Here is a 57,671-nt window from a genome sequence, read left to right as displayed (position 1 = left end):
TCCAGCTTCAGGAGGTGTCCCAGCAATTCCTGAGTGACAACTATCAAGTATAATTAGTTTGTTTTTGGCTGGGGAGTTGTTTGCAATTGTCAGTATTTCCGTAAGTGAAACACCTTCATCGCCTCTTGCAGCATCCGATGTTAATAAATAACCTCCCGTAGCCTCAATATGACCGTGCCCAGCAAAATAGAACAAAGCAATATCTGCATCTGCTTTAAATAATTCAGTAATTTGGTCTTTTAAATCACCACGTTTAACTGTCTCGCTAGGTCCTGTTCCTGTCAGCAATCGGCAATCAAAATTCACAGAACCGCCATCGTGTCTTTCCAAAATTGCTTTTACGGAATGCGCGTCATTCACACATCCATATAGGTGACCCCCATGCTCGTAATGGTTAACACCTACTATCAAAGCGATCCTCATAATTTCGTCCTTTATAAACTGTCTATGAAATTTTTAATGGCATCCCAGGTCCAAACAACAGTTTTGACACCTTCTACATTTGTCCTGTCATCCGTGTATGCCCAAACTCCCAAAACTTTTTTGCCTTCTTCTTTTGCACAAGCTATTTCCCACTTCTGACCACTTGACTTCAATGAGTTATTGCTAATAAGTGCAATGACACCGTCAGACCTTTTAATGCGAGTTCTTACTTTGGCCTTCCAATCAGCGTCGTAAGCTTCTTTTACAGACATATCGATATATTCAAAAGGGGAGTTGGTATTTAACGATTGACCCTTTAAAAAATCCCGCTGTCTCTCGTCTTCAATCGCAAAAGCTATAAATATCGTTTTTTTAGTAGCCATATATCAGTTCTCCATTTTATTGATAATTTAGTGTGTTCTTAATCTAATTCACCACTTTCAACCTGCTTAACAAGCGTAGGTATATGTGGCCCATACTCAACCTTTCCACGACCAGAACGGATACCGCTACCAACCTTGCGGGCTTCTGACGAATATAGTGTCTTTGCGCGAATGATCTCATAGCTATAGCCACGCCCAAGTCGATTAGACATCTTGATCAATCCGTTCAAGCCTTCTGTGTAGGCATTAGTTATTGGGAACGGTGCATCCCAATAAGCAAAAATATCTTCATAGTGGTTGTGAACGGTTTTGACAAGCTTTTTGAAAGGCTCCATGCCATCGTCAGGTAAACTATTTTTCCATGCCTCAAATGCGTTCTGAGCTTTTTGCTTGTCTGGTTCATCATAGATAGCAAAGAAGCTTTCTTTGAAATCATAAGCAATGGACAATTCTGGTATTTGCTCACGCACGATAGCAAGAGCCTTATGTTCAGCAGGAGTCAGGTTAGCGGGTCGCTTAAGCGTCAGCCATCGGATTGATTTTTTGACATTAATTCTATCTTCCTTACTAAGCTGTACCTGATATTTTTTACGCTCTTCTTCTAATGCTTCAGATGCCATTTTAACAACATGAAACTTATCAATTACCAACTTTGCGTTTGGCAAAAATTCAGCAAAAGACCGTTTAAATGGACGCCACATATCGGTGCATACCCATTCGACTTTTTCACGGTTAGGCAATTCCTTAAAAAATGGTTTCAGGTGGTCTTGCGTACGCTGTTCCAGCATTTCAAATACGTTGTTAGTCGCAAGGTTTGTGATAACGCATCGATAACCTCCGGCCAAGTTAACCTCATCAATGCCCATGATAACCGGCGTTTCGTAACAAACCGTTTGTTCTAATTCATCAATCAAGTCATGCGCAATATTTTTTACTGTATTAACAGCGACGCCAGTTTGGTCTGCTAATGCCCTAAATGTGGTGCCGAGGCACTGTTGACGAATAACATCGACCAACCGTTTAGTTGCTCGACGCTTATCATCCAGAAAACTCAGTTCAGGCATAGCCATTTTTCCGCAGCTTTCACAACGAAAACGCGGTCTTTGCACTTCAAGCCGGACTGGTTCCATATATAGTGGGGTGTCAGAGAACTTGTTCTTGCGAGTTCCATGCTTGTGCATTGGAATTTTGCAATCTGGGCACATTGGCGCACAGACCTCGTCGGCCACGGCTACAATGATTAGCGCCTTGCTCTCTTTATACATATCCACCGGTTTAATACCCGGTAGATTTAGTAAATCAAGCATCAGGCTAGTCCAAATCCAAATCTATATTTTTACCATCTCTAAGCATTTCATAAATCACATCGACCAGAGCTGACATCCCTTGGCGATCTGATTTAAGTACCTGTGTGGCAAGTTTCTGATGGCTAGTAAGCGCACGAACAACAGCTTGTTGTACTGCGCCAGGTAAATTACCTTTTAGCGCCTGTTCTCGCGTGTTGCTCTCAACCTGAGCCATAACCACGTCACTTTCACCGGCAATTGACTTAATTTGGTTAACAAATGCAACCTGATCTCGAATAGGCGTAGCCTCCCCAAACAAACTATTGAGCTTTTCAATGATTTCTTGCACAAATTTGGGCTTGTCTCCTGCACCTCCACCACCACCGGGGCCGACAGGTTCTAAAACCGGCTTGTCTTCATCCTCAATAGGTTCAACAACACGCCCTTTAATATCAAAACCTGTAAGAACCAGTCCTTTCAAATCTACAGTTTCAGGGGCTTCATTGTGCAATCGCTTTTGCAATAACTTAGAAAAAGCAGCAAAATTCTCAAGCTCTGGATCTCCAAAATCAATAAGTTGTGCCACATAAGAATAGGTTCGGCAGAAGCGCCCTAGATCCGACTTAAAACCCAATAAGGATTTAATCTGCTCTGCATATTCATCTTGATGATGATCTGCTGATTTCATCCCTGCTTCATCACCTTGCGCACGAGCCTTTTCAAAAGCCCCCTCCCACGTTGCCATCGCATCGCGAAGCATTTTCATTTTTTCATTATAAAGACGAGTAGCAGCTTCTGTTGCCGCATAAAGCGCCTTGTGTTGCGGAGTTTGAGAGTGAGTAATATCGCGAATGGTTTTGAAGCGGGCTTCTTTGAAAGCGATCAAGTCTTTCTCGCTGTAAAGGCCATGTTCGTCCAACCGCTCTTTTATTTCATAAACCACATTCAGTTCTTGAACATCATCGATATGCGCACCGTCGTCATAGAGTGAGAAGGCATACCGTACATTGGCCGGATCATTCACAAAGTCGATTATGAATACTTCATCTTTTCCTGGAGCCATGCGGTTCAAACGTGAAAACGTCTGCACAATTTCGACGTGGTTAGCAATTTTTTTATCGACATACATTGCCACTAACTTCGGTTGATCAAATCCCGTTTGGAATTTGTCAGCAACTAGCATCACTCTATATTCAGGGCGATCAAACGCAAAGCGTAAGTCTTGACCTTGTACATCAGGATTCATGCTTTGTTCGGTAAATTCCTCGTTTTCGTCAATAACGAATACCTCTTCAAAAGCCTCATCATCATTGTGCATCACCTGTTTTCCAGTCATTTTGCCAGAAAAGGCTACCAACGAATGGATGAAACTGTATTCGCTATGTAATTCAATATAACGGTCAAACGCTTTCTTGTAGCGAATAGCGGCAGCTCGTGAACTCGTTACAACCATTGCCTTCGCCTTCCCATCTAAACGGTGCGCCACGTTTTTAGAGAAATGCTCAATAATGAATTGGACTTTCTGAGTAACATTGGTCGGATGTAGTGCCATCCATTGAGCTAATGCACGTTTTGCTGCCTTACCACTCACACGCTTACTGTCTTCAAGCTGTTTCGACAGATTAAAGGCGGTTTGATACGGTACGTATCCTTTTAAAACATCAAGGATAAAGCCTTCTTCAATTGCTTGTCGCATGGTGTACTTGTGAAAAGCTTTGGGTGGATTTTCTTTTGATGTCGGATTTGACGTGTCTTCAGGTCGACCAAAGAGCATTAAGGTCGCGTGTTTAGGTGTACCTGTAAACGCGAAGTAGCTAATGTTGTCGGGCCGAGCACGTGATTTTTGCAGTTGCTCTAACAGTTCATCCACAGTCATGCTGGACATTTTTCCGTGCCCACTCATCCCAAGAGCGGTCTGTAATTTGGCGGCGGTAGAACCTGTTTGAGAATTATGGGCTTCATCGATAATCACAGCAAAGCGCTTACCCTTAAGTGCCTTGTCGGTAATAACTGCTTCCATGGCGTAAGGGAAGGTCTGAATAGTGACCACAACTATAGGTGTACCATTGATCAAGGCCTCTGAAAGTTGCTTGCTTTTTGATTGCGATGACTTCTGTCGATCTATCGCAGCAATCACACCAAACTGATGGTCAATTTGCTTTACAGCATCTTGTAGTTGCCCATCTAATACATTACGGTCGGTTACAATAATGACACTGTTAAATACCGCATCGCCATTGTCTTCCCGTAATTTCACTAAATCATGAGCCGTCCATGAAATAGTACTGGTCTTGCCTGATCCGGCGCTATGGTCAGCCAGATAGGTCATGCCTGCACCGTTCTTGCGGGCATCTGCAATCATGTTATTCACTGCCGTCCATTGATGAAAACGCGGAAAAATGAGCGTTTCTTTTTTGGACCAATTGCCATGAATATCAACCACATCTTTTTTCTCTACATACACAAAGCTATGGAATATGCGTAACCATGCATCGGGTTGGCACACATCCTCCCAAAAGTAAGCGACAGGGTATTCAATGCTACCATCCGGTTTCTTTTCACCAGGTGGGTTGCCAGCTCGCCCCTCATGCCCTTTATTGAAGGGCAGGAAGAAGGTATTTACGCCATCCAGTTTGGTCGCCATCATGATTTCAGAATCCGACATGGCAAAATGCACCACGGCACCGCGCTTAAAGGTCAATAAAGGTTCTTTACGCTTGGTTTTGGGGTCAAATGGCAGTCGGTCTTGTTGGTATTGCTCCATAGCCGCTTCCGCTGACTGGGTGAAGTCCGTTTTTAGCTCAACAGTTGCTACAGGCAGGCCATTGATGAAGAATACTAAGTCAATCGCAAACTCACGCGCAGGATGGTATTTCAGTTCCGGTACAACACGCAGAATATTGGCCTTGTAGCGCTCTATCACCGCTTCGTTGCGCATATCTTCAGGGGCAGTTTCAGTCATTTCAATCAGACCACAGCCTGCAATTGAGAAGCCTTGACGTAGCACCTGAACTGCACCCTGTTGCTCCAATGCCTTGGTCAGTCGCTCCACCACCACGTCGAGGGTTTTTGTACCATTTAACCGCTCCAGCTTCTCCCATTTATCCTTTTGGCCGCTAGTTTTTATCCAGGCTTCGAGGTCTTCCGGGTAAAGCGCTCGTTCGGTATCGTAGTGTTTGGTATCTCCCAGCTTCCAGCCTTGCTCGACCAGCCTCTCAACAATGTAACGTTGAAAATGCTTTTCCTGATGCGCTGATGCGTTCATGCGGGTTCTCCTCGTAAATCTATCTTCCCAGTTACCGCCGCAGTGATAAATGCTGAACGACGCTCTTTGAGCAAGGCAATGCTTTTTTTAACTTTTACATCAGCTTGCGCTTTCAAGTACATCAGTCTTTTTACCTCACGTTGAACTTCCGGCGATGGAATACGTATTTTTTCGTTAAGCAGAAGGTTAATGTTCAACGGTCTATTTCTTCCCGCAGCACCTCTTGAAGACTCGTTTAATAAAAAATCACCGAAATTCGTCATAAATAAAGCAAACAAATATTCGGTAGCAATCGATTTTCCACGGATGACTGGGTACCTATGAGAGACTACGCACCCCGTTTCCTTCTCGGTTGCCATTGTTACAGCGCCTTCCCATGCGAATTGCCCACTAAGAATAAGATCTCCTTCTTCTACATAGAAAAAGCTTGAATCTCCCATATCCTTGCCAAGAGTTACTGGCTTATGGAAAAGACCTCTACCTCGGTTATAAAGCCCCAATGCTACATACTCATCACTGTCAACAATTGTTGCTGGCCTGGAGACTACGTTTGTCATCCGTTTTAAACGATCAAATTTACCATTACCATTAATCTGTTCGTTCATTACCAATGCTAAAATTTTCTCTTTTATAAGTTCGAGAAATCTAGACTTTTTTCTGATTAGTGCGTCTATGCGGGTTGTTTCGCAATCGAGGACGCGAGTAATTTCCGTTTGTTCATTGTAATCAGGAAAAGCCACGACATGCGAACCTAAGTCTGTTTGAGTCATGCTTGGTAGCGCGGTATTTGTAGAATAGAGGCCAAAAGGAATTGTTGTAGCAATGTAGTAGCAAAATTTTCCATTTGCAGTGGGCAATATTTTTGACCAATACATTGTATCAACTGTCCAAAACTTCCCTTTAACGTATAGCGGTTTGTCTATCGTGCCCTTACGTCCTAATAAAACAGATTCACCGTCATGGATATAATCTTTTGCATAAGCAAATACGCCACCAGAACCGTAAACAGGGTATCCGTCATCGGCCTCAATTTGTTTATGATCTGAGCCATTATTGATGGATATAAGTCTTTTAAATTGTGCGATTTTCCAATGGCTAGGTACTGACTTTAGCCATGCTAAGTCTGTCCCTTTATACTCTAGATAAGGTTTATAGTGACTCATTCTGTTGCCACCTCTGCCAAGAGTGCTGCAATCTCGCTTTCAACCTCTTTCAATTCGGCATCGATATCATGCAGTTTACGCGGTGGTTGATATTGATAAAAGAAACGGTTGAAGTTGATTTCATAACCCACGCGACCAAGCTGCTTATCTCTGTCGTCGATAAAGCTTTCGTCGATATAAGCATCTGGCGCATGCGGCAGCACTTCGCGGGCAAAGTAGTCCTGGATCGAATCCAGATAAGGTACGTTTTCGTAATCGGTTAAATCTGTGTCAGGAACGATATTACCTTGTGCATCGATCACCGGTTCTGCATCTGGATCGTTTTTACCAAACGCAGCAATCAAGGCAGTAATAAAGGTCTTGTTGCCTTTTACCTTAAGCAGCTTGGCATCAGGTGTTTTTGCTGTTTCTTTGGTAAAGGTTTCTGCCCAGATGTATTCCTTTGTCTCACCCAACTGAGGCTTAATGGCCTCGCGCCAGAATGCTTTATGCTCAACAGGTAGTTTCTGCCAGGTATCCGTTGCTTCTAACGTGGATAAACCTTGCTCATCAAGCTTAAGCGTCATCCGCAGCGGGCGAAGCACTTTAATACGGCGGTAGCCAAATACTTGGTAATCTACCATTTTAGAGAGCGCGTCATTTTCGGCAGCGGCATAAATATCCAAAATCTGACGGCGCTGATCATCACCCACAATGCGGCGTTTGTTACCTTCATTCTTGATAGGTGTCCAAAGGTCAGTGGCATTGATAAGTTGCACCTTACCTTTGCGATTATCGGTTTTCTTGTTTGATAATATCCAAAGGTAGGTAGCGATATTGGTTCTAAAGAAAATATCTGTGGGCAGAGCAACAATGGCTTCAACAAGGTCATTTTCGAGTAACCAACGACGAATTTCAGACTCGCCAGAGCCTGCGCCGCCATTGAATAACGGCGAGCCGGATAAGACGATTGCAGCACGTCCACCACCATTTTTTGGCAATTCAAGCTTGCTTGCAAGGTGCATCAAAAACAACATGGAACCGTCATTGATACGCGGCAAACCAGGGCCAAAGCGACCTAATTCACCTTGTTTATGTTCGCGTTCCACAGCAGTTTTATCTTTCTCCCACTTTTTACCAAATGGCGGATTAGATAAGCAGTAGTGGAAACGATCACCTGCAAACTGATCATTAGAAAGTGTGCTTCCCTGAAGGATATTTTTAGAAAGATCTCGACCTGGATCTGACTCAAGGCGACGGATGAGCATACCCGCTACACAAACCGCATGAGTTTCCGGTTCAAGTTCTTGGCCGTGAGGAACCAGTACCGGTGGAATTTTATAATGGTTGCCATAGTCGGCAACATGGTTCATTGCGTCAGTTAAAAATCCGCCTGTCCCGCAAGTAGGATCGTACAGGGTACGAATAAGGCCAGGGCTTGCCTCAAACAGTGCATCATCAGGATCAAGCAAGAGTGCTGTGGCTAAATGCACGACATCCCTTGGGGTCATGAAATCTTCAGCGCCTTCATTGACTTCAGCACCAAAACGGCGGATCAAATGCTCATAGATATTACTCATCACTCTGTCTGGCACGGTGTCAGGGTGTAAATCAATACCAGCAAAGTTTTTGCAGATGGTGAAAAGTAACCCAGCTTTCTCAAGCCGGATTATCGTGTTACCGAATTCAAACTCTTCAAATATTGCTCTGGCATTATCAGAAAAAAGAGAAATGTAGTCTTCGAGATTACGACGAGTTTTTGTACTGCCAAGCGTTGAAAGCGAATACTCAGAGGTGTTGTAGAAGGGATAGCCAGCGGTTTGGCGTAGAATTGGGTCAAGCTCAACTTCGGCATCCTTGAAATTGTCGTAAGCCTCCCTTACCGCTTCTCTTGTAGATTCAAGAGCGCACTCCAATCGACGTAACAAGGTAAAGGGTAAAATAATCTTACCGAAATCGGTATGTTTAAAATCACCCCAAAGGTCTTCTGCGTTTTTCCAAATAAAATCTGCCTGCGAGGCAGCTGAACCTGAGAATTCTGTCATTTCGGTCTCCAACCATCTTTTGCACAAAACAATACATTATGCAATAGAGTGTAGTCAACCAAGTTTTGCACAAAAGAAGGGTTATGCTATTTTATAAAAAATTTCATGATCCAACCTCAGATTGCAAATAGCCTTTTTATCTTTTCCGATAACCTCCGTAATTGCTTGAATAAAAATAATTGTAGTAGTCAATCTTTGCTGGCCGTCAACAACATAAAATGGAGCAAAGTTTTTATTTTTAATTATCCAATGATCTTCAGCCCAGCTCTCAATCACACTTTCTGGAACATCCTCTAGTGTTAATACTCCAATATAGTGATTTTTTCCCATTTCTAATTGGCATAGATCATTCCAATAATCCTTTAGTTGTTTTTCAGTCCAAGCATAGCCTCGTTGATAATCTGGAATTCGTAAAAGTCGCTCAGTGAAAATTTTTGAGATCGAAAAGAGGTCCGTTTGCATATTAGCTCCGTCTGCATTTCTTTTTATTATGTAGTTTGTCCGTTTAGATTATAAAAAAGCCGACATAAAGTCGGCTTTTCCATTAAATCATCAGTCCCACTTCAAACCGCCACCAGTTTGATACTCGGTGACTTTGGTTTCGAAGAAGTTCTTCTCCTTCCGCATATTGGCTTGTTCATCAAGCCAGGGCAGGGTGGCTTCGGCACCTGGGAACGGTTCTTCAAAGCCTAGTTGTTTCGCACGACGGTTGGCTGTGTAACGGAACTGGCCGTGATGCACTTCTTTTGAGTAACCTAAAATTGGGTCACGCAGAATGTAGCCTGCATAGGTTTCTTCTGCAGCATCGGCTTCTTCAAACATCTGTTGGACTTTTTTCGGGTCCAGCGTGACGTTTTCTTCTTTCATGATTTGCTTACAGACGCGAATACCGAAAGAGGCGTGCATAACTTCATCACGCATGATGTATTGCAGCTGTTCGGCGGTGCCTTTCATCAGACCACGACGTTGTAGAGCAAAGATCGGGCTGAAGCCGTTGTAGAACCATGAACCTTCGAAGATGCCAGCGAAGAACGCATACGACATGACAAAGTTTTCGAGTTCATCACGGTCATGCAGATCAATATCACTACGCATGACGGTGTTTAAACGGTCATTGGCCAGTTTAATTTTTTGGTAAATCTCTGGCACAACACGGTAGCGGTTGTAGATTTCTGACTGATCTAGACCAATGGTTTCGATACAGTGCTGGTATGTCCATGTGTGCAATGCTTCTTCATACACTTGGCGAGCCTGATAGATTTGCAGTTCAGGCGCGGTCATTTTTTCCATTACGGCCAGACCGATATTACGCATCGCTAAGATGTCTGATGTGGTCAGGTATGACAGCACGTTTTCATAGACATGGCGTTCTTCCAGCGTCAGTTTATGACGGTAGTCATGAACGTCTTGCGCCATGTTGATATCCAGCGGTGTCCAGTGATTCTTGTTGGCATTGAGGAAGTAGTTCCATGCCCAAGGGTATTTGAACGGTGCTAACTGGTTAATATCGGCTTCACCATTGATAACGCGTTTGTCGTCAGCATTGACGGGTTTGGCGTTCATTAATGGCATTTTCTTGATCTCAGCAGAAGCCGGGGCTTCGCTGAGATCGTTAGCGGCTGGAGCAGCAGGCTGTGCTGCTGCTTTTTCTTCGCTTTGTTTTTTTGCTTCCGCAGTACCGGCTATCGGTGCTGAGAATGGATCATCCCAATTCAACATTACTGACATGCCTCACAATCTGGTTCTAAAATTGAACACGCTTTTGGCGCTTCCATACCTTCACCTAGAACTAAATCGTCTATGCTTGATGACGAGCTGGCAACCGGCGCTGGCGTGCTCGCGGCAGCAACAGGTTTAGGCTTGCTTGGTGCAGGCGCTTCTGTTGCTGTAGTCGGTGCTGTGCTGGTTTTCTCTGCACCTGTTGCCCCCATAGAGCGGAGGTAATAGGTAGTTTTCAAGCCACGTACCCAAGCCAGTTTATAGAGGTTGTCCATCTTCTTACCTGATGGTTCAGCCATATATAAGTTAAGGCTTTGAGCTTGATCCAGCCATTTTTGGCGGCGTGATGCGGCTTCAATTAACCAGCGTGCATCCATTTCAAATGCCGTGGTGTAGAGTGATTTCAACTCGGCTGGAATACGGTCGATACCTTGCAGGCTACCGTCGAAGTATTTCAGATCGTTAATCATCACATCATCCCACAGGTTACGTGCTTTCAGATCTTCAACCATGTATGGGTTGATAACCGTGAACTCACCTGACAGGTTCGATTTCACGAACAGGTTCTGATAGGTCGGCTCAATCGATTGGCTGACACCACAGATGTTTGAAATCGTCGCTGTTGGGGCAATCGCCATGGTGTTTGAGTTACGCATGCCTTGACGTTTGATCTTGTCACGCAGCATGTCCCAGTCCATGGTTTTGCTTTCGTCTTGTTGCAGATATTCGCCACGTGCTTCTTTCAATAATTTGATTGAATCGATGGGCAGAATACCTTTGCTCCATAAGCTACCTTCATAGGTTTGGTACTTACCACGTTCTGCAGCCAAATCAGAAGAAGCTTCAATCGCGTAGTAGCTGATCGCTTCCATTGATTCATCAGCAAATTGAACGGCTTCATCAGAGCTATAAGGAATACGCAGTTTGTACAGTGCATCCTGGAAGCCCATCAGACCTAAACCAACAGGGCGGTGTTGTAAGTTTGAGTGACGTGCTTGCGGCACGCTGTAGTAGTTGTACTCGATAACGTTATCTAACATACGCATCGCGGTACGAACGGTTTTTTGCAGTTTTTCTTTGTCCAGCTTACCGTTTTCATCAATATGTTTCACCATATTGACACTACCTAAGTTACATACAGCGATTTCTTTATCTGATGTGTTCAGGGTGATTTCTGTACACAGGTTTGAGCTGTGAACTACACCAACATGCTGTTGTGGGCTACGCAGGTTACATGGATCTTTAAAAGTAATCCAAGGGTGACCTGTTTCGAACAGCATACCTAACATTTTGCGCCATAAGTCTGTGGCAGGCAGTTGTTTGAAGTTACGAATATCACCACGAGCCGCTTTTTCTTCGTAGGCTTCATAGGCTCTTTCAAAATCAAGACCGGTTAAGTCATGTAAGTCTTCGACTTCTTCTGGTGAGAACAGGGTCCATTGACCTTCTTCAGCCACACGTTTCATGAATAAGTCTGGAATCCAGTTAGCGGTATTCATGTCGTGTGTACGACGACGGTCGTCACCGGTGTTTTTACGTAAGTCTAAGAATTCTTCAACGTCGATGTGCCATGTTTCTAAGTAAGCACAAACAGCGCCTTTACGTTTACCACCTTGGTTAACGGCAACGGCAGTATCGTTAGCGACTTTCAGGAAAGGCACAACACCTTGTGATTTACCATTGGTGCCTTTGATATGAGCGCCCAAACCACGAACACGGGTCCAGTCATTACCCAGACCACCGGCATATTTTGATAACAGGGCATTATCACGCATCGCGTTATAAATACCGCTCAGATCATCAGGTACGGTTGTCAGGTAGCAAGAAGATAATTGTGGGCGCAGTGTGCCTGAATTGAACAGGGTAGGCGTCGAGCTCATGAAATCGAAGCTTGATAATAAGTTATAGAACTCGATAGCACGTTCTTCACGGTTTAATTCGTTGATAGCCAAGCCCATTGCCACGCGCATATAGAAGGCTTGTGGTAATTCGAAGCGTGTACCATCAAAGTGAATGAAGTAACGGTCATACAGCGTTTGCAGACCCAGATAAGTGAACTCGAAGTCCAGTTCTGGTTTTAATGCATTACCCAGACGGTCTAAATCAAATAAGCCCAGTTCTGAGTCAATCAGTTCTTTTTCAATGGCTGTTGAGATATAAGTTTTGAAGTAGTCAGCGTACAAATCGCCCATTTCATTCTGAGAGGCTTGTTTAGGTGTTTTGTAGACAAAACTTAATGCTTCACGACGAATACCATCCATCAGCAGGCGAGCGGCCAGAGTGCTGTAGGCAGGATCTTTTTCGATAAAGGTACGCGCTGACATCACCAGTGCTTTTTCGACGTCGGCCTCTTTAACGCCGTCAAACAGGTTACGTTGGGTGTCACGTAAAATGGCATCACGGTTAACTTCTGCCAGACCTTCACATGCTTCGGTAATAAGGTTGTGTAAACGATCGATGTCTAGCGGGTGACGACTGCCATCAGCTGCTATGACATGCAGGGGAGATTCATTGGCAGGCTGTGGATGTTTCTTTTCTTCTTCAGCACGTTTTTCTGCTTGTTTTTCACGGTAAACAACGTAAGAGCGAGCAACTTTATATTCACCTTCACGCATTAAAGCTAATTCAACTTGATCTTGAATATCTTCAATGTGAACGGTGCCACCATCATCAATACGACGTAAAAGATTGTCAGTGACTTGTCTGGTCAGTTTCGCCACCGTGTCGTGAATACGACGACTATCTTTAGCGGAATCACCTTCAACCGCTAAAAAAGCTTTGGTGATAGCGACAGCAATTTTGCTGCTATCAAATTCGGTGACTTTACCGTTTCGACGGATAACGCTGTATCCGCTTTCGGATTGTGATGAGGTATAAATGGGTTGTGCTGTTTCGCTCGCCATAATGAAAATCCCTGCAATAATGTTGAAATAATCAAAAAACACAAAACCACTAGAGGTTGTGGTTTCGAAATGATTGAACCACAAGATAGTGTGTTTTTGAAGGCTTGGCAAGTGGAGATTTTGCACATAATTTGTGCACTTTTTGTGGATAACTTACTGTGTGCTTAGAGCTAAGTCAGCCCCTATGCGGGATCACAGCTTTTGTAACTTTTTGGTGCCTGAAAAAACTTTTTTTATTACTGAAAAAAAGGCAGATTTTGTTGTGTCTGGTCCCAGGGGGACGGGCATCATACTGGTGCTGATTGTTTTGTTCAACCAGCACCAGAAGACTTTTCGCTAAGCACTTAAGAACTAGAATGTTTCTGTGACAGAGACGGCCGTCGGGTTCATGAGTTGATGTGCTTTCTTCAGATTTTTGCGACCATCGGTCTGCACAATGAGTGTCCATAAATTATGACGGCTTGCGGTCACGGTATCGTTGATTAGCGGATCATGATCCGGACGTAGCGACAGTAATCCGGCAAACAACAGTCCAACAAATGTACCCACTACGGCTAATGCTATATAGGTATAGAGTGGACTCGACTGAGTCATCATTGGACCGGATACTACCATCGCACTGGCAATGACTAGCCCGACTAGCAAGCCAACACCACCAAAAATAAAATGAGAACGTGTAATAAAGCGTGCGATAGCTTTGGGTTCGGATTCAATTTTTTTACTGGTGTTACGGTCTTTTGGTTGTATTACTTCGATATCTTGCTGTTTGAAGTGACCGACATTGACGAGGGTTTGCTTGGCATCGATGGCTTTCTGTTCATCATCAAATACAGCGGCAAGCTTACTTGGTTTAGTTTCTTGGTTGATGTGCATGTCCATAAAGCAATCTCCTTTTCTGGCTAAACACAAAATAGGAGACAAGAGAAATGAAGCAGATATCCCTATCTGCTTATATTTTCTGAAAATTTACTGAGTACTGACACTGAAAACGCCAACCAGTTGGCTGAGCTTTTGGGCAGTGTTTTTTACCATAACAGAGCGATGCTGCAAGGCATCAATGGCTTGTGTCATCAAGCTTGCCGAGTGTCCAACGTCCCGTGCAGTGGCACCGTGCAACTGACTATTCTGATCAAGTTGTTTAATGGTGGAGAACATTTGTTCAACTAACTGATGTAATTGTGTATTTTCAGAAGAGGCTTCTTCCGTTTTCTTCAGGCTGCGGTCCACATTTTCCACACCTGACTCCATAAATTTATACGCTTCCAGCGTTTCAGACTGAATGGTTTCAATCATTTTCTGAATTTCATCAGCCGATGTAGCTGTTCTTTGTGCTAGGTTACGGACTTCATCTGCCACCACTGAGAAACCTCTACCATGATCACCGGCTCTGGCAGCTTCAATAGCCGCATTTAGTGCGAGCAAATTGGTTTGATTAGTGATTTCAGTGATGACGCCAATAATATTGCCGATTTCTGCGGTACGATTATGTAGGGATTGAACCGCTTTAGCTGATGTTTCCACCACATCACGAATTTCCTGTGTACCACTTCGTACCGACTCATATTGCAGTCTGGCCTCTTGAACAACTTCGTCCATCGCTTGCTTCATTGCTTCTGCTGTGTTTGATGCATTGCCAATGTCACGGATTTGATCTTCCAGCAGCTGCAACATTCTTTCTATCGCACTAGCTACTTCATTAGAAACATGAAACGCTTCCCGGTTTGTTTCGAGCATAGCTTCATTCGTGCGTCGGACATTCGTACTGGTTTTGATGACTTGACCAACAATGCCATCCAGATTATCAATAAAGCTATTTATCCAACGTCCCATATCACCCGTTTCGTCGTTAACAAATTTCGTGTTATCAAGTCGCTGTGCCAGGTTACCTTCACCCTCGGCAATCGTCTGAATAACGTGGGTCATTTGGTCAAGGCGGTTGGCCAGTGGATTGGTCGTCAATTTCTTATACATCATGGCTATCACAGCAATCATGACAATCGATAAAGCATTGACAGCTACTACAGGCAATTGGGTGAAAGCATGTAATGCCATATTGGTACCCAGCAGTAGTGACATTGACCAGACAAAGCCTTTCATTAAACTGACATTGACTGAACGTCGTCGGTAAACTTCCTCAAGATCACCTTCACACATCATGCCCCAACGATCTGGCGAACCTTTTAATTGGAAGGTGACACCTTTACCAATAACAGGGATGTGCCGGTAATCTGAGTAACCAGGATAGGTGACAAATAGGTTTTCGCCGTTGCGAATGGTCTCACGTACACCTGGATGAAGCTCGTTGGTTGCCGGATCAGTAAAGCGTATTTCAAACTCGGTATGGTGTTGAATTTTTACGACACCAAAAGCTGTATGAATACCGCTTTTCAGGTTTTCGCCATGTGAAAACGTATTATCTTCAAAACGTGAGCGGGAGAGGGCTATGCCCTGTTGCAAAGTAGGATCGAACCGCGATTCGACCATAAAAATATAGTTGTCACCTGATTCGGTATAGATATGACCTGCTTCACGCTGGATAAGATCACCTAACACATCATTTGGTACACGACCACATATGGCTCCGACGCTCTCACCATCTACAATCAATGGTTGGTAGAACATCAGTGTAACTTCATCATGGAACTTAGAGCTTGAAGGACCAATTTCTAGGGTTAATTTGTCGACATAAGGGCCGTGAAGAAACGGTGCGGATAGTCCATGCTGCACCGCTTTACTCGATAGGTCTGCTTTATTGACGTGCGAGCTGTACGTTGAGTGAGTGACCTTGCCAGAGGTATCAATGATAAATAATTCAGAGAAATCTGGCGCAGCCTTGAGCCGATCGTCCAACAGCGATGCTTGTAGCTCTGGATAAGAACCCGCTAGCTGTTCAGCTAAAAACGACATTTGATTCCATTGATTTTCTACCCATTGCTGAAGAATTTTTACTCGGGTAGCGGCGATTCCCTCAAATGTTTTTTCGACAGCGGCATAGTTGTGTCGATTAAGGCGACACGACCAGGACATGGCCAGTTTCCCTGTTGGTCCAAACCACGGTAGCCACGTTTTTTCTTTGTGGCTAAGATTCATGGAAGTACTTCGTAATTGACTCATTGTTACCCCTAACAGTGTTGTTTAACACTGCGAGAGGCAAAAAGCAGACCAATCGCCAAGACTATCTATTTTGGTATACCTACAAAGTGGTATTGACAAAAAGTGCACAAATTTAGTGCGGATGATAAAGATAGATGTTCCATTATGGGCACGGTCGTGGTTGTAACATGGCCAAGTCTGTATCCGGTATCTATAGGTCAAGTATTGCTTGTTTTACTTCATCTAAATGATCTTTGACCTTCACATTTCGCCACTCTTGTTGAAGTACACCATTTTCATCGATTAAAAACGTACTGCGGACAATGCCCAGATGTTCTTTCCCGTAGAGTTTTTTAAGTTTGATCACATCAAATAACTGGCAGGCTTCTTCATCAGCGTCAGACAGTAAGTCAAAAGGAAATGCCTGCTTAGTTTTGAAATTTTCATGCATACGAAGGCTGTCACGTGAAATACCAAAAATGACGGTATTATGCTCATTGAAAAAGTCGATATTATCGCGGAAGTTTTGACCTTCAAGTGTACAACCGGGCGTATTATCCTTTGGATAAAAATAGATCAAAACACGTTTACCTTTGAGCGCTGAAAGTTGGAATGTTTTATCGCCTGTGCTTGGCAGCGTAAAGTCTGGGACAGCTTCACCTAATCGTACTTGTGTCATCTTAGTCGTCCTGTTTGAAAAGATTTAGAAAGCAAAGTACCTTACACAATTCAGTCTGATCTTGTCATCAACAGGCAGGCAAAGTACCATGCCTGTTATTTTTTCGGAGTCATTTAAATATGTTTAGCGGCAGTATGGTAGCTCTTGTCACACCCATGCAGGCAGATGGTGCCTTGGATGTTGACAGCCTGCGAAAGCTGGTCGAGTTTCATATCAGCCAGGGCACAGATGCCATTGTCGCTGTCGGTACGACCGGTGAATCTGCAACCTTGAGCGTAGAAGAACACTGCGACGTGATTCGTCTGGTGGTAGAACAAGTTAATGGTCGTATTCCTGTTATTGCGGGTACAGGTGCTAACTCCACGTCAGAAGCTATCGAACTGACTCAATCTGCAAAAGATCTGGGTGTTGACGCTGTATTGCTGGTCGCACCTTATTACAATAAACCGACTCAGCAGGGGATGTATCTCCATTTCAAAGCTATTGCTGAAGCCGTCAACATTCCACAAATTCTCTATAACGTTCCAGGTCGCACAGCGTCTGATCTGTTACCAGAAACGGTCGGAAGGCTTTCTGAACTGTCCAATATCATCGGTATCAAAGAAGCCACTGGTGATGTATCTCGTGTTCAACAAATTAAACAATTATCACGAGAAGGATTTGAACTTTATACCGGTGAAGATGCCAATACTGTCGATTTTATTCTCGCAGGAGGTCAGGGTGTCATTTCTGTTACCGCAAATGTCGCACCGAAACTGATGCATGAAATGTGTCAGGCTGCTCTTGCTGGTGATGAGACGCTGGCACGCGAAATCAATTTAAAGTTAGTCGCACTACACCAGTTCTTATTTGTAGAATCAAACCCTATACCTGTTAAGTGGGCTTTGAACGAAATGAGACTTATTTCTAGTGGCATTCGTCTGCCAATGACGGTATTGTCTGAGAATTATCATCAATCTGTGCGTGATGCATTGAACACTGCCGGTGTTCTAAACTAAATTCAAGTGAGTGAACTGTATTAAATGAACGTAAAATTATTTAAACAAACATCGCTGGTTGTCATGATGACGACTGCTCTAACTGCTTGTGGCGCTTTTTCATCATTGGATGAGGTGGTTCCTGACAATACTCAGAAATACCGTAAAGCTGAAACCATGCCACCGCTTGATGTGCCGCCGGATTTAAGCACAAGCCGTATTAAAGATGATATTTCCGGTAATCAAACAAATACTGCAACTTACTCTGAATTTGAAGAAGCAGCGACAAATCCGCTGGCAGCTAAATACAACATTACACCGGATACAAAACCCGCACTGTCAGGTGAAGGTAAAGACCGACATCTCGTTGTGCCAGGTGAACGTGAAGTGACTTGGCAGCGCATCATTGATTTCTGGGCTACCAAAAACTTGGGCATTGCTCGCGCAGATGACCGCATTGGTTTGATGGATACAACGCCTGATGCAGATGGTTATGTGTATCGAATCCGAGTGGAACGAGGCGATACCTCTAAGATGGCGAAAGTCTATTTAGGTAACCCTGATGATGAGCAAGCGAATACTCAGAAAGATGAAGCCATGCTTCGTCAACTGGCTGATTATTTAGGTACGCTTTATCAACAGGATATGGAACAGTTTAAATTAGCTACGCCAGCACCACCACCAGAAGAAACAGCGCGTGTCTTACTGATGGATGATAGCAATGGTCAGCAAAGCTTACTGATTGAGCAGGATTTCCAAACTGTTTGGGGCCGAGTCGGACGTGTACTTGATAGCAAAGGTTTCTCTGTAGAAGATCGTGATCGTACTAAAGGACAATACTTTGTTCGTTATATTGATCCATTCAAGAAAGCCGAAGAAGATGATGAAGGCATGCTGAGTAAGCTGGCTTTCTGGCGTGATGATGTTGAGAAAAAACCAAACGAATACTACTACATTAAGTTGCTGTCTGATGCTGATCAAACACGTGTGATGGTATTAGATTCAAATGAAGTGCGAACTTCTGATGAATCTGCTAAACGTTTGTTAGATCTGATTCAGGAACAACTTGCACCGTAATGCGTTTTGCTTCCCTTGGAAGTGGTAGTCGAGGAAACGCTACGCTGGTAACATCGGGAGAAACCACAGTCATGATTGACTGTGGTTTTTCTGCTCGTGAGGCTGAAAAACGTTTGCAAATGCTGGGCGTCGATCCTCATCAACTGTCAGCTTTATTAGTGACGCATGAACATGCGGATCATATGGCAGGCATCCGGGTCATGGCACGTAAATATCGCCTACCAGTCTATACAACACCTGGCACTGCAGGCTGTTTACCTGAAGATGTTGCACCTCACATTAAAACATTTAATTGTCACGAAACCTTCAGCATCAAGGATTTGGAAGTTGAACCTTTCCCAGTTCCGCATGATGCAAGAGAGCCCAGCCAGTTTGTATTTGGTGATGGACAACACCGTTTAGGATTATTGACAGATGTGGGCTCAATTACACCTTTGATTGAGCAAATATTGTCGGGTTGTCATGGATTATTGTTAGAAGCTAATCACGATATGATGATGCTCGAGCAGGGGGAATACCCCGAACATCTTAAACGTCGAGTTGGTGGCAGGCTGGGTCATTTAAATAACGTGCAATCCGCCTCATTACTTGAGAAAATTGACACCACGAACTTGCAGCATATTATGGCAATGCATATTTCTGAAAAAAATAATTGTCCGTCACTTGTTGTGCCATTGCTCGCTGATGCACTGGCATGTGAACATGACTGGATTGGCATTGCAGACCAAGAGGCCGGTTTTGACTGGCGTGAAATAACTAACCGCTAAGAGATAGCTGATGCAAAAGAAACAAGAATTGTATTCTGGTAAAGCCAAAAGTGTTTTTGCTACGGATAATGAAGATTATGTCGTTCTGAGCTTTCGTGATGACACCTCGGCATTTGATGGTGAAAAAGTTGAACAGTTAAACCGCAAAGGCATGGTTAATAACAAATTCAATGCTTTCATCATGCAATATCTGGCAGATAAAGGTATTCCGACGCATTTTGAAGCGTTGCTGAACGACACCGAATCATTGGTTAAAAACATGAAAATGGTGCCTGTGGAATGTGTCGTACGTAATGTGGCTTCAGGTAGTCTGGTTCGTCGCCTTGGCGTTGAAGATGGACTTGAACTCAATCCACCCGTATTTGAATTTTTCCTGAAAAATGATGCATTACATGATCCGATGATTAATGAATATCACATCGAAACATTCGGATGGGCAAAAGCTGAAGATATAAGCAAAATGAAAGAGTTGACGTTTAAAGTTAATGAACATTTGCAGAAATTATTTGCTGATGCTGGGATGATCTTGGTCGACTATAAGCTGGAGTTCGGTTTGTTCAAAGGCGAGATTTATTTAGGTGATGAGTTTAGTCCAGATGGTTGCCGTCTGTGGGATGCAGAAACACGTAAAAAACTGGATAAAGATCGTTTCAGACAAGGTTTGGGTGGTGTAATCGAAGCCTATGAAGAAGTAGCACAGCGTATAGGCGTTAAATTATAGGTTCAAGTTATTAAGGCTCATTTCGTTAATTGCGAAATGAGCCTTTTTTTCACATACATACCTTGCTCTAACGGGTGAATAAAAGATTGCTCATATACACAATATGTATTGTGATTTATGATGTTTTTGCATTTCTAAAACTGGAGTTTTAAATGAAAACACCAGATTTACCTGAGAACGAACAGGAAAGATTAGCGACACTGAATTCGCTGACGATTCTTGATTCTGCACCAGATGAACGTTTTGATCGACTAACAAGAATCGCTGTTAAATTGTTTGATGTTCCCGTCGCACTTGTCAGCATTGTTGATAAAAATCGTCAATGGTTTAAGTCCTGTCAGGGCTTGGATATCACCGAAACTCCCCGAGATCTGTCTTTCTGCGGTCATGCCATTTTAGGAGAGGGGGCCTTTGTTGTTGAGGATACGCATCAAGATGAACGTTTTGTCGACAACCCTTTATTGATAGGTCAAAAGCACATACGTTTTTATGCTGGTTACCCCATTCGTTACTTGGATGGCAGTAAGTTAGGTACCTTGTGTATCAAAGATGTTAAGCCAAGAGCTTTCACAGAGGAAGACCGACAGTTATTGAGAGACTTGGCCACCATTGTTGAGCACGAAATTCAAGCGGTTGAATTGGCTACGATGGATGAACTTACAGGCATATTAAACCGACGAGGATTTAATATGTCGGCAGAAAAATCCTTGAATATCTGCAAACGGGGTGCGCTGCCCGTAGCTTTAGTTTTTCTTGACCTTAATGAATTTAAACCCATCAATGATAAATTTGGTCATGCCGAGGGTGATAGAGCGCTTCAGCAGTTCGCAAGCGTTTTAGATGACGTCGGCAGAGATTCAGACATAGTGGCCAGAATGGGCGGAGATGAGTTTGTCATTCTATTAGTTGATGCCGACAAAAAAGCTGTCGATCAAGTGATGAAACGATTTTCTCAGCAAATTGAACGCTGTAATGAGCAGCAAGCGTTGGGGTATGACATTACTTTTTCATACGGGATTGTACTCTTTGATCCTGCAAAACACGTGACAATAAATGATCTACTTTCTGAAGGCGATGCGCTGATGTATAAGCGCAAGAAAAGTCGTTAGTTTAACTAACGACTTTCCAGTGTATTTGCTTGCCTGCTCGCATTGGTACCAATGAGCTGTCAGCAAAACTTAACGTTTCTGGTACATCCCAACTTTCTTTGACTAAGCTTATCTTATCTTCGTTTCTTGGCAGACGATAAAAATCGGCTCCATTAAAACTGGCAAAAGCTTCTAATTTATCCAGTGCCTGTGCGGCTTCAAACGCTTCTGCATACAATTCGATAGCGGCATGTGCGCTATAAATACCTGCGCAGCCACAGCTCGTTTCTTTGCCTGACCGTGGATGCGGTGCACTATCAGTGCCTAAAAAGAATTTTTTACTGCCACAGGTGGCAGCTTGTATCAAAGCCTGTTGATGGGTATTTCTCTTCAATACCGGTAAACAATAATGATGAGGATGAATGCCGCCGACTAAAAGGTCATTTCTATTTAACAAAAGATGATGTGGCGTTATGGTGGCAGCTATATTCTCGCTAGCCGTCGCTACAAATTCCGCAGCATTTGATGTTGTGATGTGTTCAAACACAATTCTTAACTCAGGAAAGTCATTAATCAGCGGAATTAATACTTGATCGATAAATACTTTTTCACGGTCAAATACATCAATATCAGCTGACGTCACTTCACCATGAACAAGTAATGGCATGCCTATTTTCTGCATCGCGTCTAAGGCGTTATAACAATGTTTTAGATCGGTGACACCAGCGTCTGAATTGGTTGTTGCACCAGCCGGATAGAGTTTCACGGCATGAACAACGCCACTTTCTTTAGCGCGATAAATTTCATCGGCAGAGGTGTTATCGGTGAGATACAATGTCATTAACGGTTGAAACTGACTATCTGCAGGTATGTTTTTAACTATCCTGCTTTTATAGTCGAGTGCCAGGGCGGTACTGATGACTGGTGGTCGCAGATTTGGCATGACGATGGCTCGTCCGAATATTCTGGCGGTATCAACAACTGTGCGCTGAAGAGCCAGATCGTCGCGCAAGTGTAAGTGCCAGTCGTCTGGTCGGGTTAACGTTATTTGGTTTTGATTTAATTGTGTCATAGCGGCGAATTATGCCACAGCAAATGCATTAAGGATAAATAGATCTTTTCTTCGCTGAGAGGCGACAGACCTTATTCTTGACCTTATCAAGCATTACAAGTAACTTTACACGTTTACAATTTTTTAGCTCACTAAAAAGAACGGCATACATATAAGGGGAACACGTGGAATTAAGTGGTGCCGAGATATTAGTTCAATGTCTCAAAGACGAAGGTGTTGAATACCTTTTCGGGTATCCTGGTGGTGCAGTGCTGCATATCTATGACGCGCTATATAATCAGGAAGATGTCAAACACATTCTGGTTCGACATGAGCAAGCTGCAACACATGCTGCAGATGGCTACGCTCGGGCTACAGGTAAACCTGGTGTGGTCTTAGTCACATCTGGTCCTGGTGCTACAAATGCTGTCACTGGTATTGCAACGGCATATATGGATTCCATTCCAATGGTGGTCATCACCGGTCAAGTTAGCACTGCTGTTATTGGTAGTGATGCTTTTCAGGAAGTTGATGCAGTTGGGATTACACGCCCGTGCGTTAAGCACAACTTTTTAGTTAAAGATATCAATGATCTCGCTGAGACAGTTAAAAAAGCATTTTATGTTGCTTCGACTGGTCGGCCAGGTCCTGTTGTTGTCGATGTTCCTAAAGACATTACTGATCCGTCTATAAAAGTGCCTTATCACTACCCAGAAAAAGTAGTGATGCGTTCTTATCAGCCAACAGTGAAAGGCCATACCGGTCAAATCAAACGCGCTGTTGATCTGATGTTATCTGCCAAAAAACCCATGATTTACACGGGGGGTGGTGTTGTATTAGGTAACGGCTCAGAGGAGTTGCGAAAATTCGTTCGTCATCTTGGATTCCCAATTACCAGTACCTTAATGGGGCTAGGTGCTTATCCTTCAACGGATAAACAGTTCCTTGGTATGCTTGGGATGCATGGCACTTATGAAGCGAATATGGCGATGCATGATTGTGATGTGCTAATTGCTATTGGTGCTCGCTTTGATGACAGGGTAACCGGAAAAATTGCAGAGTTTTGCCCCCACGCACAGATCGTGCATATTGATATCGATCCTTCGTCCATTTCTAAGACGATCACGGTAGATATTCCTATTGTGGGTAGTGTTCCTGACGTGCTTCAGGAAATGAACCACTTGTTGACAAATAGCAGTAAAAAGCCACAGAAAAAAGCCATTGAAGAGTGGTGGAAAATCATTAATGGCTGGCGTGCTAAACAATGTATGAGCTATGACCGTAATAGCGATAAAATCAAGCCGCAATCGGTAATAGAGATGGTTCATGACATTACCAGTGGTGATGCTTATGTGACTTCAGATGTTGGTCAGCATCAGATGTGGGCAGCGCAATATTATGGTTTTGATAAACCCAATCGCTGGATTAATTCCGGTGGTCTGGGAACCATGGGATTTGGTTTACCTGCTGCCATGGGTGTTCAGTTAGCTTATCCTGATGACACGGTTGTTTGTGTTACCGGTGAAGGCAGTATCCAAATGTGTATTCAGGAATTATCGACCTGTCTGCAGTATGGGCTGCCAATCAAAATTGTTGCTCTGAATAATCGTTACTTAGGTATGGTTCGTCAGTGGCAGGAATTTTTCTATGAAAATCGTTATTCGCACTCTTATATGGAATCATTACCAGACTTTGTGAAGTTAACGGAAAGTTATGGTCATGTCGGTATTCGCATTGAAAAACCCGAAGATCTCAGGGCAGAACTCGAACGCGGTTTTGCTATGAAAGATCGTTTGGTTTTCTTTGATATCGTTACCGATCAAACAGAAAACGTATATCCGATGATTGCTCAAGGTAAGGCACACAATGACATGCATATGTCACCATACAGTGCGCCTGCTCAAGAGTCTGAAAGGGAGCTGTCATAACCATGCGCCATATTATTTCTATCCTGATCGAAAACGAAGCAGGGGCTTTGTCGCGTGTGGCGGGTCTTTTTTCTGCACGGGCATACAATATTGAGTCACTCACTGTTGCACCAACAGAAGATCCATCTTTGTCACGTATGACGATTGTGACTAACGGCACAGACCGTATCATCGAGCAGATTGTGAAACAACTAAACAAACTGATCGATGTTGTAAAACTAATGGACTTAACTGAAGGGCCTCACATTGAGCGTGAAATGATGCTGATTAAAGTCAAAGCAGCAACCATGGCTCAAAGAGAAGACGTTAAACGTCTTTGTGATATTTTTCGGGGACATATTATTGATGTGACCTCATCAACGTATACCATTGAATTGACAGGGGCTGTCAGCAAGCTGGATTCATTTATCGAAGCACTTGCTGAACATAAAATTATTGAAACTGTCCGTTCAGGTGTCACAGGTATTGCTCGCGGCGAGAAAAGCTTGCACCTGTAAACTGAATTTATATTCGTTCAAGAAAATCTAAGGAATTCAATCATGAGTTTGAACATTTATTACGATAAAGATTGTGACTTATCAATCATCCAGGGGATGAAAGTCACCATCGTTGGTTATGGTTCACAAGGCCATGCCCACGCATGTAACCTGAAAGATTCAGGTGTTGATGTCACAGTTGCTTTACGTGCCGGTTCTTCATCTATTGCTAAAGCACAAGCTGCTGGTCTGACAGTTTCTGATAACGTCGGTGAAGCAGTGAAAGGTGCTGATCTGGTGATGATTCTGACACCTGATGAGTTCCAATCTCAGCTATACAAACAAGAAATCGAACCTAACCTGAAAAAAGGTGCTGTTTTAGCCTTTGCTCATGGTTTTGCGATTTTATATAACCAAATTCTACCGCGTGAAGATCTTGACGTTATCATGATTGCACCAAAAGCGCCTGGTCATACAGTGCGTAGTGAATTTGTGAAAGGCGGTGGTATTCCTGACTTAATCGCTATCGAACAAGACGCTTCAGGCCGTGCAAAAGATATCGCACTGTCATATGCATCTGGTGTTGGTGGTGGCCGCACAGGTATTATCGAAACCACTTTCCGTGATGAAACAGAAACCGATTTATTTGGTGAACAAGCTGTTTTATGCGGTGGTGCCGTTGAATTAGTTAAAGCCGGTTTCGAAACATTAACCGAAGCAGGTTATGCACCTGAAATGGCCTACTTCGAATGTCTGCATGAGTTAAAACTGATTGTCGATCTGATGTATGAAGGTGGTATCGCCAATATGAATTATTCAATCTCGAATAATGCTGAATATGGTGAATACGTAACCGGTCCTCGTGTTATCAACGAAGAAAGTCGTTGGGCAATGCGTGAAGCACTGAAGAATATTCAGGAAGGCAAATACGCTAAACAATTCATTCAGGAAGGTCAGACGGGTTATCCTGAAATGACAGCAATGCGTCGTATTAATGCTGAGCATCCAATTGAACAAACCGGTGCAAAACTGCGTTCTATGATGCCTTGGATTCAAAAAATTGTTGATAAGTCTAAAAACTAATCAATTAATAGTTTGAAAATCAACGGGGGCGGTTGTGAAAACAATCGCCCCCGTTTTGTTTGTGCGTCTGAACTGTCATAATGTAACGACTAATCAACAGGAGCCTGTATTTATGATTAATAGCGAAAAGCCTCAAAATCGCGGTATCTATTTACTACCGAATTTATTTACAACAGCTGGGCTGTTTGCAGGGTTTTACGCCATTGTCGCAGGCATTCGTGGTGACTTTGAAACAGCGGCTATCGCTATCTTTATCGCGATGATCATGGATGGGCTTGATGGCCGTATTGCACGTATGACTAATACCCAAAGTGCTTTTGGCGCGGAGTACGATAGTTTAGCGGATATGGTGTCGTTCGGTATGGCACCGGCATTAGTCATCTTTCAATGGTCGTTGAATGGGATGGGCAAGTTTGGCTGGATGGTAGCGTTTATCTATGCTGCCTGTGGTGCATTAAGACTGGCTAGATTTAATACTCAGATAGGAACGCAAGATAAACGTTATTTTCAGGGCCTGCCAAGCCCCGCTGCTGCGGCAATTATCGCAGGTTGGGTGTGGGCCGGTACAAGTAATGATTTCAGTGAGAATATGATTGCTATTTTCACCATTCCTATCACCTTTGGTGCAGCTATTCTGATGGTCAGTTCGATGCGTTACCATAGCTTCAAAGAGCTTGATTTAAGAAATAGGGTACCTTTTGTAGTGATGCTGGTACTCGTACTAATTTTTGCACTGGTTGCTATAGACCCACCGACAATCTTATTTAGCGTATTCTTAATTTATGGCTTATCTGGCCCTGTTTTTACTTTGTTGAAGCTGCGCCAGCATCGTTCAGAACGCGCTCAAGCAAAAGAAGAATAAAATAAACAATACTATTGATAATCTGGTTCACACATTTATGACTGATAAGCTAATAATTTTTGATACAACTTTACGCGACGGTGAGCAGAGCCCGGGCGCATCGATGACAAAGGATGAAAAAGTCCGTATTGCTAAAGCGCTTGAGCGCATGCGGGTTGATGTTATCGAGGCTGGATTTCCCATTGCCAGCACCGGTGACTTTGAAGCGGTTCAAGCCGTTGCCAAGGCCGTTAAGGATAGTCGTATTTGTGGACTATCCAGAGCATTAGATGCCGATATCGACAGAGCAGGTGAAGCACTTAAACTAGCTAATGCGTCGCGCATCCATACCTTTATTGCGACATCACCTATCCATATGAAAATGAAACTGCGGATGGAGCCTGATCAGGTAATTGAAAACGCAGTTCGTGCAGTTAAACGTGCCAGACAATATACAGACGATGTCGAGTTTTCTCCAGAAGATGCTGGTCGGAGTGAAACTGATTTTCTGTGTCGAATTCTTGAGGCAGTCATCGATGCGGGTGCATCGACTTTGAACATTCCTGACACGGTCGGTTATAACTTGCCCCACCAGTTTGGTTCATTAATTTCAACCTTACGTGAACGTATTCCCAACGCGGATAAAGCCATATTTTCTGTTCATTGCCATAATGATCTGGGTCTGGCTGTTGCCAACTCCCTATCGGCGGTCATGAATGGAGCAAGACAGGTTGAATGTACTATCAATGGTTTAGGTGAACGCGCTGGTAATGCCGCTTTAGAAGAAATTGTGATGGCGGTAAGAACACGCCAGGATATGTTCCCGTGCGATACCGATATTGATACCCAACATATCTTGTCTGCCTCACGGTTAGTGTCTGGTATTACCGGTTTTGTTGTTCAGCCAAATAAGGCGATTGTGGGTGCCAATGCCTTTGCTCATGAGTCAGGTATACATCAGGACGGTGTACTGAAAAACCGTGAAACCTACGAAATTATGCGTGCTGAAGATGTTGGCTGGAATACTAACAGAATGGTGCTTGGTAAACATTCAGGCCGAAATGCCTTCCGAAGTCGCCTTCAGGAGTTAGGCATTGAATTATCATCTGAAACTGACTTGAATGCCGCATTTACACGCTTTAAAGAGTTGGCAGATAAAAAACATGAAGTTTTTGATGAAGATATCCAAGCCTTAGTGAGTGACACAGTGGCCACTGCGGATGAACGTGTGAGTTTAATCTCAATGAAGGTGTGTAGTGAAACTGGCGAAACGCCTTTTGCTACAGTGACATTGTCAGTCGATGGTAGAGAAGTACAGACTCAAATGAGTGGCGGGGGACCTGTTGATGCGGCATATAAAGCCATAGAGTCTATTGTACAGAGTCAAACAGAGCTTCAACTGTATTCGGTTAATAGCATTACAACGGGAACCGATGCGCAAGGTGAGGTCAGTGTTCGTCTTGAGAAAGGCGGACGAATTGTAAGTGGTCAGGGTGCAGATACCGATATTGTGATTGCTTCAGCAAAAGCTTATCTCAATGCATTGAATAAAATATTAAGCCCTGTTGACCGAGCTCATCCTCAAGTCTAATGGCATTAACGCAATATCAATACTCAGTATTGTCTGAAATGGGCATACCTGTCTGGACACTACGTCAGAGCAATAATACTGAAATAATAAAGGCTAATGAGTCACTATCATCAGATAATTTGCAGAGTCAGTCTCTGCAAATTCCTGATGATGTCGAACTGCTTATTGTTGTTGAAACTACACAATTAGACACAGTTGAACGTCGATTATTATCCAGTATTCTTAAAGCCGTCAGCTTAGATACTAGGCAACAACTAATGATTGAGTCGTCAGACTTGGGGCTCATGCACCAAGATAATTTTCATAGTAAAACAATTATTACTATGACTCAGACTGAACACAGCTTACCTGATGATATTGAATGCGTTCAGTTACCATCTTTAGCAGCCATGCAAAGTCAACCCTCTTTAAAAGCCGTTGCCTGGCAACGATTAAAACATTATCGCACCGCTTTTAATTAACGGATAAAAAATATGGTCTCCCCAAGAGTTATGACGGATCAGGACTTGCAGGTTGTTCATAATATCGAATGCTCAGCAAATCAGTTTCCGTGGACGCTCAAGAACTTTTCCGATAGTCTTGATGCCGGACATTATGCATGGGTCTATTCTGATGCTTATGATGTGATTTTGGGTTATGCCATTGTGCAGTTAGTCCTGGACGAAGCTCATCTGCTTAACCTTTGTGTCAGACCAGATATGCAACGACAAGGATATGGTCGATTTATACTTGAGCATATCATTGATTTTTCCAAAGCCCGATCGGCTTCGATTGTGGTTTTAGAAGTTAGAGAGTCAAACAAGAAAGCACAAAATCTCTATGAACAGCTAGGTTTTAATGAAATGTCAGTCCGCAGAGCTTATTACCCGGCAGAAAATGGTAGAGAGAATGCAATATTGATGGGTTTGGATTTATCTATGTTATCGATTTTCGGTGATATATAAGTAAACTGAAGGCCACGGCACTTGATATCATCTGAGTGCTCTTTTAGAATAATTGACTCAATTACTCGGTTATTTTTCACATATTAGGAGATAAAAACATGGCTTATGAATTGCCACCACTTCCCTATGCTAAGGATGCATTAGAACCAACAATTTCAGCAGAAACGCTTGAATATCATTATGGTAAACATCACCAAACTTATGTGACTAACTTGAATAACTTGGTACCGGGTACTGAATTTGAAGGTAAGTCATTAGAAGAAATCATCACTAAAGCTTCTGGTGGTATCTTTAATAATGCCGCGCAAGTTTGGAACCATACTTTCTACTGGAACTGCATGACACCAAATGCAAAAGGTGCTCCAGAAGGCGATTTAGCTGCTGCTATCGACAGCACATTTGGTTCTTTTGATGAATTTAAAGAAGCATTCAGCAAATCAGCGGCGACAAACTTTGGTTCAGGCTGGACTTGGTTAGTCAAAAATGCTGATGGCAGTATTGCTATCGTTAACACAAGTAATGCTGGCTGCCCGCTGACAGATGGTCAAAAACCTTTATTGACTGTTGACGTTTGGGAACATGCTTATTACATTGACTTCCGTAATGCACGCCCTAAATATCTGGAAGCTTTCTGGGGCTTGGTTAACTGGGACTTCGTATCAGCAAACTTTGCTGGCTAGTTAATCGTGTTGTAGAGTAAATTTGTTTATTACTTTATAACATTATAAAATACACGATTTTTGATAAATGGCAGTTTCATTTGAAACTGCCATTTTTCGTTTATTGGCTTTAAAAAGCCGTTTTTTTAATGCCGTCAGGGCAAGGAGTACAAGCCATGACAGAATCGGTCATGCCCACATACGGACGTCTAGACGTCACTTTTAGTGAAGGTAAAGGCGCTTGGTTAACTGATACAGATGGAAAACGCTATCTTGATGCGTTAAGCGGTATTGCTGTATGTAATTTGGGGCATTGCCATCCTGCCGTGACGCGAGCTATTCAGCACCAGGCGGAAACATTAGTACATACTTCCAATATGTACCATATTGCTTTGCAAGAAAAACTGGCTGATAAGCTAACGGCCTTGTCTGGAATGGATCAGGTGTTTTTTTGTAATTCAGGTGCAGAAGCCAATGAAGCTGCAATTAAGATTGCTCGCAAATATGGCCACAGTAAAGGCATAGATAAGCCTGTAGTGATTGTAATGGATGGCAGTTTCCATGGTCGTACAATGGCGACGTTGACTGCCACAGGTAATGCTAAGGTGCAGGTAGGATTTGATCCTTTAGTGCCTGGCTTTGTCCGTGTTCCATACAATGATCTTGATGCTTTACGCATGGCGATTGGTCACTGGCCTGAAGCCGTGGCAGTGTTACTTGAACCTGTACAAGGTGAAGGCGGAATTAAAATACCTGACAGTGAATATTTAGCGGGTGTTCGTGCCATCTGTACACAACGCAAATTACTGATGATGCTGGATGAAGTGCAGACAGGTATTGCCAGAACGGGTAAATGGTTTGCTTATCAACATAATGCAGAGCTCGTACCTGATGTGATGACCTTGGCGAAAGGGCTGGGTAATGGTATGCCAATTGGCGCTTGTCTTGTTGCTGGTAATGCTGTTGGTATTTTACAAGCAGGTAATCATGGTTCGACATTTGGTGGCAATCCGTTAGCCTGTAGTGCAGCATTAAGCGTATTAAACACGATCGAAGAAGATGGCATATTGGGACACGTCAACGTGCTTGGAAAACAAATGCTGGAAGGTTTTCAGCAAAGACTGCTTGGCAAAGCTGGCGTGAAAGATGTGCGTGCACATGGGATGATGTTTGGTATCGAGTTATCAATGCCTTGTGCTGAGTTGGTTAAAAAAGCACTAGCAGAAGGTCTGTTGATTAATGTCACAGCAGAATCTGTTATTCGCTTATTACCACCGTTAATCCTCAATGTTGAGGAGTCCCAAATGATCGTAGATAAGGTGAGTAAACTCGTACTCGAGTTTTTGTCTTCGCAACAGGTTGAGAGTGTAGCCTAAACATGAGACATTTTTTAACTTTAAAAGACTTGAGTGCTAATGAGTTAGAAGCATTAATTAATCGTGCATCTGAGCTCAAAAAAATGCAGCATAAAGGTGAAATTTACCAGCCTTTGAAGAATAAAGTCCTGGCGATGATTTTTGAAAAGTCATCTACACGTACCCGGGTTTCCTTTGAATCAGCCATGATACAGTTTGGTGGTGGCTCAATATTTTTATCACCTGATGATACTCAACTTGGTCGTGGTGAACCTGTAGAGGATTCTGCACGTGTAATTTCATCTATGGTGGATGCGGTAATGATCCGTACCTTTGAACATGCCAAGATTGAAACATTTGCAAAATACTCTTCTGTCCCGGTAATCAATGCTCTGACCGACGATTTTCATCCATGTCAGTTATTAGCCGATATGCAGACTTATCAAGAGCATCGTGGTTCAATTAAAGGTAAGAAAGTGGTCTGGATTGGGGATGGCAATAATATGTGCCATTCATATATCAATGCTGCGCAACAATTTGGCTTTGAGCTGCATATAGCCACGCCGGTAGGTTATGAACCGAAAGCGGATATTGTGTCGTCGGTAGATGCCACAATTGCGTTATTCAATAATCCAGCAGAGGCGGCAAAAGATGCGGATCTTGTTGTAACTGATGTCTGGGCCAGCATGGGACAGGAAGAAGAACAACGTAAACGTGAAGAAGCTTTTGCTGAGTTTCAGGTCAATAGTGACATCATGAAACTGGCAGCAAAAGATGCTTTGTTTATGCACTGTTTACCCGCACATCGTGGTGAAGAAGTCACTGCCGATGTCATTGATGGTGAACAAAGTGTTGTATGGGATGAAGCTGAAAATCGATTACATGCACAAAAGGCTTTATTAGAATTTTTATGTGCATAAGCAATTACAGCAAGAGCTTAGTTAATTTAGCTCTTGCTTTAATGCTTCCAGACGCTCTAGCGTACCTATATCAGACCAGCGGCCATCGTATAACTCTGCGGTCATCCGTTTATTTTTTATCGCTTTTTCAAACAATGGCCTAAGCGCTTTGCGTTCGACTTTCAGATGTTGGAAAAGTCGAGGATGGTAGAGGCCAATACCACTAAAAGTAAATTTACTCTTGCCATCAAGGCTGACTAAATTATCCGCTTGGATTGCAAAGTCGCCATCAGCATTATGATCAGGATTGTTTACCATAATTAGATGACAGTCAGTATCAGCTGCTAGCGCATGTCTTATTAGCGCAGAAAAGTCAAAGTCCGTCCAGATATCGCCATTGACCACAATGAATGGTTCGTCTCCCAGCAGACTTAATGCTTGAGTTATACCGCCAGCTGTTTCCAAGCTGCCAGCGGTTTCGGGTGAATAAACGATGCGACAACCGTAATTCTCACCATTGCCAAGAACAGCAGGAAACTGTTCACCCAGGTGAGCATAATTAATCACGATTTCCTGAATACCTGCAGATACTAAATTATCAATGAGGTATTCAATCAGACGCTTATTTCCAGCATATACAAGCGGTTTGGGAGTGTGATCTGTTAAAGGTCGCAAGCGTTCACCTCGGCCTGCAGCTAAAATCATTGCTTTCATTTTATTGCCATAATTTCGGGGGTAAAGGTAAGAAACTCATATAAAGCCTCAAGTTCTTTGTATCGCTCGCAGACTTCCAGTACATAGTGAAGCGTAAGAGGTAAGTCATTAAGGTAATTAGCTTTACCATCACGATAGTTGAGGCGGCAAAAGATGCCAAGCACTTTAAGGTGTCTCTGCAATCCGGTCAAATCAAACCAACGCTGTAGATCCTTACCTTGGGATTGTGTAATCAGTTTGTTATTTATTGCTTGTTCTTTGTAGTAGTTTAGCCAGTTCTGCTGCTGTTCAGCTGGCCACTGAATGTAACAATCTTTCAATAATGACACCAAATCATAGGTAATTGGGCCGACCACCGCATCCTGAAAATCGATAATACCGAGGGTATTGTCGGCACAGACCATTAGGTTTCGGCTGTGGTAATCACGATGAACAAAGCAGCTAGGTTGCTGTTGTATTTCATCAATAAGAAAATCATAGACAGCGGTGAGTATTTTCGGGACTTTTAAGTCTAAATGTCGACTCAGAAACCAATCAGGGAATAGTGACATTTCATCCCGTAGTTTTGTCTCATCATAATCAGCTAATGATGTGTTTGCCGGATGAGTTTTTTGCATAGAAATTAACTCATCAATGGCTTTCCGATAGAGATTATCGGCATTGGCAGATGTTAATGACTTTAAAAAGGAAGTATCGCCAAAATCACTGAGCAGTAAATAGCCATTATCTTCATCTTTGGCATAGATATGTGGCACTGCGACATCATATTGTGCAAGAAACTCATCAATTTTGATAAAGCTGCTTATATCTTCATGCTCAGGCGGTGCATCCATCACGATGTAGGAGCTCTCATTTTGTTTCAAGCGGAAATATCTTCTGAAACTAGCATCACTGGATGCTACCGTGATATTTAAATGATCATCAGGAAATAGTTTTTCTACCCAGGTAGTCAGTTGATTGAGTCTGGCATCGTTGATCGCGTTTTTCATGTAATTTTTACTCAAAATCTAAGTCTTTGTTCTTTATTTATAAATTTAGTTTGTGATGAAATCATTGTGACTCTATGAAAAGAGTGGTGTGAATATTATTTATATCTGGCGTATTATCGGGAATTATTTCCTAACTCATCAGTCAATCTGATGGGTGTTAAATAATGCTTTAGCTACAATGGAGTCGCAATGAAAAAATTTTTAATATCGGCACTTTTATTAAGTGCATCTTCAGCTGTTATCGCTCAAGAGTATGTCACACCTGCTGATATGCCAGAAGCAGCACAAACGAAAATGTACTCTATCCTCACAGACTACAATAAATGCATGATGCAAGGACACTTGCATTCGAATCATACAGCTGAAAACCCACAAAAAGCCGCTGAAGCAGTTATGCAAAGTTGTGAAAACCACCTTGATGAACTGAAAACGCATTTAACGTCCAACGGCGTTGAAAGCAGTTTAGTTGAAGGTATGGCTAAGTCAATGCGTTCAAAAGCCGCTCGTCAGCTTATGACAAAAACAATGAACAATTACGCAGCACAAGCTGCTGCTATGGCTAATGCCGAAAAACTGAAAGAGCAATCAGCAAACGAATAAATGTTTTACTCATTGAGTTGAAGAACATCAACGCCTTCCTTGTTCAACAACTCAATGAGTTTTATCAGAGGCAAACCAATCAGACTATTTGGGTCATCACCCTCTAATTTAGTAAATAAAGCAATGCCTAAGCCTTCGGATTTAAAACTGCCAGCACACTGATAGGGCTTTTCTTGTTCCAGATAAAAGTGAATCTGCTTTTCAGACAGTGATCTGAAATGAACAGTAAAAGGTTCTACTAAGTGATGCATCGTTAGGCTTTGAGCGTTATACAAGGCTAAGCCTGTATAGAAGGTGACAGCCTTACCTGAAGCAGATAAAAGCTGTTTTACAGCCGTTTCATGATTGCCGGGTTTACCTAAGATTTTGCCATCTATCACTGCAACCTGGTCAGAACCAATAATGAGTGCTTCAGGGTAGTCTTTAGCAATGGCTAAGGCTTTTTCCTTTGCTAAGCGTTCAACCAGTGATGGGGCTGTTTCCCCTTCAAGTACAGATTCATCTATATCGGGTGCGTGTTGTATAAAGTCTATCCCCAGCTTTTTTAAAACTTCAGCTCTGAACGGTGAGCTGGAGCCCAGTATTAATGTCTGCATGATATTTTTCAATGTTATTAAGTTTAGGTAATAACTGTGGGCACTGTTCTACCTGTTAGCACAGCTATATTGGCTAACTGGTTTGCCAGCTCGATAAGCTCAGATAAGGCTGTCTGTGTATCTTGATTTAGTCTATCAGGCCTGTCTTCATAAGATTCGATATATACGCGTAATGTGGCGCCTTCTGTTCCGGTACCTGACAATCTGTAAATAATTCTGTCACCACCTTCAAAGCCAATACGAATGCCTTGTTTTTCAGCGATACTGTTGTCGATAGGGTCATGATAACTAAAGTTATCCGCATAGCTGACAACTCGATCTCCGAACTGTTTCTTTGGCAAGCTTGGGAGCTGAGTTTGCAGATGTTGAATTAACGCTTCTGCTTGTTCAGTAGGAACACCTTCGTAATCATGTCGAGTGTAATAATTCCGCCCAAATTGTTGCCAATGTTGATTAACCAGCTCAGCGACGGACTGATGTTTAACCGCTAAAATATTTAGCCAGAAAAGGACTGCCCACAAGCCATCTTTTTCACGAATATGATTCGAGCCTGTGCCAAAGCTTTCCTCGCCGCAGAGAGTGACGCGATTTGCGTCTAATAAGTTACCAAAGAACTTCCAGCCGGTCGGCGTTTCATGTGATTCGATACCCAGTTTTTCAGCAACGCGATCGGCGGCCTGGCTGGTTGGCATTGAGCGAGCTATACCCGCAATACCAGATTTATAAGCAGGGATGTACTGTGCATTCGCAGCGAGAATCGCCAAGCTATCAGACGGGGTGACAAAAAACTGTTTACCGAGGATCATATTACGATCACCATCGCCATCCGAAGCGGCGCCAAAATCAGGCGCATCATCAGAAAATAATTCTGTAACGAGTTGTTCGGCATATGTCAGATTCGGATCAGGGTGACCACCACCAAAGTCAGGTAATGGAATACCATTTATCACTGTGCCGGCAGGGGCGCCTAGACGTTTTTCTAAAATCTCAATTGCATAAGGACCGGTGACCGCATGCATGGCATCGAAGCGCATAGAAAAGTTGCTGGAAGTTAGTAGTGCTTGTATGGCACGGAAATCAAAAATAGTTGCCATCAATTCTGTGTAATCGACTACTGAATCAATTACTTCAACACTCATCTCTCCTAAACTCTGCGTGCCTAATTTATGAAGAGCGATATCTGCTGCATTGGATATTTTGTATTGGCTGATTTCAGCTGTTTGCTGATAGATTTGATTGGTAATTGATTCCGGCGCTGGACCGCCGTTACTCGTGTTAAATTTTATGCCGAAATCACCATCAATACCCGCGGGGTTATGACTGGCAGATAAAATCAAGCCACCAAAAGCCTGATATTTTCTGATAACGCATGATGCAGCAGGTGTCGACAGAATACCATTTTGACCAACCCAGACATGAGCAAAACCATTGGCTGCTGCCATTTTCAGAATTATCTGTATGGCTGTTTGGTTATAATAACGGCCATCGCCACCGACAACGAGGGTTTTACCTTCACAATCACCCAGCGCGTTAAAAGTCGATTGAATAAAGTTTTCCAGATAGTGGGGTTGTTTAAATACACTTACTTTCTTGCGTAAACCAGAAGTGCCTGGTTTTTGGCCTTCAAAAGGTGTGGTATTTATCGTCGAAATTGGCATAAAAACTTTCCTGAATGAAACAATTGAGCAGCATTATTGCTAGACTCACGCTATTTGAATGTAATCCACTATACTAACTCCATGAATAAGCCTCAACACATTGATAAAGCGCATTTGATGCGGATGGCAACATACGCTTCTGTAGTGACTGCTATCACTTTGATAATAGCCAAGTTATTTGCCTGGTTCCTGACTGATTCGGTCAGTGTATTGGCCACATTAGTCGATTCTAGTTTGGATGTTTTGGCATCTATTTTAAATATGATTGCTGTACATCACGCATTACAACCAGCAGATAGAGAACATCGTTTCGGTCACGGCAAGGCAGAATCACTCGCTGGTCTCGGTCAATCAATGTTTATTGCGGGGTCTGCGGGCATCCTGCTACTCCAGGCTATAAATCGTCTGTTCAAACCCGAGGCAATGGAGCAGGGGATGACGGTGAGCCTAGCTGTAATGCTGTTTTCTATTGTAGCTACATTAGCATTAATGACATTCCAGAATTATGTCATCAGAAAGACGGACTCAACCGCAATTAAAGCGGATGCCCTTCATTACAAAACAGATTTGTTGGTGAATGGTGGTGTCATCCTGGCATTAGTGCTTAGCATCAATGGCTGGTATTTATCTGACCCTATCATTGCTATCGCAATAGCATTGTTTATTTTGCACAGTGCGTGGGGCATTGTGAAAGAGTCGATTGATTTACTCATGGATCATGAATTACCAGATGAAGAGCGGGAAAAAATTAGTGCATTGATATTGAATCATCCTCAAGCAAGGGGATTACACGATTTACGGACCCGGCGTTCAGGCACAACGGTCTTTGTACAACTTCATTTGGAGCTGGATGAAAGACTGACCTTAAGAGAAGCACATGAGATTGCCGATAAACTTGAGCATCAGATAGCTGACTTATTCGATGATGCAGAAGTGATTATCCATGAAGATCCGATTACTCATTTACCGCTAAAGTCATAACATAAAGTGAATACAATACGGTGACGATTTCGTATAATTAGCACACAACAATATTGAGGCCAGTACAATTATTACCTTTGATTTATCCACTCAAATAGCCATCGCTGTCGCGGTGTGTGTTCTACTATGTTTAGTGTTTGTGATTAAACATAAAAGAAAACGTTCACGTTATTCAAGAAAGCTGGAACGTTCATTACAATCAATAAAAAAGCAAGAAGCAAAATCTATTATTATTCCTGATGGTTTAGGTGGGGCGATAGAAATAGAACGCTTACTGCTGATTGAGCAAGGGTTATTGATTATTGAAACATATCCGATGTCAGGACATTTATTCGGTGCCGATCACATAGATCAATGGACACAAATTATCGACGGTAGAAGCTTCAAGTTCACCAATCCACTACATCGGATCTACAACACTAAACACGCGTTACAGTTATTAGCACCGAAAGTCCCAATCTTTTGCCGTATAGTCTTTTCTGAGAATAGTAACTTTCCTAAAGGTAAACCCAGCGAAGTCTCTGTTATCAGAACCTTAGATGAAGATTTGCAGGGGCTTGCTAAGGAACCAAGTGTAAATCAACTTGGAGAGATTGCATGGGAGCGTATCATTAGAATTGCTCGTACTGACGGCCAATCATTGTTGAGGGATGTCAAAATATAATGGAAACCAAACCACTTGTTCTTGCTATTTCATCTCGGGCTTTATTCGATTTGGATGAAAGTCATAGAATCTATGAAGAACAAGGCACAGAGGCTTATTGTAACTATCAAATCGAAAATGAAGATGTGCCTCTGTCACCTGGCGGTGCCTTTAGTTTAGTGCGTAAATTATTGGCATTGAATGATAACAATCCCAATACGCCTAAAGTTGAAATTATTCTGTTATCACGTAATTCTGCCGATACTGGACTACGCGTTTTTAATTCCATACAGCATCATAAATTAGCTATTACTCGTGCGGTATTTACATCAGGTAGCAGTCCGTACAGATATGTAGCGCCTTTTAACGCACATCTATTTTTATCAACCAGTCCTGAAGACGTGGGTATGGCGTTGGAAGCCGGTATTGCTGCCGCCACTATTCTGCCATCACATATCAGAAGTAATAATGACAGTGATCAGCTTAGAATCGCATTTGATGGTGACGCTGTTCTTTTTTCTGATGATTCGGAACGTATTTTCAAAGAAAAAGGCTTGAAAGCTTTCACTGAAAATGAGCAGCAGACCGCGCGTGAACCCTTACCCGGTGGACCATTTAAAGATTTCTTGATGGCACTGAATCAGATTCAGACTGAATACGGTGAGAATGCATCACCTATCAGAACAGCATTAGTCACAGCGCGTTCTGCGCCTGCACATGAACGTGTTATTCGTACTCTAAGAGCATGGGATATACGAATTGACGAAGCTATATTCCTGGGAGGAATGGATAAAGGCCCGTTTTTGAAATCATTCGGTGCGGATATCTTTTTTGATGACCAGGAAAAGCATTGTCAATCCGCTGTGGAACATGTTGCTACCGGACATGTTCCTCATGGTGTTGCAAATCAAAAAAAAGCGCAGGATTAACCTCTAGTGGTCAATGCATCGATATCTGATTGGATAAAACAACTCAGTGAAGAGGATATGCCAATCTTTGCTGGCACTGTGGCAAATGTCACCAAGGCTTTACATAGTGGTAAAAGTTCAGCATCAGATGTGGCTAATATTATTCTTCAGGATGCCTCTTTAACCAGTCGAGTTTTGAAAGCAGCCAATACCGTTCATTTCAATCCAACCAGACACAGCATCAGCACTGTTTCTCGTGCAGTAATGGTCATGGGGTTTGATCAAATAAAAGTCATTACACTGTCAATGGCGCTCATTGATAATCTGAGAGTAGGTGAACAACGCGCCCAGTTGATTCAAGAAATGGCTTTTGCATTTCATGCAGCTACTCAAGCACAAGAGTTTGCAAAACAGTTGAAGTTAGACGACGCCGAAGATATTTTTGTTGCGACCTTACTTTCACGTCTTGGCTATATGGCATTTTGGGCATTTGCTGGTGAAGAAAGCCTGACACTGTTGAATGAAATGCATGAAGGAATAGAGTCAACCAAGGCAGAGCTGAAAGTGTTGGGCTTCAGACTGACTGACTTAACAAAAACCCTCTGTCATGATTGGTCATTAGGCGAGTTACTTAATGACTATTTGAATAATCGCTTGTCGGCAAAAAATACCAAGGTTATTTCTCTGGCTGTTGATATTGCAACAACAGCACAGCAGGGATGGAAGCAGGTAGAGTTAGAAACAGTATCTAAGCGTGTGGCTCAAATTTGTGATGTGTCAGTTGAAAAAGCAAAAAAATTAGTTCTATCTAATGTGAACAAATCGAAAGAGCTGACAGTGCTATACGGAAGCGAACAAATCAGCAGGGCAATTCTGTTACCCGACCATATCGATGAAGCTGAAGCCTTACCAAAGCTTGATATTCCTGATGTTCTGAATGATTTTTCTGCTCCCGATTTTGACTATCTAATGAGAGTGTCACAAGAGATGACACAGGTACTACAAGAGCTGCCGCTACCATCAATCAGTATTGTCCTGGAAATGACGCTTGAAGGACTCACGCGCGGTTTGGGTATGGATCGGGCTGTGTTCATGTTGCTGAATGAAACACGAACAAAGTTAACCTGCAAAACAGGGCTAGGAAAACAGGTCGATGAGCTTAAACAGCAGTTAATTATTGATCTGGCTTCCAATCAGGTATTTAAAAGAGTAGTAGAGCAGCGTCAGTCTTTATTTCTAGAGAAAAGTAACGAAGACAATATTTCCAAACAAATCAGAGCCATGCTAGAAGGGTCATCGTATTTGCTCATGCCTGTAGTGGTAAAAAATAAAGTTATTGGCTTGTTTATGGCCGATCGAAGTTCGAGCAAGCGAGATATTTCTCAGCAAGAATTCATTGCATTTCAGCAGTTTTGCCAGCAAACGAACATGGGAATTAGTTTTTTAGCGATTCAAGGCTAGTTTTATCGAAATGTTATCGCTATAATAGCCGACTTCTTTCAGGCATCAGGCATGTCTGATAAATGATTATGCGAGAGTGGCGGAATTGGTAGACGCGCTGGATTTAGGTTCCAGTAGGGTAACCTGTGAGAGTTCGAGTCTCTCCTCTCGTACCATTACTACAATAGGCGGATGGCGAAACCGCCATGCCTAAATCCCCATGTTTGAGGTTAGAGAATGCAAGTTACTGTAGAAAACGTGAGCGAACTTGGTCGCCGTATGACCGTCACAGTCGAAGATGCCAATATCGAGCAAGCAGTACAGGAACGCCTTAAGTCAATAAGACCTAATGTGAAAATGGCGGGTTTCCGTCCCGGCAAAGTACCGATGAACATGGTCGCTAAAACACACGGACCATCTGCACGTCGTGAAGTTATTGACTCTCTTGTTCAGGAAAGCATGCGTGAAGCCTTCACCCAAGAAGGTGTTAATCCAGCTAGTCCTCCACATATCGATAGTATGGATGAAAAAGGCAGTAACTTTATCTATACCCTTAACTACGAAGTTTTCCCAGAAGTAGAAAGTGTCAAACTTGATGACATTACACTGGAAAAAACAGTTGCTGAAGTGACTGATGAAGATGTTGACCGTATGTTGGAAACGTTACGTGAACAACGTATGTCGTGGGAACCACTAAAACGTGGTGCGAAAGAAGGCGATGGCATTACCATTGATTTCGTTGGTACCATCGACGGTGAAGAATTCCAGGGCGGCAAAGGTCAGGATGTGTTACTCGAATTAGGCGAAGGACGTATGTTGCCTGAGTTCGAAGAACAATTAATTGGTAAAAAAGCCGATCAGGAAGTTGAAGTTACATTAACTTTCCCTGAAGATTATCGTGCAGAGCACTTACAAGGTAAAGAAGCTAAATTTGCTGTCACCGTCAAACAAGTTGCTAAGAAAAAATTACCTAAACTGGATAAAGAATTTGCTGAACTGTGTGGTGTCGAAGATGGCATCGCTGCACTGAAAAAAGAAGTCCGTGCCAATATGGAACGTGAACTGAAATCAGCATTAAAAACACTGAACAAACGTAAAGCTATGGATTCATTGGCCAAAAACAATGAAATTGCTTTACCGTCAGCCCCTGTTGAACGTGAAGCACAATATCTTGTTGAGCAAGCAAAAAACAATCTCCGCAATCAGGGCGTAAATGTTGAAGGTTTGCCTTTCAATCCTGACAATTTTAAAGAAAATGCAGAAAAGCGCGTTAAGTTAAGCCTTTTGATTGGTAAGATTATTTCTGATAACGAAATTCGTCCTGAGGAAGATCGCGTAAAAGAAGCTATTGACGCCATTGCGGCTAGCTACGAAGATCCAGAAGAAGTTGTTACCTTCTACATGAACAATCAAGAAAGACTGTCAGAAATTCAAATGACAGTTGTAGAGGACATGGTAGTTGAATGGATTTATGACCATGTTAAAGTAGAAGAGAGTACATCGACATTCTCAGACGTCGTTAATGCAGTATCTAACTAATTAACAACGCTGATATTGAATGCAGCCCGTACTCATGTGAAATGGGTATGGGCTGTTTTTTTATTGGGACCTTGAAATTAGGATGGTTATGACAAATAAATTTTCTGGTGAAGAAACCAGTATGATTCAAAACGCACTGGTGCCTATCGTCGTTGAGCAAACATCTCGTGGTGAACGCTCGTATGATATTTTTTCTCGTTTATTAAAAGAACGTGTCATATTTTTAGTCGGCCCTGTTGAAGATCAAATGGCTAACCTGGTAGTTGCCCAGTTGTTATTCCTTGAATCAGAAAATCCTGATAAAGACATCCATCTATATATCAATTCACCTGGTGGTGCAGTAACGGCTGGTTTAGCTATTTACGATACCATGCAGTTTATTAAACCTAATGTCAGCACATTGTGTATTGGTCAGGCCGCCAGTATGGGCGCGGTTCTTTTAGCCGGTGGTGCAGAAGGAAAGCGTTATTGTCTGCCTAATTCACGTATCATGGTGCACCAGCCATTAGGTGGTTTCCAGGGACAAGCTTCTGATTTTGATATTCACGCAAAAGAAATTTTGAGCATTCGTGATCGTTTAAACGGAATTCTTGCCAAGCATACTGGTCAAGATATAGAAGCAATTCGTAAAGATACTGACCGTGATAACTTCATGAACGGTGAACAAGCTGTCGAATATGGTTTAATCGACTCAGTATTAACAAGCCGACCTACAGAATAAGCAATCTCGGCCGATAAAATTTATAGATGACGGGTAAGGTAGTAAAAATATGAGCGACGACAAAAATAACGATGATAAATTACTTTATTGCTCTTTTTGTGGAAAAAGTCAGCATGAAGTAAAAAAATTAATCGCTGGTCCATCTGTATTTGTTTGTGACGAATGCGTCGATCTATGCAACGACATTATTCGTGAAGAAATGCAGGAAATGGCGACTGAAGAAGCCGAAAGTAAATTACCTACACCTCGCGAAATTAATGATGCACTAGATAATTACGTGATCGGACAAGAACGCGCTAAGCGTTACCTTTCTGTTGCGGTTTATAACCATTACAAACGTCTTCGTACGGCTAATAAAGATAACGACGTAGAACTGTCTAAAAGCAATATTCTTTTAATCGGGCCTACCGGTAGCGGTAAAACGTTATTAGCTGAGACATTAGCCAGACAGTTAAATGTGCCTTTTACTATGGCTGATGCTACCACGCTTACAGAGGCCGGTTATGTAGGGGAAGATGTTGAAAATATCATCCAGAAGCTACTGCAAAAATGTGATTATGACGTTGATAAAGCAGAGACAGGCATCGTCTATATTGATGAGATAGATAAAATTTCTCGCAAATCAGACAACCCATCAATTACTCGCGATGTGAGTGGTGAAGGTGTTCAACAGGCATTGCTGAAATTGATTGAGGGAACGATTGCCTCTGTACCACCACAAGGCGGACGCAAACATCCTCAACAAGAGTTCTTACAGGTAGATACAAGTAAAATTTTATTTATCTGTGGTGGTGCTTTTGCTGGTTTGGATAAAGTTATCAGAAATCGTACCCAAAAAGGTGGTATTGGCTTCTCTGCTGAACTAAAAAGTGTGGATGACAATAAGCCATTGAGTGAGTCATTACGGACAGTCGAGCCTGAAGATCTTATTCAATATGGTCTTATTCCAGAGTTTGTTGGTCGCCTACCGGTAGTTGCTACATTGGATGAGCTAGACGAAAAAGCATTGGTTCAGATTCTAACTGAACCTAAAAATGCACTAACTAAGCAGTATCAACAATTATTCAATATGGAAAATGCTGAACTTGAGTTCAGAGATGATGCATTAAGAGCTATCGCCAGAAAAGCTATGGAGAGAAAAACAGGCGCTCGTGGTTTACGATCTATCATTGAAAATGTGTTGCTTGATACTATGTTTGAGTTACCGTCAGCAGATAACGTTTCCAAAGTAGTGATTGATGAAAGTGTGATTGCTGGTGAGAACTCACCTATTTTGATTTACGAAGATCAAAGCACTGATATGGCCTCTGGCGATAAATAATCAGTTAACTATACCGTTGTATCTGCACATTAAATCAAGCATACGATTTCTGTATGCTTGATTTTTTATTGTCTGACCCCATATTGAATTCATGTCCTAAATTGGGTGTCTACAGACACATGTAAGAGGTTTGCCTTAATGGAAAATGAACTAACTACCACTTCAAACGATAACAACATAAAGGTTGTTCCTGTTTTACCTTTACGTGACGTTGTCGTGTATCCCTATATGGTGATACCACTTTTTGTTGGTAGAGATAAATCTATCAAAGCCCTTGAGTCGGCAACGGACGAAAGTAAACAAATCCTGTTGGTTGCACAGAAAGACTCATCCGAAGATACGCCTGATACAGATGGTTTGTATGAAACGGGGACGCTGGCAAATATCTTACAATTACTGAAGCTGCCTGACGGTACAGTTAAAGTACTGGTAGAAGGTGTACAACGTGCAAATGTGGTTTATTTCCATAATCACGACACGCATACAGAAGCCGAAGTGGCACCATTTATTGATGATATCGAAGATGACCGTGAAGCCGATGTTCTCATGCGAACGTTATTGGGTCAATTTGAACAATACGTCAAATTAAATAAAAAGATTCCACCTGAGGTGATTTCATCGCTTTCGAGTATCGAAGACGTGTCGCGCATGTCTGATACCGTTGCTGCACATATGACACTGAAGCTTGAAGATAAGCAAATGTTACTTGAGATGAGTGATGTAAAAGCACGCGTTGAGAAGTTAATGGCTTTCCTTGAAGGCGAGATTGATATTCAGCAGATTGAAAAACGTATTCGCAACCGTGTTAAAAAACAAATGGAAAAAAGCCAGCGCGAATACTATTTAAACGAACAGCTCAAAGCCGTTCAGAAAGAGTTAGGCGAAATAGACGAATCAGCAAACGAGACGGATGAGCTTGCTGCGAATATCGAAAAAGCCGGCATGCCGGCCGAAGCACGTGCAAAAGCGGAATCAGAATTGAAAAAGCTTCGCATGATGTCGCCAATGTCTGCAGAAGCGACTGTAGTTAGAAACTATATTGAATCGTTATTGGAAGTTCCTTGGAAAAAACGCTCAAGAGTGACTTTGGATTTGCACAAGGCTGAAGAGGTCTTGGATGAAGACCATTACGGTCTTGAAAAAGTCAAAGAGCGTATCGTTGAATACCTTGCAGTCCAGAAACGTGTAAAAAAATCAAAAGGTCCCATTCTTTGCTTGGTCGGTCCTCCTGGTGTGGGTAAAACATCGATTGCACAATCTATCGCGCGGGCGACTAATCGTAAGTTCACCCGAATGGCCTTAGGTGGTGTAAGAGATGAGGCTGAGATTCGTGGTCATCGCCGTACATATATAGGTTCTATGCCTGGTAAAGTCATACAGAATATTTGTAAAACAGAAGTAAAAAATCCTTTATTTCTGCTTGATGAAATAGACAAAATGGCTCAAGACTTTCGCGGTGACCCTGCATCAGCATTACTTGAAGTGCTTGATCCTGAGCAAAATTCAACGTTCGCCGATCATTATTTAGAAGTTGAATATGATTTATCCGACGTTATGTTTGTCTGTACTGCAAATACATTGAATATCCCCGATGCATTACGTGATCGTATGGAGATTATTCGTCTTGCGGGCTACACAGAAGATGAAAAACTCAATATCGCCATGAAATATCTTTTGCCTAAAGCGATTAAAGACAATGGTCTTAAAGCTGAGGAAATTCATATTCAGGAAGATGCCGTCATGGAAATTATTCGACGTTATACCCGGGAGGCTGGCGTACGTAATTTACAACGTGAAATTTCGAAAATCTGCCGTAAATTAGTGAAACAAATTATTACTGAGCAGCCAAAAGAAAAAGTTATCGTGACGGCCGATAATATCGAAACATACTTAGGTGTATATCACTATCAGTACGGTGTGGCTGAAGAAAGTGATCGTGTCGGTCAGGTAACCGGATTAGCCTGGACTGAAGTCGGTGGTGAGCTATTAACGATTGAATCAGCTATTATGCCAGGCAAAGGTAAGTCTGCTTATACCGGTAAATTAGGTGATGTTATGCAGGAATCTATCCAGGCGGCTACAACGGTTGTTCGGTCTCGTTCAACAGAGTGGGGCATTAGTGAAGATTTTCTTCAAACACATGATCTTCATATCCACGTACCTGAAGGTGCTACACCGAAAGATGGTCCAAGTGCTGGTATTGGTATGTGTACCGCATTAGTCTCGGCTATCACTGGCATTCCTGTCAAAGCGAATGTAGCTATGACGGGTGAAATTACGCTGCGTGGTGAAGTATTAGCCATTGGTGGACTAAAAGAAAAACTGTTAGCTGCTCATCGAGGTGGAATAGATACAGTATTAATTCCTCACGATAACGTTAAGGATTTGAAGGAAATTCCTGAAAATGTTAAACAAGGTTTAACCATCATTCCTGTTAAATGGATCTATGAAGTGCTCGATGTTGCCTTACAGCATATGCCTTCAGCCAATAACGAAACGGGAGTTATTGCCTCTGATAAAAATAAGTATCATGAGGTAAACTCACCCAATCATCATTAATCACTGGAGCAAGCAATGACACTGGTACAAAAGCAACGCTTGATAGGGGCTGCCTTATTACTCTTTGTTATCGGTGTTATTGCTTGGTTATTATTAGCTTCTGTTGCAAAGAATGATATCGACGATATCGTGGATAAGCCAATTCCTTTTGATTCCATCATTGAGCCTTTAGATGATGAACCGGAACGTGTTGAACCGCCCGTGACACCTCAGGAGGTTGCACCGACTACGCAGTCAGATGACACATCAGTAAATAAAGACAATGAAAAGCTGACTGAAAAGGAACATACTGCTCCTGCTCCTGCTCCTGCTCCTGCTCCTGCTCCTGCTCCTGCTCCTGCTCCTGCTCCTGCTCCTGCTCCTGCTCCTGCTCCTGCTCCTGCTCCTGCTCCTGCTCCTGCTCCAGCTCCTGCTCCAGCTCCAGCTCCAGCTCCAGCTCCAGAAAAGGCTGCAGAACAAAAAAATGAGATTTTATGGGTTTTACAATTAGCCAGCTTTGGCGTACGTGATAATGCAGATGCATTATCAAAAGAACTGGAGTCCATGGGATACAATCCATTAATTGAAATTGTGAAAACGGATAAAAACCCGATTTACCGTGTTCGTCTACAGCCTGTGGCTGATCGCGATAAATTAGAAAAAACAGCAAAAATGCTCAGCGAGAAACTCAAGTTATCTACGCAAATTTTGCAATATCAACCTTAATCTTTGTGTCTAAAACAGACAATGAAATATAACTGTAAAAATACTGGGTTGTTGTTGGTTAATCTGTTAAAATTCACGGTTTAGATCGCAGCTCGTTGCGGGGTAACTATGGTTTGGGTTGACTATCTGATAATAGGTCTGATTTTTTTGTCGGCCGCTATCAGTATCGTCCGGGGCTTTATGAAAGAAGTGCTTTCATTAGCTAGTTGGATTTTAGCTTTCTGGGTAGCCATACTTTTTTACTCGAATCTGTCTACCTTATTAGCTGACTATATATCGACACCATCCATACGATTATTTCTGGCTTTTTTTGTCTTATTTGCAGTGACATTGATTCTTGGCGCTATGGTCAATCACCTAATATCTCAAGTTGTTGAAAAAACCGGGCTTACCGGTACTGACCGTGCTTTGGGTATTATCTTTGGTTTGATACGAGGTGTCGCCATTGTCACTATCTTGGTTCTAGCTGCTGGTGCGACACCAATGCCAGCAGACAGTTGGTGGCAAAACTCTATCTTGCTAGAGCATTTCATCAAACTAGCGGTTTGGGTGCGTGATCTGTTACCAGCAGATATCGCTCAACATATCAACTACAATTAACTTCCTGACAGGGCAAACTATGTGCGGAATTATTGGTATTGTGGGTCATTCTGAGGTTAACCAGGCCTTATATGATGGATTGACCGTACTGCAACATCGAGGACAGGATGCTGCTGGAATTATGACTTGCGACGATGATGGCAAGTTTTTCCTACGTAAGGATAATGGACTCGTTAAAGATGTTTTCCACACCCGTCATATGATTCGTCTTAAAGGCAAGATGGGGATTGGTCATATTCGCTATCCCACTGCAGGTTGTTCAACCTCAGCTGAGTCACAACCATTTTATGTGAACTCACCCTTTGGTATTGCTCTGGCACATAATGGCAATCTAACCAATACAAAAGTATTGAAAGACGAATTGTTCCAGACGGACCGTCGTCATCTCAACACTGATTCTGATTCTGAAGTGCTACTCAATGTGCTGGCTCATGAATTACAAAATAGTTCTAAGCTGACACCACTGCCTGAAGACATTTTCAAAGCCGTTGCTCAAGTGCATCGTCGTTGTAAAGGCGCTTATGCCGCTGTTGCGATGATTTCTGGTGTTGGTGTGATGGCATTTCGTGATCCATACGGTATTCGCCCAGCTGTCATTGGTAAACGTGAAACAGCGCAGGGGACTGAATATGTTGTGGCTTCTGAGAGTGTCGCTGTTGATATCCTGGACTATGAATTAGTTCGTGATATTGAGCCAGGTGAATGTGTTTTTATTGATAGAAAAGGCAACTTTTATTCTCAACAGTGTGCTGATAATCCCATCAAGTCGCCATGTATTTTTGAATATGTTTATTTTGCCAGACCTGATTCTATGATGGACGGCATCTCTGTTCACAAAAGTCGGATGCGTATGGGGACAAAACTGGCCCATAAAATTAAACGTGAGTTTCCGGATCATGATATTGATGTGGTTATCCCGATTCCAGATACAAGCCGTAGCGCTGCATTGCAGTTATCATACGATCTAGGCGTGGTGTATAGAGAAGGTTTTATCAAAAATCGCTATATAGGCAGAACGTTTATTATGCCTGGACAAACCATGCGTAAAAAATCTGTCCGTCAAAAATTAAATGCGATTGATTTGGAGTTTAGAGGGAAAAATGTACTGTTAGTCGATGACTCTATTGTTCGTGGCACAACATCACAGCAAATTGTTCAGATGGCAAGAGATGCGGGCGCTAATAAAGTCTATCTGGCTTCAGCAGCCCCACCGGTTCGTTTCCCGAATGTCTATGGTATCGATATGCCATCTGCAAATGAGTTTGTGGCACATGACAGAAGTGTCGAAGAAATTTCCAAGGAACTTGGCGTAGATTGGCTTGTTTATCAGGATCTGCCAGATCTGGTCTCAGCTATTAATAAAAAGAGCGATGTTGAACGCTTTGATACCTCTTGTTTTGATGGGGAGTACATCACGGGAGATATTGATGCCAATTATCTATATTACATCGATGCGATGCGAAATGACCTCAGTAAACAGACATCTGATAAAAGTAATGCTGTAATTGAGCTACATAACAACTAAGATTATGAAGCCATATACGTATCCACTTTGCTGTTTTTCGATATTTCTTATATAATCCCGTCGATTATGCACCAGCAATTGCCAAAAGAAATAGATCCGTTTCGTTTTGCTCATAATGGGCGAGAGCTTGAAGGGGAAATTGAACTGACATCTTTGTCACGATTGAAACCCTCTCTCTTCAATGATGCGGGTACGGTTAAGGTCAAGATGCGATTTGATATTGATCAAATCGGGACTCCCTATATGCAGGGTCAGTTTGTCACCGAGTTGTCGATGACATGTGAGCGTTGTATGGGAGAGCTGCTTTACCCAATAACAATAGAAACATTGTTGGGTTTGGTAAAACATGAACGCTTAGTCAGTAAATTATCTGAGCAATACGAGCCTTGGATAATTGATGAATCGGAGTTTGTGAACCCTGCTGATGTTGTGGAAGATGAGTTAATTTTGGCACTTCCCCTAGTGCCTAAACATGATTTTGATTGTTTGCCGAAAGAGGTATGGCAATCTGGGGACGAAGAGGTAGGGGAGAAACCTGAAAAACAGGCATCTCCGTTCGCAGTATTATCTGCATTGAAATCAAAAAAATAATTTTGAATTTTTAAAAGGCTTAGGAGTTTTTAGTCATGGCTGTTCAACAAAACAAAAAAAGTGCATCACGTCGTGGAATGCGTCGTTCACATGATGCCTTAACCGAAACAACATTATCTGTTGATTCAACTTCAGGTGAATTACACCGTCGTCATCATGTGTCAGCTGATGGCTATTACCGTGGTCGTAAAGTTGTTGCGGATAAAAGCGAATAAGGCATAAAAACAATTGAGCCTGACGATATCAATTGATGCAATGGGCGGGGATCACGGACCTCAAGTCGTGATCCCCGCTGCCATATCAGCATTAAAAAAACATCCGGATGTCACATTAATTCTTGTCGGTGATGAACAAACAATTCATTCTCACCTGCAAAAAAATAATGTAGATAACGAACCCCGCTTAATTGTTCATCATGCTTCACAGCAAGTAGAGATGGATGAGTCACCATCGCAAGCATTACGCGGGAAGAAAGATTCTTCTATGCGTGTAGCGATTAACTTAGTTAAAGAGGGGCGAGCAGCCGCTTGCGTAAGTGCAGGTAATACTGGTGCATTGATGGCAACAGCCAGATTTGTACTAAAAACATTACCAGGTATCGAAAGACCGGCTATCGTTTCAGCTTTACCAACAATGAAAGGACATACCTATGTGCTGGACTTGGGGGCAAATGTTGATTCGAGTGCTGCACATTTAGTCCAGTTTGCCTTAATGGGCTCTGTTCTCGCTGAACTTGTGGATGGTAAAGACAAACCTAAAGTCGGTTTGCTCAATATCGGTTCTGAAGAGATAAAAGGTAATGAACGGGTAAAAGAAGCATCACGCTTGTTAGAGCAGACTGATCTTAATTACATTGGTTATGTCGAAGGTGATGGTTTATACCATGGTGAAGCCGATGTGCTTGTTTGTGACGGTTTTGTCGGTAACGTTGCTCTAAAAACCAGCGAAGGCGTCGTTCATATGATTCGTCATTATTTACGGCAATCATTTTCGCGTAATTGGCTCACTAAATTAGCAGGTTTAATTGCTTCACCTGTCTTAAAACATTTCCGTAATGAGTTAGATCCCCGTGCCTATAACGGTGCAAACCTGATTGGTTTGCAAGGTATCGTGATTAAAAGTCACGGTGGTGCCGATGAGTTTGCTTTCGCGAATGCTATCAATATTGCGATTATCGAAGCCGCTAAGGATGTACCAAAAAATATAACCAAACACCTGGAAGTGTTGCTGGAAGGACAAGTATTGTGATGTATTCTCGTATCGCGGGTACTGGCAGTTATTTGCCAGAAAAAGTACTCAGCAATCATGATCTTGAGTCTATGGTCGAAACCAGTGACCAATGGATTACTGATCGGACGGGAATAAAAGAACGTCATATTGCTGCCGAGAACGAAACCACAACAGATCTTGCATATCAAGCCTCTGTTAAAGCCATTGAAGCTGCCGGAATCACGAATAATGAGATTGATCTCATTATCGTTGCGACCACCACACCTACCCAAATATTTCCAAGTACAGCCTCATTATTACAAGCGAAACTTGATATCGCTGGTTGTCCGGCATTTGATGTACAAGCTGTTTGTACTGGATTTGTATATGCACTAACCATTGCTGATAAATTCATTAAAGCAGGCGGTGTGAAAAATGTTCTAGTGGTCGGTGCAGAAACCATCTCGCGTATTATTGACTGGTCAGATAGAAATACCTGTGTATTATTCGGGGATGGTGCCGGAGCAGTGGTTCTTCAGGCATCACAACAACCTGGCATTATTTCTACGCATATTCACTCCGATGGCAGTTTCAGCAGTTTATTACAGGTGCCAGCAGGCCCCGGTTCGGATGCTACTGATGATTCTGCTTATATCGATATGCAAGGTAATGAAGTCTTTAAGGTTGCAGTAAAAACCCTTAGCAGCATTGTTGATGAAACATTGGAAGCCAATCAGCTGGATAAAACCGCTATTGACTGGCTTATTCCTCATCAGGCTAACATTCGTATTATTGCTGCTACAGCAAGAAAGTTACAGATGTCGATGGATAGAGTGGTTGTCACTGTTGATAAACATGGCAATACCTCAGCGGCATCTATTCCTTTAGCCCTCGACGTTGCTGTTCGTGACGGTCGTATAAAACGTGGTGAAACTTTATTGTTTGAAGCCTTTGGTGGCGGATTTACATGGGGTTCAGCGCTTATTCAGTACTGATATATTCAGGGGTAATGAATGAAATCAGCTTTTGTCTTTCCCGGTCAGGGATCTCAATCTGTAGGTATGCTCGCTGAGATCGCAGCAGAATACAGCATCGTAAAACAAACATTCCAAGAAGCTTCAGATGCCTTAGCTTATGACGTCTGGAACTTGGTATCTAATGGTCCTGAAGAACTCTTAAATCAAACTGATCGTACTCAGCCAATAATGTTGACTGCTGGTATTGCTATGTGGCGTGTCTGGCAATCAGTTTCAGATATAAAACCGGCGTATTTCGCTGGTCATAGTCTCGGTGAATATACGGCGCTTGTGGCCGCAGATGCAATCGATTTTACTGATGCAGTCAAGCTGGTTGAATTACGTGGCCAATATATGCAACAAGCTGTGCCTGCTGGCGAAGGCGCTATGGCCGCTATACTGGGTTTGGAAGATGATGTGGTACGCGAGGTGTGTAATGAAGCATCAGCCGCCGGCGTTGTAGAGGCAGTAAATTTTAATTCGCCTGGACAGGTCGTTATCGCAGGTTCTGCCGAAGCGGTTAAAAAGGCGACTGAAATAGCATCTGATAAAGGTGCTAAACGTGCTCTGATATTGCCAGTAAGCGTGCCATCACATTGTGCACTTATGCAGCCAGCCGCAGAGCAATTAGCTAATAAACTCAATGAAATAGACATCCGGATGCCAACAACACCCGTTATTCATAATGCGAGTGTGACATCTGCTGTCGATGTAGATGCTATTAAATCATTGCTGGCGCAACAATTATATAGCCCGGTTCGCTGGGTCGAAACTATTCAGTGGCTTGCCGCGCAAAATGTAGATCACATTGTGGAATGTGGACCAGGTAAAGTTTTAGCTGGTTTGACTAAACGTATTGATAAGTCTCTTACCGCATTACCTTTATTTGATATAGCGACGCTTGAAAAAACTCAGCAAGCATTAGGAGAATAGAATGAGCTTAGATGGAAAAATTGCTCTGGTGACTGGAGCGACACGTGGTATTGGTAAAGCTATTGCACTTAGTTTAGGTGAGCAAGGCGCTACAGTGATTGGTACAGCAACCTCTGAAAGCGGAGCTGCAACAATCACTGATTTTCTTAAAGAGGCGAACATTAATGGGCGTGGTATCGTTCTTAATGTTACTGATGCCGATGCCATTGATAATGTGGTCACTACTATAGAAAATGAATTTGGCGCACCAGAAATTCTGGTGAATAATGCGGGTATTACGCGTGATAATTTATTAATGCGTATGAAAGATGAAGAGTGGGATGACATTATCAACACCAATCTGACACCAATATTTAAGCTGAGTAAACGTTGCCTTAGAGCGATGACTAAAGCTCGTTGGGGACGAATCATTACAATTACCTCGGTCGTTGGTGCAATGGGTAATGCTGGACAAACTAACTACGCTGCAGCAAAAGCTGGGGTCATTGGTTTTAGTAAGTCTTTGGCTCGTGAAGTGGGTGCTCGAGGTATCACTGTCAATACAGTCGCACCAGGCTTTATTGATACGGATATGACCAGTTCTTTACCAGAAGCACATAAAACGGCACTGCTTGAACAAGTGCCTGTAAAACGTTTGGGTGCACCAGAAGAGATTGCTGCTGCAGTGAGCTATCTGGCGAGTATGAATGCCAGTTATGTTACGGGAGAAACATTACATGTCAACGGTGGCATGTATATGAGTTAATGATCACTAAGTGATTATTAATTAAGAATTTTATTTTTGAGTCAAGCAAGGTAATCGCCATTTAGCTTGTCTCAATGGTGCAGGCACTATAAAATGCCTGCACATTGTTTGATGTATTAACCACCAAAGGAAATATTAGTTATGAGTGATATCGAAGCTCGCGTAAAAGAAATTGTTGTTGAACAATTAGGTGTCAACGCTGATGAAGTAACTGCGGATGCTTCATTTATCGACGACCTGGGCGCAGACTCTCTGGATACAGTAGAGTTGGTTATGGCTTTGGAAGAAGCTTTCGAATGTGAAATCCCAGACGAAGAAGCTGAGAAAATCACTACAGTTAAAGAAGCTGTTTCTTATATTAACGCACATCAGTCTTAATATAATCAAAAGCGCTTATGATAGCCGTCTAGTGTGTGAAAGCATGCTAGGCGGCTATGTCATGTATACCTGTAGGTTTGAGGGGAAAACCTGATGTCTAAAAGACGCGTTGTCGTTACTGGCCTTGGTGCTGTTACTCCAGTTGGACTAACGGTAAAAGAAAGCTGGGAAAATATTGTTGCAGGTAAAAGTGGTGTTGCACCGCTGACCTTGTTTGATGTCTCAGAATTTAGTGTTCGCTTCGGTGCAAGTGTCAAAAACTTTGATGTCACAACCGTAATTCCAAAAAAAGATGCTAAAAAAATGGATACCTTTATCCATTATGGTATTGCCGCAGCTAAAGAAGCGATTGAAGATTCTGGTTTAGTGGTGACTGATGAGAATGCTGAACGAATTGGTGTAGCCATTGGTTCAGGTATCGGCGGTTTACCCGGCATTGAGTCTGGTTATGACAGTTATTTAAGTGGTGGACCTCGCAAGATTTCCCCATTTTTCGTACCGAGTAACATTATCAATATGATTTCAGGTAATTTATCGATCATGTACGGTATGAAAGGTCCTAATACAGCCATCGTGACAGCGTGTTCAACAGGAACACACTGCATTTCAGCGGCTGGTCGTATGATTCAATACGGTGATGCGGATGTCATGATTGCCGGTGGTGCTGAAATGGCTACATCTAAAACAGGGCTAGGTGGATTTGCTGCTGCACGCGCTTTATCTACACGCAATGATGACCCTGCTGCTGCTAGTCGTCCTTGGGATAAAGACCGTGACGGTTTTGTTCTTGGTGATGGTGCTGGCGTGATTGTGCTGGAAGAATATGAACATGCTGTAAAACGTGGTGCCACAATTTATGCAGAGTTAGTTGGCTCAGGCATGAGTAGTGATGCTTATCACATGACATCGCCTTCTGAAGGTGGTGAAGGTGCGGCTCGTTGTATGGTAAACGCGATGAAAGATGCCGGCATTAATGCGGATGAAGTCGACTATATTAATGCGCACGGAACATCAACACCAGCAGGCGATGCTGCTGAAACCCAAGCCATCAAAAAAGCGATGGGTGATGCTGCTAATAATGTTGCGATCAGCTCGACCAAATCAATGATTGGTCATTTGCTGGGTGCGGCAGGTGGTGTAGAAGCTGTGTTCAGTCTCTTATCTATCCGTGATCAGGTTGCACCGCCCACCATCAATCTCGATAATCAGGATGAAACATGTGATCTTGATTATGTACCCAATACGGCAAGAGAAATGAAAATTGACGTGGCAATGTCAAATTCATTTGGATTTGGCGGCACCAACGGTACTGTCATATTTAAAAAGTTAAGTTAAGCTGAGTAAGCCGGTGATTCTGATAAATGGTCAACCGGAAACAATGCTATCAGTAGCAGACCGTGGCCTTCAGTATGGCGACGGTCTGTTCGAAACGATACCATTTCGACATGGTAGGCTTGAATACCTCAAAGAGCATACAGAGCGTTTGTTACGAGGTTGTAAACGCCTGCAGATAGACTTTAATGATATAGCAGCATTAGAGCGAGAGTTGCTTATTGTTTGCAATCAAATATCCGGTGATGGTGTGATTAAAATTATCATCACTCGAGGCTCTGGCGGACGAGGGTATAAACCACCTATAGACTCAACACCTCAACGCATCATCACTTTTCACCCTTTGCCAGATTATCCGCTCAATCATCAATCAGGTATCACTGTCCAATTGTGTTCGACGCGTTTGGCAAAAAATCCATTATTATCGGGAATCAAACATTTAAACCGTTTGGAGCAGGTGATTGCTAGAAATGAATGGGATTCAGCAGATATTGCTGAAGGATTAATGCTGAACTATGACGATGAACTTATTGAAGGAACAATGAGCAATGTATTCCTGGTCAGTGATGGCTGTTTATTCACTCCAAATCTGAATAGCTGTGGTATCGAAGGAGTCATGCGTGAGCGCATATTGGCACTAGCCTGTACTTTAGATATACCTCATGAGATAGTCACATTAACATTGGATGATCTCTATCAAGCAGATGAAGTGTTTGTCACGAATAGTCTTATCAGGGTATGGCCAGTGACTGCTCTGCATGGCACGAATAAACAATGGCCCCATGGGGATATAACAAAAAGAATTCAAAAGGCATTGGATACTGCTGAAAGCTGACATGAAAAATAATTTGTTACTCAAAACACTACTTCCAGCTCTGATTGCCGCTGGCATATGTACCTATATTGTTATTCAATATAATCGCTTCATGACGACACCGTTGAATATCTCGGAACCCGTTCAGTTTATTGTTACACCAGGCAGTAATCTGAAACGAATCAGTGAGGAGTTGTATGAGCGTAATATCACCTCAATCTCTCCCATCTATCTGCAGTTATATGGACGGGCTAACGAGTCAGCAAGCAGAATCAAGGCAGGCGAATATCAACTTTTACCTGACGATACCTTACCGGATGTACTTAACAGGTTAGTGTCAGGCAAGGTCATTATGAACTCAATGACCATTGTAGAAGGTATGACAGCACAATCCCTGGTGGATATGGTCTCAGCTAACGTTAAAATAAAACATACCTTAGAAAATCCGGATGTGGCCGCTGTGATGGCAGCATTAGGACAAGCTGATCAAAACGGTGAAGGTTGGTTTCTACCTGAAACGTATCATTTTCCAACAGATACAACAGATATTGAATTTTTAGCACGCGCTAACAAACAAATGCATGAGGTATTGGATAATGCATGGGAATATCGTGCAAAAGACTTACCCTATACATCACCATACGAAGCCTTAATCATGGCATCTATTATTGAAAAAGAAACGGCTGTAGCAGATGAGCGACCTGAAATTGCCGGAGTGTTTGTCCGTCGTTTACAAAAAGGGATGCGTTTGCAAACTGA

General features: G+C 42.7%; 54 protein-coding genes and 1 tRNA gene (2 of these 55 running past the window's edge). 38 read left to right on the top strand and 17 right to left on the bottom strand.

Annotation, left to right across the window (positions count from 1 at the left end):
- The 12 genes from MAMP_RS06395 to MAMP_RS06340 form a co-directional block, all read right to left on the bottom strand.
- Positions 1–423, bottom strand: partial view of a caspase family protein gene (locus MAMP_RS06395; protein WP_007145191.1) — the start only. 552 nt of this gene lie to the left of the window's left edge; only the first 423 of its 975 coding nucleotides appear in the window; the start codon lies at positions 421–423; its stop codon lies off the left edge, out of view.
- A gap of 11 nt (positions 424–434) precedes the next feature.
- Positions 435–806, bottom strand: a complete 372-nt coding sequence (locus MAMP_RS06390; RefSeq protein WP_007145190.1) for a TIR domain-containing protein — start codon at positions 804–806, stop codon at positions 435–437.
- 38 nt (positions 807–844) lie between these two features.
- Entirely contained in the window at positions 845–2,113 is a 1,269-nt protein-coding gene (locus MAMP_RS06385) for an ISL3 family transposase (RefSeq protein WP_040576225.1), read from the bottom strand.
- 4 nt (positions 2,114–2,117) lie between these two features.
- The gene (locus tag MAMP_RS06380) at positions 2,118–5,357 is read right to left on the bottom strand and encodes a type I restriction endonuclease subunit R (protein ID WP_007145188.1); all 3,240 of its coding nucleotides are present in this window, start codon (positions 5,355–5,357) and stop codon (positions 2,118–2,120) included.
- Positions 5,354–6,520, bottom strand: a complete 1,167-nt coding sequence (locus MAMP_RS06375; protein WP_007145187.1) for a restriction endonuclease subunit S — start codon at positions 6,518–6,520, stop codon at positions 5,354–5,356. Before MAMP_RS06375 ends, MAMP_RS06380 begins: the two co-directional genes overlap by 4 nt.
- Positions 6,517–8,544 carry a type I restriction-modification system subunit M gene (locus tag MAMP_RS06370; protein ID WP_007145186.1) on the bottom strand — a complete coding sequence of 676 codons (2,028 nt, stop codon included), beginning with the start codon at positions 8,542–8,544 and terminating at the stop codon, positions 6,517–6,519. Before MAMP_RS06370 ends, MAMP_RS06375 begins: the two co-directional genes overlap by 4 nt.
- Positions 8,545–8,625: 81 nt before the next feature.
- Positions 8,626–9,006 (bottom strand): DUF262 domain-containing protein, encoded by a 381-nt coding sequence (locus MAMP_RS06365; protein ID WP_040576224.1) that lies wholly within the window; start codon positions 9,004–9,006, stop codon positions 8,626–8,628.
- 90 nt (positions 9,007–9,096) lie between these two features.
- The gene (locus tag MAMP_RS06360; protein ID WP_007145184.1) at positions 9,097–10,263 is read right to left on the bottom strand and encodes a ribonucleotide-diphosphate reductase subunit beta; all 1,167 of its coding nucleotides are present in this window, start codon (positions 10,261–10,263) and stop codon (positions 9,097–9,099) included.
- Positions 10,263–13,166: a ribonucleoside-diphosphate reductase subunit alpha gene (locus MAMP_RS06355; RefSeq protein WP_040576223.1), complete on the bottom strand. Its 2,904-nt coding sequence runs from the start codon at positions 13,164–13,166 to the stop codon at positions 10,263–10,265. Before MAMP_RS06355 ends, MAMP_RS06360 begins: the two co-directional genes overlap by 1 nt.
- A gap of 351 nt (positions 13,167–13,517) precedes the next feature.
- Positions 13,518–14,045, bottom strand: coding sequence for a hypothetical protein (locus MAMP_RS06350; protein ID WP_007145181.1), 528 nt, complete (start codon positions 14,043–14,045; stop codon positions 13,518–13,520).
- 87 nt (positions 14,046–14,132) lie between these two features.
- Positions 14,133–16,280, bottom strand: coding sequence for a methyl-accepting chemotaxis protein (locus tag MAMP_RS06345; RefSeq protein WP_040576222.1), 2,148 nt, complete (start codon positions 16,278–16,280; stop codon positions 14,133–14,135).
- Between the two features lie 190 nt (positions 16,281–16,470).
- Positions 16,471–16,938, bottom strand: a complete 468-nt coding sequence (locus MAMP_RS06340) for a peroxiredoxin (RefSeq protein WP_007145179.1) — start codon at positions 16,936–16,938, stop codon at positions 16,471–16,473.
- Between the two features lie 119 nt (positions 16,939–17,057).
- Here MAMP_RS06340 and dapA point away from each other — a divergent pair, with 119 nt between their 5' ends.
- From dapA to MAMP_RS16520, 5 genes are all read left to right on the top strand, one after another.
- Entirely contained in the window at positions 17,058–17,936 is an 879-nt protein-coding gene (gene dapA / locus MAMP_RS06335) for a 4-hydroxy-tetrahydrodipicolinate synthase (RefSeq protein WP_007145178.1), read from the top strand.
- 24 nt (positions 17,937–17,960) lie between these two features.
- Entirely contained in the window at positions 17,961–18,992 is a 1,032-nt protein-coding gene (gene bamC, locus MAMP_RS06330; RefSeq protein ID WP_007145177.1) for an outer membrane protein assembly factor BamC, read from the top strand.
- Positions 18,992–19,759 carry an MBL fold metallo-hydrolase gene (locus MAMP_RS06325; RefSeq protein ID WP_040576221.1) on the top strand — a complete coding sequence of 256 codons (768 nt, stop codon included), beginning with the start codon at positions 18,992–18,994 and terminating at the stop codon, positions 19,757–19,759. The genes bamC and MAMP_RS06325 overlap by 1 nt, the downstream gene beginning before the upstream one ends.
- Positions 19,760–19,769: 10 nt before the next feature.
- Positions 19,770–20,480, top strand: coding sequence for a phosphoribosylaminoimidazolesuccinocarboxamide synthase (purC, locus tag MAMP_RS06320; RefSeq protein ID WP_007145175.1), 711 nt, complete (start codon positions 19,770–19,772; stop codon positions 20,478–20,480).
- 152 nt (positions 20,481–20,632) lie between these two features.
- Positions 20,633–21,589 carry a sensor domain-containing diguanylate cyclase gene (locus MAMP_RS16520; protein ID WP_007145174.1) on the top strand — a complete coding sequence of 319 codons (957 nt, stop codon included), beginning with the start codon at positions 20,633–20,635 and terminating at the stop codon, positions 21,587–21,589.
- Between the two features lies 1 nt (position 21,590).
- Here MAMP_RS16520 and pyrC read toward each other — a convergent pair whose 3' ends face one another.
- On the bottom strand, positions 21,591–22,640 hold the full coding sequence (gene pyrC, locus MAMP_RS06310; protein WP_007145173.1) for a dihydroorotase: 1,050 nt from the start codon (positions 22,638–22,640) through the stop codon (positions 21,591–21,593).
- Between the two features lie 164 nt (positions 22,641–22,804).
- Between pyrC and MAMP_RS06305 the strand changes: the two genes are divergently transcribed.
- The 10 genes from MAMP_RS06305 to argF all read left to right on the top strand — a co-directional run bounded on the left by MAMP_RS06305 (position 22,805) and on the right by argF (position 32,416).
- Positions 22,805–24,547, top strand: coding sequence for an acetolactate synthase 3 large subunit (locus tag MAMP_RS06305; RefSeq protein ID WP_007145172.1), 1,743 nt, complete (start codon positions 22,805–22,807; stop codon positions 24,545–24,547).
- Positions 24,548–24,549: 2 nt separating this feature from the next.
- The gene (ilvN, locus tag MAMP_RS06300; protein WP_007145171.1) at positions 24,550–25,044 is read left to right on the top strand and encodes an acetolactate synthase small subunit; all 495 of its coding nucleotides are present in this window, start codon (positions 24,550–24,552) and stop codon (positions 25,042–25,044) included.
- A 48-nt stretch (positions 25,045–25,092) separates the two neighbouring features.
- A complete protein-coding gene (ilvC, locus tag MAMP_RS06295) occupies positions 25,093–26,106 on the top strand; it encodes a ketol-acid reductoisomerase (protein WP_040576429.1) in 1,014 nt (337 codons plus the stop codon).
- Positions 26,107–26,218: 112 nt separating this feature from the next.
- The gene (gene pssA / locus MAMP_RS06290) at positions 26,219–26,968 is read left to right on the top strand and encodes a CDP-diacylglycerol--serine O-phosphatidyltransferase (protein ID WP_007145169.1); all 750 of its coding nucleotides are present in this window, start codon (positions 26,219–26,221) and stop codon (positions 26,966–26,968) included.
- Positions 26,969–27,005: 37 nt separating this feature from the next.
- On the top strand, positions 27,006–28,538 hold the full coding sequence (locus MAMP_RS06285) for a 2-isopropylmalate synthase (RefSeq protein WP_007145168.1): 1,533 nt from the start codon (positions 27,006–27,008) through the stop codon (positions 28,536–28,538).
- The gene (locus tag MAMP_RS06280; RefSeq protein ID WP_007145167.1) at positions 28,538–28,999 is read left to right on the top strand and encodes a DNA polymerase III subunit psi; all 462 of its coding nucleotides are present in this window, start codon (positions 28,538–28,540) and stop codon (positions 28,997–28,999) included. Before MAMP_RS06285 ends, MAMP_RS06280 begins: the two co-directional genes overlap by 1 nt.
- 12 nt (positions 29,000–29,011) lie before the next feature.
- Positions 29,012–29,482: a ribosomal protein S18-alanine N-acetyltransferase gene (gene rimI, locus MAMP_RS06275; RefSeq protein ID WP_007145166.1), complete on the top strand. Its 471-nt coding sequence runs from the start codon at positions 29,012–29,014 to the stop codon at positions 29,480–29,482.
- A gap of 98 nt (positions 29,483–29,580) precedes the next feature.
- Positions 29,581–30,162, top strand: a complete 582-nt coding sequence (gene sodB, locus MAMP_RS06270) for a superoxide dismutase [Fe] (protein ID WP_007145165.1) — start codon at positions 29,581–29,583, stop codon at positions 30,160–30,162.
- Between the two features lie 155 nt (positions 30,163–30,317).
- Complete coding sequence (locus MAMP_RS06265) at positions 30,318–31,517, top strand: aspartate aminotransferase family protein (protein ID WP_007145164.1); 1,200 nt, start codon at positions 30,318–30,320, stop codon at positions 31,515–31,517.
- A gap of 2 nt (positions 31,518–31,519) precedes the next feature.
- Positions 31,520–32,416, top strand: coding sequence for an ornithine carbamoyltransferase (gene argF, locus MAMP_RS06260; RefSeq protein ID WP_007145163.1), 897 nt, complete (start codon positions 31,520–31,522; stop codon positions 32,414–32,416).
- Positions 32,417–32,437: 21 nt separating this feature from the next.
- Here the strand turns inward: argF and murU are convergent, their stop codons facing one another.
- Positions 32,438–33,109: an N-acetylmuramate alpha-1-phosphate uridylyltransferase MurU gene (gene murU / locus MAMP_RS06255; RefSeq protein WP_007145162.1), complete on the bottom strand. Its 672-nt coding sequence runs from the start codon at positions 33,107–33,109 to the stop codon at positions 32,438–32,440.
- Entirely contained in the window at positions 33,106–34,098 is a 993-nt protein-coding gene (locus MAMP_RS06250; protein WP_007145161.1) for an aminoglycoside phosphotransferase family protein, read from the bottom strand. The genes murU and MAMP_RS06250 overlap by 4 nt, the downstream gene beginning before the upstream one ends.
- A gap of 189 nt (positions 34,099–34,287) precedes the next feature.
- Here MAMP_RS06250 and MAMP_RS06245 point away from each other — a divergent pair, with 189 nt between their 5' ends.
- Complete coding sequence (locus tag MAMP_RS06245) at positions 34,288–34,698, top strand: hypothetical protein (RefSeq protein WP_007145160.1); 411 nt, start codon at positions 34,288–34,290, stop codon at positions 34,696–34,698.
- A gap of 5 nt (positions 34,699–34,703) precedes the next feature.
- Here MAMP_RS06245 and MAMP_RS06240 read toward each other — a convergent pair whose 3' ends face one another.
- Positions 34,704–35,294 (bottom strand): Maf family protein, encoded by a 591-nt coding sequence (locus MAMP_RS06240; protein WP_007145159.1) that lies wholly within the window; start codon positions 35,292–35,294, stop codon positions 34,704–34,706.
- Positions 35,295–35,317: 23 nt separating this feature from the next.
- Positions 35,318–36,952: an alpha-D-glucose phosphate-specific phosphoglucomutase gene (locus tag MAMP_RS06235; RefSeq protein WP_007145158.1), complete on the bottom strand. Its 1,635-nt coding sequence runs from the start codon at positions 36,950–36,952 to the stop codon at positions 35,318–35,320.
- A gap of 117 nt (positions 36,953–37,069) precedes the next feature.
- Between MAMP_RS06235 and MAMP_RS06230 the strand changes: the two genes are divergently transcribed.
- The 22 genes from MAMP_RS06230 to mltG all read left to right on the top strand — a co-directional run.
- A complete protein-coding gene (locus MAMP_RS06230; protein ID WP_040576219.1) occupies positions 37,070–37,933 on the top strand; it encodes a cation diffusion facilitator family transporter in 864 nt (287 codons plus the stop codon).
- Between the two features lie 139 nt (positions 37,934–38,072).
- Positions 38,073–38,597 carry a nuclease-related domain-containing protein gene (locus MAMP_RS06225; protein WP_237701195.1) on the top strand — a complete coding sequence of 175 codons (525 nt, stop codon included), beginning with the start codon at positions 38,073–38,075 and terminating at the stop codon, positions 38,595–38,597.
- Entirely contained in the window at positions 38,597–39,505 is a 909-nt protein-coding gene (locus MAMP_RS06220) for a 5'-nucleotidase (RefSeq protein ID WP_007145155.1), read from the top strand. The genes MAMP_RS06225 and MAMP_RS06220 overlap by 1 nt, the downstream gene beginning before the upstream one ends.
- Positions 39,506–39,511: 6 nt before the next feature.
- The gene (locus MAMP_RS06215; protein ID WP_007145154.1) at positions 39,512–40,945 is read left to right on the top strand and encodes an HDOD domain-containing protein; all 1,434 of its coding nucleotides are present in this window, start codon (positions 39,512–39,514) and stop codon (positions 40,943–40,945) included.
- Positions 40,946–41,015: 70 nt separating this feature from the next.
- Positions 41,016–41,100 (top strand) — tRNA-Leu (locus tag MAMP_RS06210).
- 61 nt (positions 41,101–41,161) lie between these two features.
- Complete coding sequence (gene tig / locus MAMP_RS06205) at positions 41,162–42,463, top strand: trigger factor (RefSeq protein ID WP_007145153.1); 1,302 nt, start codon at positions 41,162–41,164, stop codon at positions 42,461–42,463.
- Between the two features lie 88 nt (positions 42,464–42,551).
- Complete coding sequence (clpP, locus tag MAMP_RS06200) at positions 42,552–43,184, top strand: ATP-dependent Clp endopeptidase proteolytic subunit ClpP (RefSeq protein WP_007145152.1); 633 nt, start codon at positions 42,552–42,554, stop codon at positions 43,182–43,184.
- 49 nt (positions 43,185–43,233) lie between these two features.
- Positions 43,234–44,505 carry an ATP-dependent protease ATP-binding subunit ClpX gene (gene clpX / locus MAMP_RS06195; RefSeq protein WP_007145151.1) on the top strand — a complete coding sequence of 424 codons (1,272 nt, stop codon included), beginning with the start codon at positions 43,234–43,236 and terminating at the stop codon, positions 44,503–44,505.
- 138 nt (positions 44,506–44,643) lie between these two features.
- Entirely contained in the window at positions 44,644–47,064 is a 2,421-nt protein-coding gene (gene lon / locus MAMP_RS06190; protein ID WP_007145150.1) for an endopeptidase La, read from the top strand.
- Positions 47,065–47,079: 15 nt separating this feature from the next.
- Complete coding sequence (locus MAMP_RS15880; RefSeq protein WP_007145149.1) at positions 47,080–47,769, top strand: SPOR domain-containing protein; 690 nt, start codon at positions 47,080–47,082, stop codon at positions 47,767–47,769.
- Positions 47,770–47,877: 108 nt separating this feature from the next.
- Positions 47,878–48,369 carry a CvpA family protein gene (locus MAMP_RS06180; protein ID WP_007145148.1) on the top strand — a complete coding sequence of 164 codons (492 nt, stop codon included), beginning with the start codon at positions 47,878–47,880 and terminating at the stop codon, positions 48,367–48,369.
- Positions 48,370–48,388: 19 nt separating this feature from the next.
- A complete protein-coding gene (gene purF, locus MAMP_RS06175) occupies positions 48,389–49,894 on the top strand; it encodes an amidophosphoribosyltransferase (protein WP_007145147.1) in 1,506 nt (501 codons plus the stop codon).
- Between the two features lie 78 nt (positions 49,895–49,972).
- Positions 49,973–50,485 (top strand): YceD family protein, encoded by a 513-nt coding sequence (locus MAMP_RS06170; protein WP_237701194.1) that lies wholly within the window; start codon positions 49,973–49,975, stop codon positions 50,483–50,485.
- A 35-nt stretch (positions 50,486–50,520) separates the two neighbouring features.
- A complete protein-coding gene (gene rpmF / locus MAMP_RS06165; protein ID WP_007145145.1) occupies positions 50,521–50,700 on the top strand; it encodes a 50S ribosomal protein L32 in 180 nt (59 codons plus the stop codon).
- A 13-nt stretch (positions 50,701–50,713) separates the two neighbouring features.
- Complete coding sequence (gene plsX / locus MAMP_RS06160; protein ID WP_007145144.1) at positions 50,714–51,733, top strand: phosphate acyltransferase PlsX; 1,020 nt, start codon at positions 50,714–50,716, stop codon at positions 51,731–51,733.
- Complete coding sequence (locus MAMP_RS06155) at positions 51,730–52,689, top strand: beta-ketoacyl-ACP synthase III (protein ID WP_040576217.1); 960 nt, start codon at positions 51,730–51,732, stop codon at positions 52,687–52,689. The genes plsX and MAMP_RS06155 overlap by 4 nt, the downstream gene beginning before the upstream one ends.
- Positions 52,690–52,707: 18 nt before the next feature.
- On the top strand, positions 52,708–53,643 hold the full coding sequence (gene fabD / locus MAMP_RS06150) for an ACP S-malonyltransferase (protein WP_007145142.1): 936 nt from the start codon (positions 52,708–52,710) through the stop codon (positions 53,641–53,643).
- Position 53,644: 1 nt separating this feature from the next.
- Complete coding sequence (gene fabG / locus MAMP_RS06145) at positions 53,645–54,388, top strand: 3-oxoacyl-ACP reductase FabG (protein ID WP_007145141.1); 744 nt, start codon at positions 53,645–53,647, stop codon at positions 54,386–54,388.
- 141 nt (positions 54,389–54,529) lie between these two features.
- Complete coding sequence (gene acpP / locus MAMP_RS06140; protein ID WP_007145140.1) at positions 54,530–54,766, top strand: acyl carrier protein; 237 nt, start codon at positions 54,530–54,532, stop codon at positions 54,764–54,766.
- A 93-nt stretch (positions 54,767–54,859) separates the two neighbouring features.
- On the top strand, positions 54,860–56,101 hold the full coding sequence (gene fabF / locus MAMP_RS06135) for a beta-ketoacyl-ACP synthase II (protein WP_007145139.1): 1,242 nt from the start codon (positions 54,860–54,862) through the stop codon (positions 56,099–56,101).
- A gap of 13 nt (positions 56,102–56,114) precedes the next feature.
- Positions 56,115–56,933 carry an aminodeoxychorismate lyase gene (gene pabC / locus MAMP_RS06130; RefSeq protein ID WP_040576216.1) on the top strand — a complete coding sequence of 273 codons (819 nt, stop codon included), beginning with the start codon at positions 56,115–56,117 and terminating at the stop codon, positions 56,931–56,933.
- Between the two features lies 1 nt (position 56,934).
- Positions 56,935–57,671 carry the 5' portion of an endolytic transglycosylase MltG gene (gene mltG / locus MAMP_RS06125; RefSeq protein ID WP_007145137.1) on the top strand. Its footprint extends 274 nt past the window's final position, so the window shows 737 of its 1,011 coding nt (coding positions 1–737); its start codon is at positions 56,935–56,937; its stop codon lies off the right edge, out of view.

This window comes from Methylophaga thalassica MP, assembly GCF_000214595.1.
Classification (GTDB): domain Bacteria; phylum Pseudomonadota; class Gammaproteobacteria; order Nitrosococcales; family Methylophagaceae; genus Methylophaga; species Methylophaga thalassica.
Note: the sequence above shows the minus strand (reverse complement) of the source record. Positions and strands in the feature narration are given on the sequence as shown.

Bases quoted from the DNA above. Each gene is read 5' to 3' on its own strand.
- MAMP_RS06390 (WP_007145190.1), bottom strand. From the start codon at position 806: ATGGCTACTAAAAAAACGATATTTATAGCTTTTGCGATTGAAGACGAG.
- MAMP_RS06385 (WP_040576225.1), bottom strand. From the start codon at position 2,113: ATGCTTGATTTACTAAATCTACCGGGTATTAAACCGGTGGATATGTAT.
- MAMP_RS06380 (WP_007145188.1), bottom strand. From the start codon at position 5,357: ATGAACGCATCAGCGCATCAGGAAAAGCATTTTCAACGTTACATTGTT.
- MAMP_RS06375 (WP_007145187.1), bottom strand. From the start codon at position 6,520: ATGAGTCACTATAAACCTTATCTAGAGTATAAAGGGACAGACTTAGCA.
- MAMP_RS06370 (WP_007145186.1), bottom strand. From the start codon at position 8,544: ATGACAGAATTCTCAGGTTCAGCTGCCTCGCAGGCAGATTTTATTTGG.
- MAMP_RS06365 (WP_040576224.1), bottom strand. From the start codon at position 9,006: ATGCAAACGGACCTCTTTTCGATCTCAAAAATTTTCACTGAGCGACTT.
- MAMP_RS06360 (WP_007145184.1), bottom strand. From the start codon at position 10,263: ATGTTGAATTGGGATGATCCATTCTCAGCACCGATAGCCGGTACTGCG.
- MAMP_RS06355 (WP_040576223.1), bottom strand. From the start codon at position 13,166: ATGGCGAGCGAAACAGCACAACCCATTTATACCTCATCACAATCCGAA.
- MAMP_RS06350 (WP_007145181.1), bottom strand. From the start codon at position 14,045: ATGGACATGCACATCAACCAAGAAACTAAACCAAGTAAGCTTGCCGCT.
- MAMP_RS06345 (WP_040576222.1), bottom strand. From the start codon at position 16,280: ATGAGTCAATTACGAAGTACTTCCATGAATCTTAGCCACAAAGAAAAA.
- MAMP_RS06340 (WP_007145179.1), bottom strand. From the start codon at position 16,938: ATGACACAAGTACGATTAGGTGAAGCTGTCCCAGACTTTACGCTGCCA.
- dapA (WP_007145178.1), top strand. From the start codon at position 17,058: ATGTTTAGCGGCAGTATGGTAGCTCTTGTCACACCCATGCAGGCAGAT.
- bamC (WP_007145177.1), top strand. From the start codon at position 17,961: ATGAACGTAAAATTATTTAAACAAACATCGCTGGTTGTCATGATGACG.
- MAMP_RS06325 (WP_040576221.1), top strand. From the start codon at position 18,992: ATGCGTTTTGCTTCCCTTGGAAGTGGTAGTCGAGGAAACGCTACGCTG.
- purC (WP_007145175.1), top strand. From the start codon at position 19,770: ATGCAAAAGAAACAAGAATTGTATTCTGGTAAAGCCAAAAGTGTTTTT.
- MAMP_RS16520 (WP_007145174.1), top strand. From the start codon at position 20,633: ATGAAAACACCAGATTTACCTGAGAACGAACAGGAAAGATTAGCGACA.
- pyrC (WP_007145173.1), bottom strand. From the start codon at position 22,640: ATGACACAATTAAATCAAAACCAAATAACGTTAACCCGACCAGACGAC.
- ilvN (WP_007145171.1), top strand. From the start codon at position 24,550: ATGCGCCATATTATTTCTATCCTGATCGAAAACGAAGCAGGGGCTTTG.
- pssA (WP_007145169.1), top strand. From the start codon at position 26,219: ATGATTAATAGCGAAAAGCCTCAAAATCGCGGTATCTATTTACTACCG.
- MAMP_RS06285 (WP_007145168.1), top strand. From the start codon at position 27,006: ATGACTGATAAGCTAATAATTTTTGATACAACTTTACGCGACGGTGAG.
- MAMP_RS06280 (WP_007145167.1), top strand. From the start codon at position 28,538: ATGGCATTAACGCAATATCAATACTCAGTATTGTCTGAAATGGGCATA.
- rimI (WP_007145166.1), top strand. From the start codon at position 29,012: ATGGTCTCCCCAAGAGTTATGACGGATCAGGACTTGCAGGTTGTTCAT.
- sodB (WP_007145165.1), top strand. From the start codon at position 29,581: ATGGCTTATGAATTGCCACCACTTCCCTATGCTAAGGATGCATTAGAA.
- MAMP_RS06265 (WP_007145164.1), top strand. From the start codon at position 30,318: ATGACAGAATCGGTCATGCCCACATACGGACGTCTAGACGTCACTTTT.
- argF (WP_007145163.1), top strand. From the start codon at position 31,520: ATGAGACATTTTTTAACTTTAAAAGACTTGAGTGCTAATGAGTTAGAA.
- murU (WP_007145162.1), bottom strand. From the start codon at position 33,109: ATGAAAGCAATGATTTTAGCTGCAGGCCGAGGTGAACGCTTGCGACCT.
- MAMP_RS06250 (WP_007145161.1), bottom strand. From the start codon at position 34,098: ATGAAAAACGCGATCAACGATGCCAGACTCAATCAACTGACTACCTGG.
- MAMP_RS06245 (WP_007145160.1), top strand. From the start codon at position 34,288: ATGAAAAAATTTTTAATATCGGCACTTTTATTAAGTGCATCTTCAGCT.
- MAMP_RS06240 (WP_007145159.1), bottom strand. From the start codon at position 35,294: ATGCAGACATTAATACTGGGCTCCAGCTCACCGTTCAGAGCTGAAGTT.
- MAMP_RS06235 (WP_007145158.1), bottom strand. From the start codon at position 36,952: ATGCCAATTTCGACGATAAATACCACACCTTTTGAAGGCCAAAAACCA.
- MAMP_RS06230 (WP_040576219.1), top strand. From the start codon at position 37,070: ATGCGGATGGCAACATACGCTTCTGTAGTGACTGCTATCACTTTGATA.
- MAMP_RS06220 (WP_007145155.1), top strand. From the start codon at position 38,597: ATGGAAACCAAACCACTTGTTCTTGCTATTTCATCTCGGGCTTTATTC.
- tig (WP_007145153.1), top strand. From the start codon at position 41,162: ATGCAAGTTACTGTAGAAAACGTGAGCGAACTTGGTCGCCGTATGACC.
- clpP (WP_007145152.1), top strand. From the start codon at position 42,552: ATGACAAATAAATTTTCTGGTGAAGAAACCAGTATGATTCAAAACGCA.
- clpX (WP_007145151.1), top strand. From the start codon at position 43,234: ATGAGCGACGACAAAAATAACGATGATAAATTACTTTATTGCTCTTTT.
- lon (WP_007145150.1), top strand. From the start codon at position 44,644: ATGGAAAATGAACTAACTACCACTTCAAACGATAACAACATAAAGGTT.
- MAMP_RS15880 (WP_007145149.1), top strand. From the start codon at position 47,080: ATGACACTGGTACAAAAGCAACGCTTGATAGGGGCTGCCTTATTACTC.
- MAMP_RS06180 (WP_007145148.1), top strand. From the start codon at position 47,878: ATGGTTTGGGTTGACTATCTGATAATAGGTCTGATTTTTTTGTCGGCC.
- purF (WP_007145147.1), top strand. From the start codon at position 48,389: ATGTGCGGAATTATTGGTATTGTGGGTCATTCTGAGGTTAACCAGGCC.
- rpmF (WP_007145145.1), top strand. From the start codon at position 50,521: ATGGCTGTTCAACAAAACAAAAAAAGTGCATCACGTCGTGGAATGCGT.
- fabD (WP_007145142.1), top strand. From the start codon at position 52,708: ATGAAATCAGCTTTTGTCTTTCCCGGTCAGGGATCTCAATCTGTAGGT.
- fabG (WP_007145141.1), top strand. From the start codon at position 53,645: ATGAGCTTAGATGGAAAAATTGCTCTGGTGACTGGAGCGACACGTGGT.
- acpP (WP_007145140.1), top strand. From the start codon at position 54,530: ATGAGTGATATCGAAGCTCGCGTAAAAGAAATTGTTGTTGAACAATTA.
- fabF (WP_007145139.1), top strand. From the start codon at position 54,860: ATGTCTAAAAGACGCGTTGTCGTTACTGGCCTTGGTGCTGTTACTCCA.